This window comes from Emergencia sp. 1XD21-10 (genome assembly GCF_009936045.1).
Classification (GTDB): domain Bacteria; phylum Bacillota; class Clostridia; order Peptostreptococcales; family Anaerovoracaceae; genus Senimuribacter; species Senimuribacter intestinalis.
This window is the reverse complement of record NZ_QWEQ01000020.1, coordinates 1-57,671: the sequence shown is the minus strand read 5'-3', so window position 1 is coordinate 57,671 and position 57,671 is coordinate 1. Positions and strand designations below refer to the sequence as shown.

General features: G+C 44.6%; 56 protein-coding genes (1 of these 56 running past the window's edge). 17 read left to right on the top strand and 39 right to left on the bottom strand.

Going from position 1 to position 57,671, the window contains the following annotated elements; all coding sequences use genetic code 11:
- The 7 genes in view from D1151_RS12585 to gpr are tightly spaced (at most 54 nt apart) and all read right to left on the bottom strand, a layout consistent with a single transcriptional unit that may run on beyond the window.
- Positions 1-792, bottom strand: partial view of an acyltransferase family protein gene (locus D1151_RS12585; RefSeq protein WP_161909130.1) — the 5' portion only. Its footprint begins 321 nt before the window's first position; 792 of the gene's 1,113 nt are visible here — the first part of the coding sequence; its start codon is at positions 790-792; its stop codon lies beyond the left edge, outside the window.
- 32 nt (positions 793-824) lie between these two features.
- The gene (glpK, locus tag D1151_RS12580) at positions 825-2,315 is read right to left on the bottom strand and encodes a glycerol kinase GlpK (protein WP_161909129.1); all 1,491 of its coding nucleotides are present in this window, start codon (positions 2,313-2,315) and stop codon (positions 825-827) included.
- 23 nt (positions 2,316-2,338) lie between these two features.
- Positions 2,339-3,463, bottom strand: coding sequence for a radical SAM family heme chaperone HemW (hemW, locus tag D1151_RS12575; RefSeq protein ID WP_161909128.1), 1,125 nt, complete (start codon positions 3,461-3,463; stop codon positions 2,339-2,341).
- On the bottom strand, positions 3,447-5,255 hold the full coding sequence (lepA, locus tag D1151_RS12570) for a translation elongation factor 4 (RefSeq protein ID WP_160200384.1): 1,809 nt from the start codon (positions 5,253-5,255) through the stop codon (positions 3,447-3,449). The genes hemW and lepA overlap by 17 nt, the downstream gene beginning before the upstream one ends.
- A 54-nt stretch (positions 5,256-5,309) precedes the next feature.
- Complete coding sequence (locus tag D1151_RS12565; RefSeq protein WP_160200385.1) at positions 5,310-5,468, bottom strand: hypothetical protein; 159 nt, start codon at positions 5,466-5,468, stop codon at positions 5,310-5,312.
- Between the two features lie 2 nt (positions 5,469-5,470).
- Positions 5,471-6,328 (bottom strand): stage II sporulation protein P, encoded by an 858-nt coding sequence (spoIIP, locus tag D1151_RS12560; RefSeq protein WP_161909127.1) that lies wholly within the window; start codon positions 6,326-6,328, stop codon positions 5,471-5,473.
- Between the two features lie 33 nt (positions 6,329-6,361).
- On the bottom strand, positions 6,362-7,249 hold the full coding sequence (gene gpr, locus D1151_RS12555; RefSeq protein ID WP_161909126.1) for a GPR endopeptidase: 888 nt from the start codon (positions 7,247-7,249) through the stop codon (positions 6,362-6,364).
- Positions 7,250-7,416: 167 nt separating this feature from the next.
- Between gpr and rpsT the strand changes: the two genes are divergently transcribed.
- Positions 7,417-7,689, top strand: coding sequence for a 30S ribosomal protein S20 (gene rpsT, locus D1151_RS12550; RefSeq protein WP_160200388.1), 273 nt, complete (start codon positions 7,417-7,419; stop codon positions 7,687-7,689).
- A gap of 114 nt (positions 7,690-7,803) precedes the next feature.
- Entirely contained in the window at positions 7,804-8,508 is a 705-nt protein-coding gene (gene deoD, locus D1151_RS12545; RefSeq protein WP_160200389.1) for a purine-nucleoside phosphorylase, read from the top strand.
- A gap of 4 nt (positions 8,509-8,512) precedes the next feature.
- Here deoD and D1151_RS12540 read toward each other — a convergent pair whose 3' ends face one another.
- Entirely contained in the window at positions 8,513-8,944 is a 432-nt protein-coding gene (locus D1151_RS12540; RefSeq protein WP_161909125.1) for a DUF2383 domain-containing protein, read from the bottom strand.
- Between the two features lie 233 nt (positions 8,945-9,177).
- On the opposite strand from D1151_RS12540, the gene D1151_RS12535 reads away from it, so the two are divergent.
- The gene (locus D1151_RS12535) at positions 9,178-10,065 is read left to right on the top strand and encodes an Rpn family recombination-promoting nuclease/putative transposase (protein ID WP_160200391.1); all 888 of its coding nucleotides are present in this window, start codon (positions 9,178-9,180) and stop codon (positions 10,063-10,065) included.
- Positions 10,066-10,124: 59 nt separating this feature from the next.
- Here D1151_RS12535 and D1151_RS12530 read toward each other — a convergent pair whose 3' ends face one another.
- From D1151_RS12530 to D1151_RS12505, 6 genes are all read right to left on the bottom strand, one after another.
- Positions 10,125-11,171 (bottom strand): hypothetical protein, encoded by a 1,047-nt coding sequence (locus D1151_RS12530; protein ID WP_161909124.1) that lies wholly within the window; start codon positions 11,169-11,171, stop codon positions 10,125-10,127.
- A gap of 108 nt (positions 11,172-11,279) precedes the next feature.
- Entirely contained in the window at positions 11,280-12,704 is a 1,425-nt protein-coding gene (locus tag D1151_RS12525) for a UDP-N-acetylmuramoyl-L-alanyl-D-glutamate--2,6-diaminopimelate ligase (RefSeq protein WP_160200393.1), read from the bottom strand.
- 166 nt (positions 12,705-12,870) lie between these two features.
- The gene (locus D1151_RS12520; protein ID WP_161909123.1) at positions 12,871-14,088 is read right to left on the bottom strand and encodes a Sapep family Mn(2+)-dependent dipeptidase; all 1,218 of its coding nucleotides are present in this window, start codon (positions 14,086-14,088) and stop codon (positions 12,871-12,873) included.
- Between the two features lie 63 nt (positions 14,089-14,151).
- Positions 14,152-14,895 carry an aspartate/glutamate racemase family protein gene (locus D1151_RS12515; protein WP_161909122.1) on the bottom strand — a complete coding sequence of 248 codons (744 nt, stop codon included), beginning with the start codon at positions 14,893-14,895 and terminating at the stop codon, positions 14,152-14,154.
- A gap of 12 nt (positions 14,896-14,907) precedes the next feature.
- Entirely contained in the window at positions 14,908-16,005 is a 1,098-nt protein-coding gene (locus tag D1151_RS12510; protein WP_161909121.1) for a DUF917 domain-containing protein, read from the bottom strand.
- A 31-nt stretch (positions 16,006-16,036) separates the two neighbouring features.
- Positions 16,037-17,317 (bottom strand): cytosine permease, encoded by a 1,281-nt coding sequence (locus D1151_RS12505; protein WP_161909120.1) that lies wholly within the window; start codon positions 17,315-17,317, stop codon positions 16,037-16,039.
- A gap of 174 nt (positions 17,318-17,491) precedes the next feature.
- On the opposite strand from D1151_RS12505, the gene D1151_RS12500 reads away from it, so the two are divergent.
- Entirely contained in the window at positions 17,492-18,640 is a 1,149-nt protein-coding gene (locus D1151_RS12500) for a PucR family transcriptional regulator (protein ID WP_161909119.1), read from the top strand.
- 69 nt (positions 18,641-18,709) lie between these two features.
- Here D1151_RS12500 and nadE read toward each other — a convergent pair whose 3' ends face one another.
- The 4 genes from nadE to D1151_RS12480 form a co-directional block, all read right to left on the bottom strand.
- Positions 18,710-19,483: an NAD(+) synthase gene (gene nadE, locus D1151_RS12495; RefSeq protein WP_161909118.1), complete on the bottom strand. Its 774-nt coding sequence runs from the start codon at positions 19,481-19,483 to the stop codon at positions 18,710-18,712.
- A gap of 4 nt (positions 19,484-19,487) precedes the next feature.
- Entirely contained in the window at positions 19,488-20,024 is a 537-nt protein-coding gene (locus D1151_RS12490) for a cysteine hydrolase family protein (RefSeq protein WP_160200400.1), read from the bottom strand.
- A gap of 76 nt (positions 20,025-20,100) precedes the next feature.
- Entirely contained in the window at positions 20,101-20,547 is a 447-nt protein-coding gene (locus D1151_RS12485; protein ID WP_161909117.1) for a hypothetical protein, read from the bottom strand.
- 478 nt (positions 20,548-21,025) lie between these two features.
- Positions 21,026-21,727 (bottom strand): Crp/Fnr family transcriptional regulator, encoded by a 702-nt coding sequence (locus tag D1151_RS12480; RefSeq protein ID WP_161909116.1) that lies wholly within the window; start codon positions 21,725-21,727, stop codon positions 21,026-21,028.
- Between the two features lie 133 nt (positions 21,728-21,860).
- Between D1151_RS12480 and D1151_RS12475 the strand changes: the two genes are divergently transcribed.
- The 10 genes from D1151_RS12475 to D1151_RS12430 all read left to right on the top strand — a co-directional run bounded on the left by D1151_RS12475 (position 21,861) and on the right by D1151_RS12430 (position 32,635).
- Positions 21,861-23,477 carry a gamma-glutamyltransferase family protein gene (locus D1151_RS12475; protein WP_161909115.1) on the top strand — a complete coding sequence of 539 codons (1,617 nt, stop codon included), beginning with the start codon at positions 21,861-21,863 and terminating at the stop codon, positions 23,475-23,477.
- 33 nt (positions 23,478-23,510) lie between these two features.
- A complete protein-coding gene (locus D1151_RS12470) occupies positions 23,511-24,902 on the top strand; it encodes a YfcC family protein (protein WP_161909114.1) in 1,392 nt (463 codons plus the stop codon).
- On the top strand, positions 24,902-25,582 hold the full coding sequence (locus D1151_RS12465; protein WP_161909113.1) for a YoaK family protein: 681 nt from the start codon (positions 24,902-24,904) through the stop codon (positions 25,580-25,582). Before D1151_RS12470 ends, D1151_RS12465 begins: the two co-directional genes overlap by 1 nt.
- A gap of 140 nt (positions 25,583-25,722) precedes the next feature.
- Complete coding sequence (locus D1151_RS12460; RefSeq protein WP_161909112.1) at positions 25,723-25,968, top strand: TM1266 family iron-only hydrogenase system putative regulator; 246 nt, start codon at positions 25,723-25,725, stop codon at positions 25,966-25,968.
- On the top strand, positions 25,955-27,016 hold the full coding sequence (gene hydE, locus D1151_RS12455) for a [FeFe] hydrogenase H-cluster radical SAM maturase HydE (RefSeq protein ID WP_161909111.1): 1,062 nt from the start codon (positions 25,955-25,957) through the stop codon (positions 27,014-27,016). The genes D1151_RS12460 and hydE overlap by 14 nt, the downstream gene beginning before the upstream one ends.
- A gap of 55 nt (positions 27,017-27,071) precedes the next feature.
- Entirely contained in the window at positions 27,072-28,502 is a 1,431-nt protein-coding gene (hydG, locus tag D1151_RS12450) for a [FeFe] hydrogenase H-cluster radical SAM maturase HydG (protein ID WP_161909110.1), read from the top strand.
- Positions 28,477-29,700: a [FeFe] hydrogenase H-cluster maturation GTPase HydF gene (gene hydF / locus D1151_RS12445; protein ID WP_161909109.1), complete on the top strand. Its 1,224-nt coding sequence runs from the start codon at positions 28,477-28,479 to the stop codon at positions 29,698-29,700. The genes hydG and hydF overlap by 26 nt, the downstream gene beginning before the upstream one ends.
- Positions 29,693-30,499, top strand: coding sequence for a glutamate 5-kinase (gene proB, locus D1151_RS12440; RefSeq protein ID WP_161909108.1), 807 nt, complete (start codon positions 29,693-29,695; stop codon positions 30,497-30,499). The genes hydF and proB overlap by 8 nt, the downstream gene beginning before the upstream one ends.
- 3 nt (positions 30,500-30,502) lie before the next feature.
- Positions 30,503-31,756: a glutamate-5-semialdehyde dehydrogenase gene (locus tag D1151_RS12435; RefSeq protein ID WP_161909107.1), complete on the top strand. Its 1,254-nt coding sequence runs from the start codon at positions 30,503-30,505 to the stop codon at positions 31,754-31,756.
- 87 nt (positions 31,757-31,843) lie between these two features.
- Positions 31,844-32,635 (top strand): ZIP family metal transporter, encoded by a 792-nt coding sequence (locus tag D1151_RS12430; protein ID WP_160200411.1) that lies wholly within the window; start codon positions 31,844-31,846, stop codon positions 32,633-32,635.
- Positions 32,636-33,006: 371 nt separating this feature from the next.
- Here D1151_RS12430 and D1151_RS12425 read toward each other — a convergent pair whose 3' ends face one another.
- Genes D1151_RS12425 through D1151_RS12415 form a run of 3 tightly spaced genes read right to left on the bottom strand, consistent with a single transcriptional unit; the run spans position 33,007 to position 36,180 of the window.
- Positions 33,007-33,900 (bottom strand): hypothetical protein, encoded by an 894-nt coding sequence (locus D1151_RS12425; RefSeq protein ID WP_161909106.1) that lies wholly within the window; start codon positions 33,898-33,900, stop codon positions 33,007-33,009.
- A 34-nt stretch (positions 33,901-33,934) separates the two neighbouring features.
- Complete coding sequence (locus tag D1151_RS12420; protein WP_161909105.1) at positions 33,935-34,525, bottom strand: zinc dependent phospholipase C family protein; 591 nt, start codon at positions 34,523-34,525, stop codon at positions 33,935-33,937.
- A gap of 20 nt (positions 34,526-34,545) precedes the next feature.
- Positions 34,546-36,180, bottom strand: a complete 1,635-nt coding sequence (locus D1151_RS12415; RefSeq protein ID WP_161909104.1) for a S8 family serine peptidase — start codon at positions 36,178-36,180, stop codon at positions 34,546-34,548.
- Between the two features lie 612 nt (positions 36,181-36,792).
- On the opposite strand from D1151_RS12415, the gene D1151_RS12410 reads away from it, so the two are divergent.
- A complete protein-coding gene (locus tag D1151_RS12410) occupies positions 36,793-38,172 on the top strand; it encodes a TrpB-like pyridoxal phosphate-dependent enzyme (RefSeq protein ID WP_161909103.1) in 1,380 nt (459 codons plus the stop codon).
- 262 nt (positions 38,173-38,434) lie between these two features.
- Here the strand turns inward: D1151_RS12410 and D1151_RS12405 are convergent, their stop codons facing one another.
- The gene (locus D1151_RS12405) at positions 38,435-39,337 is read right to left on the bottom strand and encodes a DMT family transporter (protein ID WP_161909102.1); all 903 of its coding nucleotides are present in this window, start codon (positions 39,335-39,337) and stop codon (positions 38,435-38,437) included.
- Positions 39,338-39,638: 301 nt separating this feature from the next.
- Here D1151_RS12405 and D1151_RS12400 point away from each other — a divergent pair, with 301 nt between their 5' ends.
- Both D1151_RS12400 and tsaA read left to right on the top strand, forming a co-directional pair.
- Entirely contained in the window at positions 39,639-40,793 is a 1,155-nt protein-coding gene (locus tag D1151_RS12400; protein ID WP_161909101.1) for an NADP-dependent malic enzyme, read from the top strand.
- Positions 40,794-41,483, top strand: a complete 690-nt coding sequence (gene tsaA / locus D1151_RS12395) for a tRNA (N6-threonylcarbamoyladenosine(37)-N6)-methyltransferase TrmO (protein WP_161909100.1) — start codon at positions 40,794-40,796, stop codon at positions 41,481-41,483. It begins immediately after the preceding gene.
- 35 nt (positions 41,484-41,518) lie between these two features.
- Here tsaA and D1151_RS12390 read toward each other — a convergent pair whose 3' ends face one another.
- From D1151_RS12390 to rpsU, 17 genes are all read right to left on the bottom strand, one after another.
- A complete protein-coding gene (locus D1151_RS12390) occupies positions 41,519-43,525 on the bottom strand; it encodes a hydantoinase/oxoprolinase family protein (RefSeq protein ID WP_161909099.1) in 2,007 nt (668 codons plus the stop codon).
- 181 nt (positions 43,526-43,706) lie between these two features.
- A complete protein-coding gene (locus D1151_RS12385; RefSeq protein ID WP_202620434.1) occupies positions 43,707-44,642 on the bottom strand; it encodes an SPFH domain-containing protein in 936 nt (311 codons plus the stop codon).
- Between the two features lie 10 nt (positions 44,643-44,652).
- Positions 44,653-45,108: an NfeD family protein gene (locus D1151_RS12380; protein ID WP_160200420.1), complete on the bottom strand. Its 456-nt coding sequence runs from the start codon at positions 45,106-45,108 to the stop codon at positions 44,653-44,655.
- Positions 45,109-45,164: 56 nt separating this feature from the next.
- Positions 45,165-45,641 (bottom strand): small multi-drug export protein, encoded by a 477-nt coding sequence (locus D1151_RS12375; protein WP_306770900.1) that lies wholly within the window; start codon positions 45,639-45,641, stop codon positions 45,165-45,167.
- Between the two features lie 163 nt (positions 45,642-45,804).
- Complete coding sequence (locus tag D1151_RS12370; protein ID WP_161909098.1) at positions 45,805-47,853, bottom strand: putative PEP-binding protein; 2,049 nt, start codon at positions 47,851-47,853, stop codon at positions 45,805-45,807.
- 24 nt (positions 47,854-47,877) lie between these two features.
- Entirely contained in the window at positions 47,878-49,281 is a 1,404-nt protein-coding gene (locus D1151_RS12365) for a glycine--tRNA ligase (protein ID WP_161909097.1), read from the bottom strand.
- Between the two features lie 35 nt (positions 49,282-49,316).
- Positions 49,317-50,021 carry a DUF4342 domain-containing protein gene (locus D1151_RS12360; protein WP_160200423.1) on the bottom strand — a complete coding sequence of 235 codons (705 nt, stop codon included), beginning with the start codon at positions 50,019-50,021 and terminating at the stop codon, positions 49,317-49,319.
- 11 nt (positions 50,022-50,032) lie between these two features.
- Positions 50,033-50,779 (bottom strand): DNA repair protein RecO, encoded by a 747-nt coding sequence (gene recO, locus D1151_RS12355; protein WP_161909096.1) that lies wholly within the window; start codon positions 50,777-50,779, stop codon positions 50,033-50,035.
- Positions 50,780-50,782: 3 nt separating this feature from the next.
- Positions 50,783-51,691 carry a GTPase Era gene (era, locus tag D1151_RS12350; RefSeq protein ID WP_161880223.1) on the bottom strand — a complete coding sequence of 303 codons (909 nt, stop codon included), beginning with the start codon at positions 51,689-51,691 and terminating at the stop codon, positions 50,783-50,785.
- Entirely contained in the window at positions 51,688-52,071 is a 384-nt protein-coding gene (gene cdd / locus D1151_RS12345) for a cytidine deaminase (protein ID WP_306770899.1), read from the bottom strand. The genes era and cdd overlap by 4 nt, the downstream gene beginning before the upstream one ends.
- A 20-nt stretch (positions 52,072-52,091) precedes the next feature.
- A complete protein-coding gene (gene ybeY, locus D1151_RS12340; protein ID WP_161909095.1) occupies positions 52,092-52,544 on the bottom strand; it encodes an rRNA maturation RNase YbeY in 453 nt (150 codons plus the stop codon).
- 14 nt (positions 52,545-52,558) lie between these two features.
- Positions 52,559-53,542, bottom strand: a complete 984-nt coding sequence (locus D1151_RS12335) for a PhoH family protein (protein WP_330588337.1) — start codon at positions 53,540-53,542, stop codon at positions 52,559-52,561.
- Entirely contained in the window at positions 53,496-54,527 is a 1,032-nt protein-coding gene (locus D1151_RS12330) for a sporulation protein YqfD (RefSeq protein WP_161909094.1), read from the bottom strand. The genes D1151_RS12335 and D1151_RS12330 overlap by 47 nt, the downstream gene beginning before the upstream one ends.
- A complete protein-coding gene (locus tag D1151_RS12325) occupies positions 54,475-54,732 on the bottom strand; it encodes a YabP/YqfC family sporulation protein (protein ID WP_160200428.1) in 258 nt (85 codons plus the stop codon). Before D1151_RS12325 ends, D1151_RS12330 begins: the two co-directional genes overlap by 53 nt.
- A gap of 77 nt (positions 54,733-54,809) precedes the next feature.
- Complete coding sequence (locus tag D1151_RS12320) at positions 54,810-56,648, bottom strand: glycerophosphodiester phosphodiesterase family protein (RefSeq protein ID WP_161909093.1); 1,839 nt, start codon at positions 56,646-56,648, stop codon at positions 54,810-54,812.
- A 170-nt stretch (positions 56,649-56,818) separates the two neighbouring features.
- Entirely contained in the window at positions 56,819-57,265 is a 447-nt protein-coding gene (locus D1151_RS12315; protein ID WP_160200430.1) for a GatB/YqeY domain-containing protein, read from the bottom strand.
- Positions 57,266-57,290: 25 nt separating this feature from the next.
- Positions 57,291-57,470, bottom strand: coding sequence for a 30S ribosomal protein S21 (gene rpsU / locus D1151_RS12310; protein WP_022146591.1), 180 nt, complete (start codon positions 57,468-57,470; stop codon positions 57,291-57,293).
- Positions 57,471-57,671 lie beyond the last annotated feature (201 nt).

Below are 57,671 nucleotides of genomic sequence, written 5' to 3'. Positions count from 1 at the left end.
ATTTCTGCCCACATAAGCAAGATATGTATCCTTACTCGGCAGAATGTTGAACATCAGAATAATCCAAAGTGCGCCGATGATAAAGAGCACTGCTCTCATCAGAATATCCAGCCACCAGCATACGCCTGTAAAGGAGCCCGGGTCTTTCATCAGATACCAGCCTACCGGTACCTGCGGCACGCCGAATGCAAGAAGACACGATACGCCGATTAAAAATACGCCAAGCACTGCACACTGCCATTTTTTCAGACACTTAATCTTTGCGATGTGCTCCGGTGTGCAGTAATATCCTAAGAAAAAGAACGGGAAGTAGGATACAATTCTGCCGAGGGACAGATAATCTGTCAGAAACGGCAGACAACCTGCTATGAGATACAGCACAAAGGTCATGGCAAAGAAATACGGAATTTTAATGTAGTTTTTCTGAAATACTTTGTACAGAAACAACGTCACCATAAACCACATGGCAAAAGGCGCTCTGTCGAAATAAAGATTTGCATTGCCCCAAAACAAAAGCCGCACGCCGTAGAAAAAGAAAATACTCAAAATGTACGGCCACAGAAACACTTTAAAGGCGGTTTCTCTACTACGGTCTGGCTTCTTTGAAAAATAGCCTGACAGAAACATAAAAGCCTGCATGACAAATACATTAATAGTTATGTATACAATTCCGCTTAAGGAGCCTTGACTAAAATGTCCCGCCATTCTGGTAAAATGTGAAATCGGAATAGACCACATACACAGACCGCGGAGCGCATCAAAGACATAATCTCTCTGTTTTACTTCTCCCATTGGTAAATTTCTCCTTCATTTGTTATTTCAATCTATTTAGCCCAGTTCTGACTGCGTTTGACCGCCTCGTGCCAGCCCTGCAGTAATTCTTTTTGTTTCTTCTCCTCCATAGAAGGTACAAATTTCCTGTCGCTCTGCCAGTTTTCCAAAACATCCTGCGTACTTTTCCAATATCCCACCGCAAGACCCGCAAGATACGCCGCTCCCAGAGAGGTCGTCTCAATGCACTTAGGTCTTATCACCTGCTTTCTCAGCATATCTGCCTGAAACTGCATGAGGAAATTGTTGGCAGAGGCGCCTCCGTCCACGCGAAGTTCCCGCATCTCATGACCCATGTCCTGTTCCATAGCAAAGAGCAGATCATAACACTGATATGCCAAAGATTCCAGCGTGGCACGCACCAAATGATGCTTATTTGCTCCTCTAGTAAGTCCAAAAATTGAACCTCTTGCGTAAGGATCCCAGTAAGGGGCACCCAGCCCTACAAAGGCAGGTACGACAAATACGCCTGCTGCGTCTTTTACAGACAGCGCCATTTTTTCTGACTCACTGGACTTTTCCAAAATTTCCAGTTCATCTCTAAGCCACTGAATAGCCGCACCACAGACAAATACCGACCCTTCCAGCGCATAAGTGACCTTTCCATCCAGTCCCCAAGCGATTGTCGTAAGCATCCCACTTTTAGAAAAGATTGGTTTCTGCCCGGTATTCATCAAAAGAAAACATCCGGTTCCATAGGTACTCTTGGCTTCGCCCTCTTCAAAACAGGTCTGCCCAAACAGCGCCGCTTGCTGGTCTCCTGCGGCTCCGGCAATTTTTACAGGGCCACCAAAGATGGTGTCCAGCGTCTGTCCGTAAACTTGACTTGAAGGTCTTGGTTCCGGCAGCATCTGCTTAGGAATATTCAAGATTTCCAGGATTTCCTCATCCCACTTCAGCGTATGGATATTGAACATCATAGTTCTGGCTGCATTGGAGTAATCCGTGATATGTACTGCGCCGCCAGTCATCTTCCAGATAAGCCAGGTTTCAATGGTCCCAAAGAGCAGATTCCCCTCTTCCGCCTTTTGTCTTGCGCCTGCCACATTTTCCAAAATCCATTTCAGTTTGGTACCGCTAAAATAGGCATCGATTAAGAGCCCTGTCTTTTCCTTGAATTTATCGGAAAGCCCGCTTTCTATCAGGGTATCGCAGTACTGGGCAGTTCGCCTACACTGCCACACAATGGCATTATATACAGGCTGACCGGTATGCTTGTCCCAAACCACAGTAGTCTCTCTCTGGTTGGTAATACCGATGGCTTCAATATTCTCATAAGTGAGCCCCGCTTTCAGCATCGCTTCATGCGCAACCGTCATCTGGCTGGACCAAATTTCTTCAGCATCGTGCTCTACCCATCCCTCTTTCGGATAAATCTGACGAAACTCTTTCTGTGCAGCGCTGATCTGGTTTCCTTTCTTATCATAAATAATGCACCGGGAGCTGGTTGTCCCCTGATCCATTGCTAATATGTATTTTTCCATCTCATTCTCCTAATAATCTCTGGCTATACAAATACTGCCATAATCTGATTGGATATATCAATGCCTGCTTCAGAAAGCCTGAGCCTTCCATGGTCTTCTAAAAGGCTGCCGCTTTCCAAAAATGCCGTAAGTTCTTTTCTTCTATCAGCATATACTTCCCAAAACGCTACAGCGAATCGTCTTTCAAATTCCGTAAGATCAATACCGCAGGTTTTGCGAAGACCTGTAAAGACAAACTCGCACATATCGTCTTCTCTTGTGTTCTTGTGAAATTCCGGAAAAGGTGCTTCAGTAAAGCGAACCCCCTCTACATATGAACTGGCGCCGCTGCCTATCCCCAGATAATCTGCAAGCGACCAGTATTTCAAATTATGCCTGCACTGTTTCCCCGCCTTTGCCGTATTAGAAATCTCGTAATGATCATAACCAGCTTCTTTGAGCACCTCTATAGCGCGATGATACATGCGCCGATCCTCTTCATCGGAAATCTCTTTAATCTCTCCTCGCTGAAACATTTCATAATAGGGCGTGTCCTCTTCAATCTGCAGACTGTAAAAAGAAATATGCGCAGGCTGCAGATCGACTGCCTGCTTAAGTGTCTTCTCCCAAATCTCCATAGTATGCCCCGGCACTGCAAACATCAGATCCAGATTGATATTATCAAAGCCACACTGCCTTGCCATCTGAAAACTTAAGACCGCATCACTGCTGTCGTGAGCCCTGCCTAGACTCTTTAAAATTCCATCATCAAAGGACTGAATGCCTATAGAAAGCCGATTGATGCCAAAAGATCTGTAAGCCAGCAGTTTTTCTTTAGTTAAAGTCTTCGGATTTGACTCTATGGTAATTTCCACCTCTTTATCAAGGAAAAAACACTGGCGCAGCTGATCCATAACTTTTCCGATTAGAGAAGCCGGCAGAATCGAAGGCGTGCCTCCACCGAAAAAAACCGTATCCACAAGATACTTCTGTCCGTAAACCTCCCCATAGGCCTTGATGTCTTCGAGAAGTTCTTCTATATATGCCTCCTGTTGAGCGTGACTGCTGCCGCCGCTGGAATAAAATCCGCAGTACAGGCACTTTTGCAGGCAAAAGGGAATGTGAATGTAGATTCCCAGTTTCTGTCTTTCTTTATTTGTTGTCGTCATATTTCAGCACCGCTGTGAAAGCCTCCTGTGGCACTTCCACCTTTCCGAACTGACGCATTCTTTTCTTTCCCTCTTTCTGCTTCTCAAGGAGCTTCTTTTTCCGGGAAATGTCGCCGCCGTAGCACTTGGCGATAACGTCTTTTCTATATGCCTTGACCGTCTCACGAGCGATAACCTTCTGCCCAACCGCCGCCTGAATCGGCACCTCGAACTGGTGCATAGGGATAATCTCCTTCAGCTTCTCACAGACAAAGCGTCCCCTGTTGTACGCCTTTGACTCGTGAACAATCATGGAGAATGCGTCCACCAAATCTTTGTTGAGCAGCACGTCCAACTTGACAAGCTGAGATTTCTCGTAGCGGATAAACTCGTAGTCTAAAGAGCCGTAGCCGCGAGTCTTCGATTTCAGCGCGTCAAAGAAATCATAAATAACCTCGTTGAGGGGAAGCTCATAGTGGAGCTGTACTCTGTTTTCGGTGATGTATTCCATGTGAAGCATTTTGCCGCGTCGATCCTGACAAAGCTCCATGATAGAGCCTACGTATTCTTTTGGAATCATGATGTCCGCTTTTACAATTGGCTCTTCGATATGGCTGATTTCTGTCTGATCCGGCAGGTTGGTCGGATTCTGAATCATCTCCACACTGCCATCCTGCAGCACAACCCGATATACTACACTCGGCGATGTGGTGATAACCGCCAGTCCAAACTCCCGCTCCAGACGCTCCACGATAATTTCCATGTGTAAAAGTCCCAGAAATCCACAGCGGAATCCAAATCCCAGCGCTGTAGAAGTTTCCGGTTCAAAGAGAAATGCCGCATCGTTGACCTGCAGCTTCTCAAGTGCATCTTTGACACCCTCGTACTTTTCACCCTCTGCAGGGTAAATGCCGCAGTAAACCATAGACTGCACTTTCTTGTAGCCCGGCAGGGGTTCTTCTGTCGGTTCCTTATCCAGCGTGATTGTGTCGCCTACTCTTGCATCACGAACCTGCTTAATGCTGGCACAGATGTAGCCAACCTCTCCTGCCCGCAGAGATTTAGTCGGCACATGACCCGGCGCCATAACGCCTACCTCGGTGACCTCATACTTCTTATTTGTATTCATCAGACGAATGGTATCACCCACTTTAACAGCACCGTCAAAGATACGGGTGTAAATCACTACGCCTTTGTAATTATCGTAAACAGAGTCGAAAATCAGCGCTTTCAGTTTGCCGTTCACATCGCCTGTCGGCGCAGGCACAGTCTGTACTACCGCCTCCAAAAGGTCTGTAATACCGACGCCTTCCTTTGCAGATACAAGCGGCGCCTCTGATGCATCAATACCGATCATCTCTTCGATTTCTTCCTTGGTCTCCTCTGGTCGGGAACTTGCCAGGTCGATCTTGTTCAGGCAAGGCAGAATCTCAAGATCCTCTTCCAATGCCAGATACACATTCGCCATCGTCTGCGCTTCTACTCCCTGGGTGGAGTCAACGACAAGAACCGCACCTTCGCAGGCTGCCAAACTTCGGGATACCTCATATGTAAAGTCCACATGACCCGGCGTATCGATGAGATTGAAAATATACTCATTGCCGTCCTTGGCCTTGTACACAAGACGAGTGGTCTGAAGCTTGATGGTAATGCCGCGCTCCCGCTCCAAATCCATGTTGTCCAAAAACTGTTCTTTCATATCTCGATGGGCAACCAGCCCGGTATTCTCAATAATTCTATCGGCAAGGGTCGATTTGCCGTGGTCAATATGAGCGATAATACTAAAATTCCTGATAAATTTCTGATAATCCATAAATTTCCTCGCTTTGCACGTACTTCTTCAAGATATATTTTATAGCAAGATGGCTTATTTTTCAATGTAATTTTCTAGTTTTTCTGTAAGACTTTCTGCAAAAGAATCAGTATTTCTTTCCATCATGGCACACTGCCTGTCCACATGAACTACTGCCATGGTGCCTACCATAAACAGCATGAACAAAATCACTGCATTTCTAAAAGTTTTCAAAATCATTCCTCCAGTGCATCTGCCAGAATTTCTCCGAACACCTCTGCACATCTTCTGACATCTTCAATATTGTTTCGATTATTCCCCATTTCAATTAAGATGGATTTTCCAGAAAGTTCCTGGTTATACCAGTAAGGCCGTTCCAGAATTTCTCCCGTATAGCCGCCATACTTGCTGTCCGCAATAGTATTCAGCTTCCCAAGAAAAGCGCTGTTCTCCTCATAGGTTTCCGTCGTGTTGCTGAGCACATAGGAATATACGGCGCAGGTTTTTCCGCCGACAGTCTGTACTGGACCTGCGACTTCTGCCGCCGTTGCATCTCTGTGCAAATCGATGATACATTCTATGGATGGATATTTTTTTAGCAGTGCCTTAACAGTTTCAAAACTTCTGGAGTAGGATTCGTTATACGAAGGATTGTCGTGAAGCGTTTTGTCATGAACCACACCAATCCCCCGCTCTTCCAGCACATCAGTCAGCACATCACCCGCATCACGTACCGTGTTTTCCTCTTTTGTCGTATGATAATTGCCGGAAGAAGCCGGAAGATAGCTTTCTGTGGCATGGGTATGATAAATAAGCACCTTCGGTGCGCCGTTATTCTTCTTCACCTTTTTGGGCTTTATTTTTTCATCTTCCTTGCTTTTCTCTGTCTCGGTCTGCACTGCCGCTGTGATGTTTTCGTCACCGGGTTCAGTATCATTGTCTGCAATGAGCTCCATACACGGCAAGCTGCTTTCGATACACATGGCCGTCAGCTGTTGTCCACTGACCGCTTCTCCTGTCATTTTGAAAAAAAAGCCTGCCACTGACACCACATAAAGCAGTGCAAAAAAAAGTATCGTCTGTTTTTGTCTCATTGCCTTCCTCTCTCCTTGCTTATCTAAGGTACTCTAAGAGTATATGCCGGGGTGCAGGGTAATATTAACAGCTTTTGCAATGATGTCCGAAAAAGATTTGATGACAAGGTCAATGTCCGTTGAAGTGACTACCATGTCAAATTCTCTGCTGTCCATATAGTGATATGCTTTTTCTTCTGGAATTTTCATCTCCTCTAACGCCTCCAAAATAACAGTCTTTGAATCAATCACCGTAGGCACACCGATAGCGATGACTTTTGTACCCAGGGAGGCTTCATTCAGTTGCTTTCGCACATTCCCCATACCAGCACCAGGTGATATGCCTGTATCGCTGATTTGAATGGTAGTACTGACTCTATCGATATTTCTTGCAGCCAGCGCATCGATGGCGATAACTACATCGGGCTTTGTCATCTCTACTGCCTTTTCGATAAGTTCTGCCGTCTCCATGCCAGTGGTTGCAGTTACCCCCGGTGCCAATCCGCTGACATTGGACATTTCTTCATCGCCGTCACAGCCGAAAATTTTGAAAAGATGACTGGTTATCTTAATCTTAGAAACGGTATGCGGCCCCAGACTGTCCGGTGTAACCTTCTCGTTGCCAAGCCCTACAACCAGTACTTTTAGGTCGTACCGATGTTTCACCAGCTTGGAGAGCTGCCTTGCAAGAGCCTTTGCCGCTCTTTCCGAAATCCCCTCTTTTTCATCGATAATCCCCTTGACCTCCATGGTGACATACCTGCCGCAAGGCTTTCCCAGCATGGCTTCACCCTTTAGATTGACTATGTCAATGGTCGTTACTTTGATGTCTTCATCAATCTTTTCCTTGTCCATCACGATGCCGTCCTTTTCTCCCGGACGAACACCAGACTGTTCCAAATTTTCAACGCCTTCCACTGCAAGGTCTGTTCTGTATTTCAAAAAAATCACCTCCGTGATGTGTAGTTTTTCTTTAAAAAGTATGCCCGCAAAGGCGGTAAATATGTAACTTGCTAAAAAAGCCTTGCAAATTCCCACTGTTTAGGCTATACTTAATGTGCGAATTTAGCGTAACAAAGCTAAAAATTTAAATAGTGGGGTGAATAATTATGGCAAACATTAAATCCGCAAAAAAAAGAATCAGAGTAATCGACAAGAAAACGGCTAGAAACAGAAGAGTTAAGGACCATGTAAAGACTGCTCTTAAGAATTTCGATGCTGCTTTAGAAGAAGGCAACATGGAAGCTGCTGCAGAGAAATTTGTAGTAGTTGAAAAGAAATTAATGCAGGCTGCAGCAAAAGGTACTCTTAACAAGAAAGCTGCTTCCAGAAAAGTTTCCAGATTAGCTAAAAGATTCAACGCTGCAAAAGCAGCAAAATAAGTCTCACCCGTCCCCACCAGTGCATAAGTTAAATGCACATGCGAGAGCAACAAAACCGATGGATGTGTCTCCCATCGGTTTTACTTTTACCCAAAATAGAAAGGACTGATTATTATGTCACTACATATCGGCGCCGAAAAAGGCAAAATCGCAAAGACCGTTCTCATGCCGGGCGACCCGCTGAGAGCCCAGTTCATTGCAGAAAACTTCTTGGAAAACGCAGTCAGATACTCAGAGATCCGCAATATGTACGGTTATACCGGAACCTACAAAGGGGTTCCCGTCTCTGTGCAGGGCAGTGGTATGGGCATGCCGTCCATGGGAATTTATTCCTGGGAACTCTTTACAGAATACAATGTAGAAAACATCATCAGAATCGGCACTGCCGGCGCTTTCCACGAAAAACTTTCCGTAGGTGATATCTTGGTTTGCCTGGCGGCCTCCACTGACTCCAATTATCAGCATGCATTTCATGTACCGGGGCAGTACTCCCCTAGCGCCAGCTTTGAACTTTTAACAAAAGTCATGGACGCTGGAAAAGAAAACGGCATTTCCTTTAAAGCCGGAAACACCGTATCCTGTGACGTATTTTATGAGCTGGGAACCAAATGGTGGAAAGAATGGTCGTCTATGGACGTCCTAGCTGTAGAAATGGAAGCCGCAGCTCTTTATATGAACGCCGCATATCATAGCCGCAATGCACTGGCTATGATGACTGTAAGCGACCACTTTATCACCGGTGATAAAGCTACTGTCGAGCAGCGTCAAAACCAGTTTACTGATATGATGAAGCTGGCGCTGGAAGCAGCAATCAAATAGTCTTTTAAAGAAAGACCATTAATTTTTTGTACAGTTCCATTTCAATATTCATCAATCTGCCGGCCAGGGCACGTTCCTTCTGGTCGGCATTTTCATACTGACGTAAATACTTTCCCAAGGACTTCACCCCCATATGACATCCGTCAATCAAAAGCTCCACAACACGGCTATCATCATCAGACATCATCATCTTTACTTCTGTAGTAAACCACATCATAGCTTTTGCCATTGTCGGCGGATCCTTTTCATCTTCACCATCGTTGTTCAAAAGCTGGTGGGCAATATCTCCAACAAGCTGATGTTCCTTTCTGTATTCTTCAATCAAGTCTTTCAAATCCTGCTCTTTAACAAACTCAATAACCTGATCAAAACTATTGGTTGCATTTTTGCAGCCCGCGTTAACTTCCCGTAAAAGTCTAATACTATCTTCGTTCATGATTTCATTCTCCTTTTTGACTTAGTATTCACACGTTCAGCAACACTTATGCAAAAAAGACTTGCATTTGGGGAGAAGTCAAGTTATAATACAGTTATAGGTATAAAAGGAAATTTCAGTAATTTTTTAACGAGAGCAATCCAATTGGGTTGCTCTTTTTGCGTGCGGATTGATAAGGTCAATTCAAACCTAATTTAAACTTAACACCACAGAACCACACAAGGAGGAAAAATATGGATAAAACGATTCATTCAAACAGAAATTACCAGGATAGTGTCTTCTCAAAACTGTTTTCCAATGAAGAAACCGCTTTGGAACTTTACAATGCACTGAGCGGAACAAGCTATGGACCTGAAACAAAAATCAGAATTACAACACTAAATAATGTGCTATTCTTAGAAAAATACAACGATCTAAGCTTCACTATCGAGGACAGAATTATCGTTATGGCAGAACATCAAAGCACGATCAATCCCAATATTCCATTGCGATTACTGGGTTATTCAACAGATACATATACAAAACTTATCGATACAGACAGGCTTTACAGCAGCACCCAAATCAAACTGCCAACGCCTGTCTTTTATGTATTCTATACAGGAAATGAACCTTGGAACGTCAAAAGCCTAAGCCTTGCTGACAGTTTTATCGAAGCGCCTCCCGAAAACTCGTTAAATTTAGTAGTCAAGCTCATCAATTTGCGATACAATAAAGATAACGAAATTTTAAATCGCAGCAAAACCTTGCTGGGCTACAGCAAGCTGGTTACTTATGTAAAAAACAATTTAAGCAGTGGCGCATCTCTCGAAAATTCTATCAGATTAGCAGTCCAGCGTTGTATTGAGGAAGGCCATATCGTAGACTTTTTAAAAAAACATGGGGAGGAAATCGAGAAAATGAAGTTTTATGAATTCACGATGGAAGAATACAGAAATTTAATTGCAAAGGAAGCCGCCGAGCAGGGACTTGCGCAGGGCATCGAACAAGGCATCGAACAAGGCATTAAAATCTTTATCTTGGATAATCGCACGGAAGGCATACCCGACGATAGAATCTTCACCAAACTGATAAACCTCTTCCATCTGACAGAGGAAAAAGCATTAGAATATCTAAAACAGTGAAAGTGCGAACGGAAAACCGTTCGCACTCTTTTGATTTATATATCACTGATATTCCTTACTTACTCGTACCAATATTCTTTTAGTAATTTTTTATATTTTTTAAATACCCCAAGCCAATTTTTTCGTTGGGATTCCTTTAATTTCAAAACAACTGACGCGCCATCATCACCATAAACACGAACGCGAACCTTCTTTTGTTCGAAAATCTTAATGATTTTGTTCAACTGTTCTTCTCGGTCTTTACTATTGCTAGACAGTGTCACCCACCAATCTGAACAGGATGAATACATTCCATTTTTGTAGTTGTACCTGCTCCATTCGGTTTCATCTCCTAATTCCATGGTAACTCTTCGATTACTTGTATAAAACCGAATCTTTTCCAGATTGAGATTATAATAGCCGATAGGAGAAACAAGCGCAACGCGCCCTCTTACTGCAAGTCTCAAGGTTGCAGTCTTTCCCTTCTTTTTTATATCTATATATGGTTGACAGGAACCACCCAAAATGTACATGGTTTCATAACTGAATTTTGCGTCTGATGAAATAGTTTTGCCATATAGTCTGGCATGTTCGCCGACATCTATGTTTTTATAAACAATGTTCTTTGTCGCAAGCGACTTTGCAAGTCTGGATAATTCTTTATAAGTTGGTTCTACAAATACGGTCTCATAGGTATACGACCTAAAGCAAATACATACGTCCGCCTCTGGTATCACTGTGATCTCATAAGTTCCCTCAGGCAAGTCTGTAAAATTAAATTCTTTGTAATAAGCCCGGTCTGCACGTTCAGAGGTATTGACTGTAAAAGTCTGATTGTAATTGCGGTCTCCGGTAATTAAAGAAACTTTTAATTGATATGGTGCAGTTTGCATTTCATCATAATCGGGAGATTCTTCTGTTTCCCAACACTGAATGCGCAGCTTTCCCTCCGCTCCGACCTTAACTTGATCGCTTTCCGAGTCTCCTGCTACTATAACTTCTGTCCAGTCACTAACTTTTGCCCACTCTCTTTTCTCACCGCCGTACACATGAATTGACATCATACATATCGATAGAATAAGCAGAATAGAAATCCACAATCTGTTTTTGATTCTAAACTTTTCCAAGAAAATGCTCCTTCCTGAATCATATCTTTACGATTCTAGTATTTTTTGTAATAGCCATCATATAATATCTGCACCGCTGCTTTTTTCCAATATACCCTGTCGTTCTTCTTATTTCATCTCATTCAGCACTTTTTTCGCTGCTTCGTGATCACCCATCCAAGGCACTCTGCCATCTTTATGATACATATAGGTCTCGTCCCCTTTGCCGAGAATCAGCACGCAGTCCCCGGTCTTCGCACCGGTAATGGCTGCCTCAATAGCCTTATAGCGATCCTCTATCACAACACCGTTTTCGTGTTCCATGCCAGACAAAATCATCTCGCTGATTTGTGCGACACTTTCGTCTCTCGGATCTTCTTCGGTCACATAGACAGTATCGCAATATTTGCCGGAAATTTGCCCCAGCACCTTTCGCTTTACCTTGTCCCGCTTGCCGGCACAGCCAAATACGGAAAAAATTCTTCCGCCCTTGACAATTTCTTTGGCATACTGAAAGACCTTTTCAAATCCGTCCGGCGTGTGGGCATAATCTACAATAACCGTAAAATCCTGCCCTTTATCAATAATTTCCATTCTGCCGTCCACCTGCGAAATGTGCGAAAGTTTTGGAAGCATATCCTCAATAGCCATACCCGCCTGATGCATACCGGCGATTGCGCCCAATAAATTATATAAATTATATTTGGCAGAAAGGTTCGTTTTTACCGGATACCGCTTTCCATCATGTACCAGCGTGAACTCCGAACCGCTGACATAAAGGCATACATCTTCAGCCCTATAATCCGCATCTCTGTCGATTCCGTAGGTCACATATCTGCAAGCTGTACATGCTGCTAACTCCTCAAAACTCCCCTCATCTGCGTTAAGCACTGCCACTCCGCTTTCTTTCATCTGCGTAAAGAGCAGCTTCTTCGCCTCAAAATACTGCTCCATGGTCTTGTGATAATCCAAATGATCGTAAGTCAGATTCGTGAAAATAGCCACATCAAAATCCACTGCATCTGTACGTCCCATAGCAAGACCGTGAGAGCTGACTTCCATAGCGACCGCTTCCATGCCATAATCCGCCATTTCCTTTAAATTCCCGTGAATCTCCAGTGCATCCGGCGTCGTCAGACTAGGAATTCTGCTCACATCACCGTAGCGAACTGCAATCGTTCCCATATAGCCGCAGGGCTTTTCATATACATCACTGATAATGCTGGTTGTAGTGGTCTTCCCGTTGGTTCCGGTGACACCAAAGACTGTCATCTTACAGCTTGGCTGTCCAAAAAACAAATCACAAATGCGATTCAGTTCTTTGTTAGTGTCGCTGACTTTCACATAGGTAACCCCTGCGAGCTTTTCAACCTCATCGCTGTGAACCACGCAGACTGCGCCCTTTTCACATGCCATCTTTGCAAAGCGATGCCCGTCCGCTTCCAGTCCCTTTAAACAGAAAAACATATCCCCTGCTACGGCTTTTCTGGAATCAATGCAAAGACCTTTTATTTCAATATCGGGTTGACCCGAAAATAATTCTGATAAAAACATAGTTTCATACCCTCCTGGATTTTATGGTTCCCATATGGTCTATATTTTACCATCATTATGAAAAAATAACAACGGGATATTCCAGTTTCTCCACAGCAAACCCATGAAAACAAACTGCCTGCACGAAAGAACGCAATTCTCTTTCTGCAGACAGCCTGTCGTATTTTTATTCACATGCCAGTTTTTCGATGGCAAGCCGGTAGATTTCTCTAGCTTTTTCCAGATCCTCTGTAAAAATCCATTCATTTGCCTGGTGTTCTGTCAGTTCCCTGCCTGGAAATGCCGGACCGAACGCCACGATATTATCCATGGCTCTTGCGTAAGTACCTCCGCCGATCAGCTGCGGCGGTGTATCATCACCGGTTACCTCTCGGTATGCCTCCATCAGCTTACTGATGACGAATCCGTCCTGAGCCATATAAACTGGTTTCATCGCCGCTTCAATTTCTACCGCAATCTCCGCATCAGCAAAATTATCACACAGTTTTGACACCACATCTTCTTCTGCATAAGTGACCGGATAGCGAATATCCACTGCCAGCTTCACTTTTCCATCGTCCATAGAAATCTTACCGGCATTAAAGGTAAGCCCACCGCTGGCAGAATCAGAAAGACCGATTCCACAACCAGAGCCGTCCAGGCACCAGCCGATTTTATCCATATACACCTTCGCAAAGTGACAATCTCTGGCAGCAGCCTTTTCCATCAGTTTGGTAATCGCATTTTCTCCATCCTCCGGCGTACTGCCATGAGCAGCTTTACCTGTCTCTTGAAAAACACTTCCGTCCAAAAGCTTTCCCTTTGCCCATGCCGCCACCATGTTAGGCGCGTCACCGCCGGCAATCTCCAAAAATCCTGCTTTCGCTGCATCCATAGAAAGCACTGCCATCAGAATGCCCTTTTCTCCATAAATCGCAGGAAAATCAGCGTCTGGTGTGAATCCGAAGGATGGAATTTCCTCACAGGACTTGTAATACTCCATATCTTCCCAGTCGCCGCATTCCTCCATCACACCAAAGATAATACGAACGCGCTTGTTAAGTTTTTTTCCCGATTCCAGCACATCCTTCATAGCATAAATCGCTGCCATAGCAGGCCCTTTATCGTCCATGACTCCGCGTCCATAAATGCGGTCTTCCTTTACCGTTCCGGCAAAAGGTTCGCAGGTCCAGCCCTCTCCTGCCGGCACCACATCCAAGTGGCAAAGAATACCCATCAATTCCTCACCTTCACCGATTTCTGCATAGCCCAGTTTTCCGTCTACATTCTTCGTACGAAATCCCAGTTCCTTACAAATATCTAGTGCGCAGGCAAGCGCATCGAAAACTTCTGGCGTTCCGGTTACGCTGGGAATTGCAAGCAATTTCTGTAAGTTTTTAATCATTTTGTATCATCCTCCGATATTTTGCAAAATATTCATCTATGCACTCAATTATACACGAAAGCCTTAATTCCGTCTACCCTCAGTCTGAGACCAGTGCAGCGAATCAAAAGCAACTTCACCCGGTACAAAGTTGTTAAATCCCATACGCACCATAGATTCCAGCGTCACACAGCCGTTCAATACCGGCTCAATGACATTGACACGAATCCGTCTTTCAGAAAGAATCTGGAGCAAGTCGTCGTAGATATAGTACATTGCTGTACAGCCTAGACATATGACACTGACTCTGTCTTTCTGCACCATATCAGCACAGAGATCTGCCAAAGATGCAAGCACTCTCTCCTTTTCCTCTTTGATATTTTCCACCATCAAGTCCAGCGCTCGAATAGAGGTGATACGCTCTGAGACTCCAAAGGCTCTTGCCTTCTTCTCTTCATTTAAAATACCTACCTGATCAGTAGTAATGATGCCGATTCTCTCTCCCAAAGAAAGCGCAGTAGTTACCGCTGCTTCATAAGGTCCTACAGCCGGCATCAGCCCCATCTCTCGAAGTGCATACACGCCCGGATCATCAAAACAGTCCACAAAGACGCCATCAAAGTCCTCTGCATTTTCCCGCACCGACATGACGACCTGACTGCCGTTTACCATGCCGGCAAGCTCTGTCTCCACCGTTTCAAACCCATACTGCAGACTGGAAAATTCCAGTTCCGTCTCCGCCGTCAGATAAGGTTTCAGATATGCGGCAAGTTCTTCACTGTATGCAGAAAAATCTCCTACCACAGGGATGATAAATTTTAGTTTCATCACCTGCGCCTCTTATCTTTCATTAAAAGGCACGTAATCAAAGTCAAAGCCAAAACTTCTTGGACCAAATACTTCAAGACCTCTTTCCGTTTTCCAAATTTCTGGTGCCGGCAGTACGAATACGGTCAGTTCCATGCCGTTCTCGTAATTAGGGTTAGTCACCGGTGTGCCGTCTTTGTCCACAACACAGATTAAATCTGGCACTGTAATGTCCACTTCACCATCCAGATAGGAAACTAGATGCTCGTTCTTGTACCAGAACTTATACTCGTGACCTTCATATGCGCCAGTACCTTCCAGTACAGTATCGCCAAAGATAAAGCCTCCAGTTTCTTCTACTTTCCATTCTTTTACGATACCACGGAACAGTACCTTGCCGTTTCCTGCCTCGCAGACTTTTTCGGCTACATCTTCACCATTTTCCTTTGCTTTTCGAAGGGCCTGCCCCAGCTTCAGCGTGTAAGACAAGGCATCAGGGATGATTGCACCGCGAAGCTGTTTTCCGGTAATAGCATGGTCTGCTACACCGATTTTATTGCCGCTGGCAACAGCCACACTTCTAACAATATCCTCCGCACGCATATCATCTACAATATCTTTTACAATCATAGCATCACCAAACTGTGTTGCCAATGCAATCGGCGCCATAGGAATGTCTTTCACAAAGAAAGTGCTGTGCTGCAGCTCCGGTACAGAACGCCCTGCCGGGTCAGCGTCGATAATAGGAACACCCAGCTGGCAGGCTGCGTGAAGCGCAAAGGCAGTGTTTGCACCACCGAGTTCTGTAGAAACCGCGCCAAAAAACTTCTGACCGAAGTAATCCTCTAAGGTGCGGAATGCCAGCAGCGATTCCGGATAGTCCAGAAGCGGCAGGTGGGCATACTCCTCTCCGCCGCCTTCCAGCGAAGCAGGAGAGCCGCACATATACGGCACTGCAATGTACGCGTCATCTGGCACTTCGTCCACACTTGCTATGTACAAATCTTTACCCTGTTCAAAATCTTCCTCCATGGTGCGAAGTCCCAGTTCTAAGTCTCCACCTCCGCCAGTGCCTACAATGGTGCAACCATAAAGAATATCAATAATTTCTTGTTTTTCAAGCTTTCTCATAATTCTATCCTCCAATCAAAATTCTTCTAAATTATTCCACTGTTCCGTCCAGCTCTCTCGACTTTGACGGAATGAATTTTTCAACAATCAGGTAAACGATGAGTCCCCAGAGCAAACCAGAGTAGTCAACTTTCACCACAAAAGCTGCAATGGCAATAGCGATTACCGTCGAAATAATACCAGTCCAGTTGAAGCCTTCCACTCTGTGCCAGCTTTCCGGTTTCCCTTTTCCGACAATCCAGTAGTCCGCCATCATGACGCCGCCCATGGCGGAGAACACATAGGACAGCAGGCTCAGGAACGATTCAATGTGTCCCAGAATGCCCAGTACTGCCAGGACGATGCCTACAAGACCGGTCACCAAGGTCGCCAGCTTTCTCTTGTTATCCGGCAGATTAAAGGTCATCACCACATCCAGTCCCGCAGAATAGGCATTGAGGGAATTCGTGGTCCAGGTTGCCAGAATCAGCACAATAATGCCCAGAAACGGCAGTCCCACTGTTGCCAGTACAGACGAAATGTCGTAATCGTTTGCTACCTTTGTCATGAGAATTCCCAAAACCAGCGTAAAAATAGCCGCTGGAAGTATTCCCCAGAAAGTGGATTTGATAGTTTCCTTTCTGCTCTTCTGAAATCTGGTAATATCAGAACAAGTGACAGCAGCCACTGCCGTAAAGCTGAAGGAAAGACCGATGCCCTGAATCATAGTCATGGACTGTTCTACCTCTACAGAAAGCCCGCCAGACCCAAACTTTCTAAATGCCATCACAGTACCCAGCACCATGATGATAACCAGCAGCGGAATGGAAACGGAATCCAGCTTTTTCAGCGCATTCATACCGAACACAGCACTCAGAAGCATAATCACACCCCAGATGATAGAGGATATGGTTACTGGAATTTCTAAGCCGGTTGCAATTTTCATCAGGTTAGAAAATGCATCGCCACATACGTTGCAGTTGATGCCGAACCAGCCAATCATGGAAATTGCCAGCAGCGAACTGATTAAAATTCTGGCTCCCTTCGTTCCAAAAGTTGAGCAGGTAATCACCGCACTGGGAATCCCCAAATCTGCTCCCTGCATCCCCAGAAAGAAAGAGATGAGAATCGTAAGCAGATACCCGATAATTCCCGCTGCAAGGGCTTGCCACAGCGGCATAGATGCCGACAGAATTGCACCCAGCAGAAGGCTCGGAACGCAGATAAACAGTCCTGTCTGCACAGCAGCCAGTGAAACCCACCCTTTTCGGTCTTCAGGCTTTACTCTCTCTAGAGCAAAGTCTTCCATTGACTTTTTGTTTTCTTCTAGCATAGTAAAAACTCCTTTTCTTTGATTGCACCAATCATATCAATTTTCTGATAACTTGTCATTATCGAAAAGCCTAAGAAAGAAAGCTTATTTTTGTAAATTTCACAATTCGTTATTGCTTTTTCCCGGGATTCATTTATAATTTATACATATAACACTGTCGAAAAGAGGAAAAAAATGAAAAAAATCACCGTTTCAGACATCCTGAACCTGGATATCTTCAGCGGCTACCGTCTGGTTGCAGGCAAAAGCGGGCTCCTGAATGAAATTCACTATATCAATATCTACGACAATCCCATCAGTGAGATTGATACAGATATTCAGCTTTTTCCCGGCGATGTCTATCTGACCTTCTTTTACTATGGGAAAGACGATACTTCTTACATCATGCATACGCTGGACTATCTGATTTCACAAAAAGGCGCTGCACTCATTGTCTTTGACGAATATATGAATACGCTGCCAAAAGATGCAATTGCCCTTTGCGACGCTGCAGGTCTTCCCGTCATTTTTCTCAATTGCCGCACCCCCTATTCTCTGGTTATTGCAAGCATTATGGAATGTAAAATCGCCATGGAGCAGAAAAATACACTGGAAGAAAAGCTGGAAACCATTGTAAGCCGCAACAGTTCCGCCGATGAAAAACACCATCTTCTGAGAGAACTTAACCCTTCCTTCCAGCAAAATATCACGGCACTATTCGCACAGACCGAAGCAGATGTACTGCCAAGCGATATTGTCAATCTCATCTCTATCATCATTCGCGACCTTAGAAATTTTGCTGCAGAATTTCGCGGTGGAATCCTGTTTCTACTTTCCTACCCGGACAGCAGAAACGATACTGCCGCTAAAACCATACAGCACACTGCCGACCAAATCCATACTGCCTTTCCCGGTGCACGCATTGGTGTCAGCAATCCCCATAAACTGGATGATGCGGGCAGAGCAATCTCAGAAAGTCTGCTGTGCATTACTGCCGGCAAACCTGATGCAGCAGGGCGAATTGACTACAGCGAACTCGGTGTTGCCCGCATTCTTGTGGATTTTTTGGGAAGCCCTGCGCTAGAAGAATTTTACAATGACATCACGCTGCCGATTCAAAAGTCTGACGCACAAAACAACACCTGTCTTTTTGACACCATGCGAATCTTTGCCGAATATGAAATGGACTACAAAAAAACAGCGGAGGCAATGTTCGTACACGAAAATACCATCCGCTATCGTATCAGTAAGCTAAAAGAGCTGATTCCTTATGGAAAAAGTGATATGGACTTTCTGGAGACAATCTCTATCATCTCAAAAATCCACTATATGAAGCAGCGCTGAGCCGCTTTTGGGGCAGCTGTTTAGAAAGCCCGGAGACCGTCCTCATCAGGTCCTCCTAGGAGGCTGCAGTTATGCCAAAGACTCATCTTTAGCCATCACTGGTCCGTCATAAGCAAAGGAGGGCATCAGTTCCAGCTTGAATTTGTTCGTTTTGCGCTTATAGTCAATCTTTGCTTTGACTTCCTCATCTTCACAAACACCGGTTCTGATATAAGTGTCAAGAGCCGCATAAGTGAATCCCAGATTTTCTTCATCGGAAAGCCCTGAAAGTCCGTCGATTGGAGTCTTTTGCACCAGCTTTTCAGGAAGGCCTAGGTAAGCGCCGATGGCTTTGACTTCCTGCACAGTAAGATGGGACAGCGGGCTGAAATCTCCTGCCGCATCGCCATATCTGGTAGAATAGCCTACCCAGTCTTCCGACAAATTGCAGGTGTTGGCAACACGTCCGTTCATGGACTGCGCCACAGCGTAAGTTGCCGCCATACGAAGTCTCGCCGGCAGGTTGGTCCTCGTCTGCTTTGTCACCTCACAAGGTAGCTTATCTGTAATTTCTCCGAGCAGTCCGTCAAATCCTGCTTTAATATTAATAATAGTATGGTCTATTCCAAGATGGGATACCAGCAGCTTAGACGCGTCAATATCCGCCTGCTCGCCATTTGGCAGAAGCACACCGAACACTCTGTCCTTTCCAAGTGCGGCTACGCAAAGTGCAGCTACCACAGAACTGTCTTTTCCGCCGCTGATGGCAACAACTGCCTTGCAATCCTTTCCGTTTACTTCAAAAAATTCCTGAATCCAGGAAATCACATCCCTCGTTACCTTTTCTACATCAAACTGATACATCTTTCTACCTCACTAAAATCTGACACATTTTCATCGCTTCAAGGGCGTTGTTATGGCTCTCCGGCGTTACACCGGCACAGCAGGAACCCTCCACGGTAATTGGCGTCTCAGGATAAGCAGCCTTCAAAATCATTCCGTTGGAAATCACGCAGATATCTGTGCAAACGCCGCAAAGTTCAATTTCCGCTGGTGATGCTCCCGCCAGCTTATCGCAAAGCCACTTTGGTAAATCGAGACAGCCGAAAGACGGTTTGTCTAGCGTGTTTCCTTCGGCTACGTAATCCGCCAGTTCATCAATAATCTGCCATCCATCGCTGCCCTTGATGCAGTGCGGGACCGGCAGCAACCTGCCCTCCTGGGTATTCAGGTAGTCCTCGCCATGGGTATCCCTTGTAAAAAATACCGGCAAGCCGCGCTCTTTATAGCTTTCGATTTTTTTCTTTATATTTTCAATAATCTGCTGTGCCTCTTGATTTGCCAAAGCTCCTGTTACGAAATCCTTCTGCATATCGATGACCAGCAGAATTTTATTCTTTTCCATGATTTATATTTCTCCTTTTTTCTTTCTGCATTCCAGTTTACATCAAAAAAGCCAGGCGGTCAATGCGATACCGCCTTTATTCTGCAATGATTTCGTTCCACCGCATGAGACTAATCAGGTTCAGCAACTTCACGGAGTCGGTTCTGTATTCCCCTCCCTCTTGGTCGTACAGCCATGCGCTCTTTTGATTCTTTACAATCCGAAAAAAGATCGGATCGAACTTACTCTCTGCAAAAAAGATGCAATTGCTATAATTAAATTGAAAGATTTCAAAATGAATTTGATTTTGCTCCATCATTTCTTCCAAACTAATTTCTTCTAAATCAAAATTCTCTTTTAAATAGTTCTCATAAAGCGAATAGTCATATTCGTGCGGTGTAATCTGCAGCTTATATTCTGCCAACAGCTGTGCAATTTGTTTTTCCCCCTTAATACTGTCGCCTTTTTCCCCGATATAAACTGCAGGTCTTCCTGTATTTTCTCCCCGCAGCCATTTCCAAATCCGCCATATGATTCGTTTCATCTTTATCTCCATATTTTTACTTAGGTTAATACTTGTAATCCTATTATACTTCCCCTCCCGTAATAAATCAATCCGCGTCATTTTCGTGGATTATAAGAAAGTCGGCTGCGAAATTCTATATAAAAATAAAACGCGATGTATAGTTGACATTCGTGTCGGATATGATGTATAATGCCAGTAGGCAAAAAGTAGTTAACACGAAATGTGTGCAAAAGAAAACCCGGCAGTTGCAGCTGCCGGGTTTTCTTTTCTCCTTTTTCGACAGGAGACACTCGAGGCTAGTTGTTGTCATCTTTTCTGTCTAACCATTTGCAAATATAGTAGGCGATTATACTTTCCATTACAGAAAGAACAAAAGTAGTTAACAAATGTGTCCCTCCCTTCCGTTGCCGGATTGGTTATGACAACATCTGTATTATATCACACTATATCATAAAAGGAAAATATTTTTATTTTTTCCTTTTATTGTAAATTTTATTCATTCCGTGCAGTTTGTCCCTCCATCCAATAATATCTCAACTACCGAAAGATTCAGCACATAGTATCTTCCTATTTTCTCCACTGCCCCTGCATTGGCAAAATTACTCATCAACCTGGAAACAGTAACTCGATTTAAATGAAGAATTTCGCTGAGTATCTGATGGGTTAAATCCAGTTCAATAGTCACAGTATCATCTGCCCTCCTTCTGCCGCATACCGCCGCAAATCCAAGAAGCAGCGTCAGCAGTCTGCTTTGTGACTGCGGAATCGCAAGCAATGTAATCCTGTTGAAATATAAATCACCCTGCATGTCAGAAATGCGCAGCGCGTTCTTTACAAATGAAGCATTATCTTCCACTAATAAACGTACATCTCTTCCTGAAATCACATAGCAGCTGCAGTCCGTATAAGCGCAAATCGAGGTCTGATAAGGTTTCCTGCTTATTGCGCTGATATAACCAAACGCACAGCCCACTCCCCCGATATGAGAAATCGTCTCTGTACCATCATCCAAGACCACTGTAATCAGTGCAAACCCGCTTTTAACAATCAGCATATCGCCTTCATCTACTCCCTGTATTCGAATCTGTATGCCTGCCTTAAAATTTTGCACAGGATAGTTCTCAATTGCCTTACCCCATAAAGACATCTCATAAAACAATATCGGCGCCATTTTTTCATATTTTTCTAAATCTATCATAACAGTTCTCCTTATGAATCAACTTCCCCATTTTTATCATACCACAAAAAATATTTATCGCGTGTAACATTTGCTACAGCATAGTCTGAAAATTACGATTATACTGTTATCAACTTCACAAGGAGGTGAATTTATGGATTTCATCAACAACAATTATTCCTATCCTTCCAAAAGACAAATTGTCTATGCCAAAAACGGCATGGTGCATAGTTCCGTGCCCCTTGCCGCGCAAATTGGCATAGACACCATAAAAAAGGGCGGTAATGCAATCGATGCCGCAATTTCCATGGCAGCTGCCCTTCCCCTTTTGGAACCTACTGGCAATGGGCTGGGTTCCGACTGCTTTGCCCTAATCTGGTATGACGACAAACTTTACGGCATCAACGGTAGCGGGATTACGCCAAAAGCGCTGACGCCAGAAGTCGTAAAAAGCGCGGGCTTTACTGAAATGCCGGAAGAAGGCTGGCTTTCCACCATGGTGCCCGGCGCTCCTTCCGCTTGGGAGAAAATGCGCTGTCGCTTTGGCACAATGTCCATGACAGACTTAATGGCACCTGCCATTTCCTACGCAGAAGAAGGCTTTCCGATTCCAGAAACCGTCGCCGTCCAGTGGGCAGAAGAATTTGAAAGATTCAGCCCTCTTGCCGCAGAAAACCCTGCCGTGTTCAAGCCCTGGCTTGACTATTTCACAAAAGAAGGCAAGCCTTATGCAGCCGGAGAAATGTTTAAGAATCCTGACTTCGCAAAAACGCTTCGCGCGCTGGCAGAAACAAACTGTGAAAGCTTTTACCGCGGCGATATCATGAAACAGATTGTCAGCTTCTCAGAAAAAACTGGAGGTCTTTTCACAGAAGAAGATTTCCAAAGCTATGAGGCAGAGTGGATCAATCCCATCAGCTCCCATTACAAAGGCTACGATGTCTGTGAAATCCCGCCAAACGGTCACGGCATCACCGCGCTGATGGCACTGAACATTCTGCAGGACATGAAGCTAGATGACTGCCGGGAAACTGCGGCAAACTATCACAAAATGATTGAAGCGATCAAACTTGCATTTGTAGATACCAAGAAATATGTCGCCGACCCGAAATCCATGCAGGTAACAGTATCTCAGCTGCTTTCCAAAGAATATGCAGAGAAAAGACGCAGCCTAATCGGCGAAGCTGCCATTATGCCGAAGGCAGGCGACCCGCGCTGCGGCGGCACTGTATACTTCTGTACTGCTGATAAAGACGGCAATATGGTTTCCTTTATCCAAAGCAATTACGCCAGATTCGGTTCCGGTATCGTCATTCCGGGCACCGCAATCACATTGCAGGACAGAGCAGCTAATTTCTCACTGGATCCTGACAGTGATAACTGTCTTGCCGGCAGAAAAAAGGCTTATCACACCATCATCCCCGGCTTTCTCATGAAAGACGGTAAGGCAATCGGTCCCTTTGGCGTCATGGGTGGATTCATGCAACCCCAAGGTCACCTGCAGGTCATTGTCAATACCATCGATTTTCATATGAACCCGCAGGAGTGTCTCAATGCCCCTCGCTTTCAGTGGATTGGCGAAAAAAAGGTCCAGCTGGAACGAGAAGTTAATTCATCCATTGCCCTAAATCTGGAAAACCGCGGTCATCAAATTGAAATCGTAAACAGTAGTATCGGCATGGGCAGAGGCGGCATTATCTGGCGGACAAAAGACGGTGTCTATGTCGGCGGTACTGAATGCCGCTGTGACGGCACCATTGCAGCATGGTAAAACTTCCACGGAAGTTTCAGTAAGGAGAAAAAAATGAAAGAGAAAAAACGTAAATTTCAAATTCCTCATACGAACGTAATCCTGTTTTTTATGGTAGCGATTTGTGCCATTTTAACCCATATTGTTCCTGCAGGAACCTTTGAGCGAGCAGAAAACGCAGCCGGAAGAATTGCTGTTGTTCCCGGCTCTTATCACCACGTTGAACAAGCCGGTCTCAGCTTTTTCGACACCATGAAAGAGTTTATGCTGGGCATGCAGAGTGCCTCTGACATCATCTTCTTTATCTTCATTTTCGGCGGCGCCCTTGCTATTATCCGGGATACCGGCGCACTGGATGCAGGCGTACATAATCTGGCAAAGAAACTAGACAAAAAAAAGAATTTAGTACTGGTTATCTTTATGTTCCTTTTCTCAATCCTAGGCGGAACTATTGGTATGGCAGAAGACGCCATCGTCTATATTCCAATTCTAATTACATTATGCAAACAATTCAAACTGGACAACATGGTTGCCTTGGCGGTTGTCATGATTGGTTCCAGAATCGGATTCGTATCTGGCCTTATGAATCCCTTTACCGTCGGTGTGGCACAGGGTCTTGCTGACCTGCCGATGTATTCAGGACTTGGTTACAGACTGATTTGGTATGCCGTAATCCTGGTTGTTACCGTATGGTACGTGCTGCGGTATGCGAATAAAATCCAAAAAGACCCGACGTTAAGTATTATGTATGAGGAAGAAGCCGATGAAGACGAGGTTCCGACAGAGTTTATGCCGATCACAACAAGACAGAATATCATTCTGGTCGAATTCGTTTCCCTCATCCTAATCATGCTCTACGGCGTATTTCAATATGGATGGTTCATGCTGGAAATTGCAACCCTATTTTTAATCTTTAGCCTGATCATCGGAATTACAGGAAAAATCAGTCCCAACGCTATGGCAAAATCCTTCGTAAACGGCGCTGCTGATATGACCTTCGCTGCACTGGTCGTCGGTATTGCAAAAGCCATTCTCTTGACTTTGCAAGACGGTGTTATAATCGATTCTATCCTGTTCTATGCCTCCAACCTTCTTGACGGACTGCCAAAGATTGTTGCAGCTAACGGCATGTATATCTTCCAGTGCTTCCTGAATTTCCTCATTCCATCAGGTTCAGGACAGGCCGCTGCAACGATTCCAATCATGGCGCCGCTGGCAGATACCATCGGCATTACCAGACAGGTTGCTGTTTTAGCCTATCACTATGGCGACGGCTTTACCAATCTAATCTGTCCGACTTTGGGCTCGCTGATGGCTTGTATCGTTGTATCGAAGGTGCCTTTTGAAAAATATTTAAAATGGGTACTGCCTCTCTGCGGCATTTGGATTTTCATCGGATTCCTGTCGGTTTCCATCGCAACACTGATGAATCTGGGGCCGTTCTAATGGAAAAGAAAAACACATTTCCCCCTTGGGAGCGCCCGCTGTTTTTAATCATCATCACCTTGGTGGGCGGATACATGAACGCATATACTTACATGACCAGAGACGGGATTCTCGCCAATATGCACACAGCCAACATGTCACACCTTGGCATCAATCTGGCGCTGGGAAACTGGTATATCGCGCTGACTTATTTTCTTCCCATTGTTTCCTGTATTCTCGGCGCCGCCTTCAGTGAATTCCTCAAAGCATGGCTGGGCAGAAAGCACATGCGAAGCGACTGGCGAAAAACAGCGCTCCTCCTTGAGAGTGCCGCCCTGTTTCTGGCAGGTCTGGTTCCCAAAGATACCGCCAGCATGGCAGTGACCCTATTTATTTCCTTTTTTATGGGATTTCAGCTATGCCTTTTCCGCACCTGTATGGGAACTGCTCATAATACAACCATCTGCACCGGCAACATCAGAAACGTCGGTCAGAAATTATATAAATTTCTCACAGTAAAAGATGCAGAATCCTTAAAAACCGTCTGCACCTTCGGGGCACTGACCTTTTCTTTTGCTTTAGGCGCAGTTCCCGGCACCTTGTTTTGTCTCTGGCTTTCCCAAAAAGCCGTCTGGATTTGCGCTGTAATCCTGCTGCTTCTGGCGCTGTGGATGAAAAAAGCAAGTAACCATATTTCATAAATCTTTCAGAAAAAGAGTCGTCATTACATTCCTTTGTAAGCACGGCTCTTTTTCACACGAAAAGTTTGATTTTATCAAACTTTGTGTATAAATATTACAACTTTTATGTTATCATAGAAATAATGACAAGGAGGTTTATAATGGAAAACAGAGTTGCATTAGTTTCAATTATTGTAAAAGACTTAAATGTCGTAGAAGAGCTTAACGATATGCTGCATCAGTACAGCAGTTACATTATCGGCAGAATGGGACTGCCCTACAGGGAAAAAGAAATGCATATTATCAGCGTAGCCATTGATGCGCCGTCAGATAGCATCAACGCGCTGTCCGGTAAGATTGGAAAGCTGCCGGGTATCAGCAGCAAGGTCGCCTATGCCAACGAATAATCCAGTAACGCATACCATCGACGCCTTGGCGAAAGGTACTGTACCGGAAGATGACGCACTCCTTGCACTGCTTGCCTGTGATTCCCTTGAGAAAAACCAATACCTGCAGGAAAGAGCAGATATCCTGCGTAGACAAACCTTCGGAAACCATGTCTATATCAGAGGTCTCATCGAATTTACCAACTACTGCAAAAATGACTGCTATTATTGCGGTATCCGCAAAGGCTGCAAGTCCGTGACTCGTTACCGGCTAACACCGGAAGAAATTCTGCAGTGCTGCAAAAACGGCTACGAACTGGGCTTTCGCACCTTTGTTCTGCAGGGCGGTGAAGACCCTTACTGGAACGATGACAGACTGGCGTCACTGGTCGAAGCAATTCGCGCTGCCCACCCAGACTGTGCTATCACCTTGTCTGCAGGTGAACGGTCCTGGGAAAGCTATCAGAAACTTTTTGATGCCGGTGCAGACAGATATCTTCTGCGCCACGAGACCGCAGACAAAGCACATTATCAAAAACTGCACCCGCAGGACCTTTCCTTTGAAAACCGCATGGAATGCCTGCAGCACCTAAAACAAATCGGCTATCAGGTAGGCTGCGGCTTTATGGTCGGCTCTCCAGGTCAGACCATAGAACATATCCTGAAAGACCTGCGGTTTCTAGTAGAATTTCAGCCTCATATGATTGGAATCGGACCTTTCATTCCGGCTGCAGGCACGCCCTTTGAAAAGGAGTATGCCGGCTCTGCTGACCTGACCGTAAAGCTTCTTTCCATCATTAGGCTCCTTTTGCCAAAAGCGTTGCTCCCAGCAACCACAGCCCTCGGAACGGCATCGGAAGACGGCAGGCTTCGCGGCATCTGTGCAGGCGCCAACGTCATCATGCCCAACCTTTCTCCGGCTTCTGTCCGGAAAAACTATCGGCTCTACGACAATAAAATCGCCACCGGCGCAGAAAGTGCTGAGGGTATTTTACAATTAAAGAAACAAGTTGAAAGAATTGGTTATGAGATAGTGACCGCACGCGGCGACTATCCTGACATAAAATGAACTAAAACCTAACGGGAAAGAGATTCTGACCCGAAAGAAAGGAAGTAAAAATATCATGTACAATCCAAAATCATTACACGCAGAAGAATTTATCAGTCACGAGGAAATTTTAGACACCCTCGCTTATGCCGACGCAAATAAGGACAACAAAAAACTGGTTCGCTCCATTTTAGATAAGGCTGCCCTTCGCAAAGGCTTAAGCCATAGAGAAGCCTCCGTTCTGCTTTCCTGCGAAGACCCAGAGATTACCGAGGAAATGTACGCACTGGCAGAACAGATTAAGAAAGACTTTTACGGCAATCGTATCGTCATGTTCGCGCCGCTGTATCTTTCCAATTACTGCGTCAACGGCTGTGTCTACTGTCCGTACCACCATCAGAACAAGCATATCGCAAGAAAAAAACTGACCCAGGAAGAAATCAAAAAAGAGGTCATCGCCCTGCAGGATATGGGACACAAACGTCTTGCCCTGGAAGCCGGAGAGGACCCTGTCAACAACCCAATCGAATACATTTTGGAATGTATTAAAACCGTATATTCCATTCACCATAAAAACGGCGATATCCGCCGTGTCAATGTGAACATTGCCGCAACTACTGTAGAAGAGTACAAAATGCTCAAAGATGCTGGCATCGGTACCTATATTCTGTTCCAGGAAACCTACCACAAAGAAAGCTACGAACAGCTGCATCCGACCGGACCGAAGCACAACTACAACTGGCATACAGAAGCTATGGACAGAGCCATGGAAGCTGGCATCGACGATGTCGGTCTTGGCGTACTCTTCGGTCTTGACCTGTATCGCTATGAACTTGCCGGACTTCTGATGCATGCAGAACATCTGGAAGCAGTACACGGCGTCGGGCCGCACACCATCAGCGTGCCGAGGATCAGACCTGCAGACGATGTAGACCCTTCCGACTTTGACGGTGGCGTAGACGGCGGTATTACCGACGACCTCTTCGCAAAAATTATCGCCATCATCAGAATCGCTGTTCCGTATACCGGCATGATCATGTCTACCAGAGAAAGTCAGGAAATGCGCGCCCGCGCGCTGCACCTGGGCATTTCCCAGATCAGCGGTGCTTCCAGAACCAGCGTCGGCGGCTACGACGAAGAAGAGCCGGAAGAAGAAAACTCCGCACAGTTTGAAACCGACGACAAAAGAACGCTGGACGAAGTAGTAAAATGGCTCATGGATATGGACTATATTCCAAGTTTTTGTACCGCTTGCTACAGAGAAGGCAGAACTGGAGACCGCTTCATGACCCTCTGCAAAAACGGACAAATTCTAAACTGTTGCCATCCAAACGCGCTGATGACCCTGAAAGAATATCTGGTGGACTATGCGAAAGACGCCACCCGCGAAGTTGGCGAAGCGCTGATTCATAAGGAACTGGATAACATTCCAAAGGAAAAAGTTCGTCAGATTGCAGAAGACTATATCAAGGAGATTGAACATGGCAAGAGAGACTTCAGATTCTAATTTGGCAGGTCTTTCCCAGACCCCCAGCGCAAACAGAGTGCATATCAGCTTTTTCGGCAGGCGCAACGCCGGAAAGTCCAGTCTGGTCAATGCAGTGACCGATCAGTCCCTTTCCATCGTATCTGACGTAAAAGGCACCACCACCGACCCGGTCAGCAAAGCCATGGAGCTGCTGCCTCTGGGACCTGTAGTAATTATCGATACGCCAGGCCTTGATGATGAAGGCATCCTCGGTGAAAAGCGGATAGAAAAAACCTATCAGATACTGGCAAAGACCGATGTTGCAGTGCTGGTCATCGACGCTGCAGAAAAACCATCCTCAGACGATTTTTCTCTGATGGAACTACTGAAGAAAAAACAGATTCCTTACATCATCGTACTGAACAAAACTGACCTCCTTGCAGCTGTCCCCGGCACAAAGGATTTTGATTTTCCGTTCCTTGCAGTCAGTGCAAAAGCCGGCAGCGGCATTACAGAATTAAAAGAAAAACTAGCACAGCTGGGAAAATCTACTGCACCTGTCAAGCAACTCATCGGAGATAAGCTAAGTAAAAATGATGTGGTGATTTTAGTTACGCCAATCGACGAATCCGCCCCAAAGGGCAGACTAATTCTGCCTCAGGTGCAGACCCTTCGCGATATTCTGGACACCCACGCTATTTCTATGGTAACTCAGGTACCGGAACTTTCCGCCTGTCTTTCCGCGCTGAAAGCCCCCCCTGCTCTGGTAGTTACTGATAGTCAAGCATTTCATCAGGTGAAGGAAATCGTTCCCTGCAGCGTACCTTTGACTTCCTTTTCCATTTTGATGGCGAGATTCAAAGGTATTCTGGAAACGGCGTCAAAAGGCGCCCATCATCTGCCAACGCTTTCTGACGGCGACCGGGTACTCATTTCAGAAGGCTGTACACACCACAGGCAGTGCGAAGACATCGGCACCGTAAAACTGCCCGGCTGGATTGAGAAGTTTACGGGAAAAAAGCTGGATTTTCACTTCACCAGTGGTGGGCAGTTTCCGCAGGATTTATCCCCCTACGCCCTGGTCGTCCACTGCGGCGGCTGCATGCTAAACGAGCGGGAAATGCTTTCTCGCATGGAACTTGCCAAGGAAGCTGGCGTTCCCTTTACCAATTACGGTACACTCATCGCCCATATCAATGGGATTTTAGATAGAAGCTTGGAGATTTTTCATGAATAAAGATAAAATTACAAATAGTCGAAGAGTCGTCGTCAAAGTAGGCACCTCTACTCTGACTCACGCTGGCGGCAAAATGCACCTGCGCCACATCGAAAACCTCTGCAAAGTCCTATGCGATCTGCAGAATGCCGGAAAAGAAATCATTCTAGTTTCCTCCGGCGCTATCGGTGTCGGCATCGGCAAGCTGGGACTTTCAACTCGGCCCGAAGAAACCAGCAAAAAACAGGCGCTGGCTGCCATTGGACAGTGCGAGTTGATGTTTATGTACGATAAATTTTTCGGTGAGTTCAGTCAGACTGTAGCCCAGATTCTGCTCACCGCAGATATCGTAGACAACGACCGAAGCCGAGAAAACGTTCAGAATACCTTTTCTGAACTGATTGCCCTCGGTATTATTCCTATCGTCAACGAAAACGACACCGTTGCCACTGACGAACTAGAGGGACTCAGTATCGGCGACAATGACACCCTGTCTGCCATCGTTGCTACATTGACGGACGCTGACCTTCTGGTCATCTTAACCGATATTGATGGACTTTACGACAAAGATCCGAGAAAGTACCCCGACGCAAAACGCATCTCCCACGTACCTGTCATCGATGATGCAATCACCACCCTCGCAGGCGGCGCCGGTTCCAAATTTGGTACCGGCGGTATGGCAACAAAAGTCAGTGCGGCACAGATTTCTACAGGCGCGAAAATCCCGTGTTGCGTCATTGCTGGTGACCGTCCGGAAAATCTGTACGACTTATTTGACGGAAAAGACATTGGAACGATTTTTGGAAATTTGGAGGACTAAATTATGGAACACTGCTTGACTACTTTAGAAACCATGGGTCAGCGCGCCAAGCAGGCTGAACGCGCACTTCGCACTGCCCAAGAGAAAGACAAGACCGAAGCGCTTGAGCTGATTGCTGACGCCCTTGTCAATCACACAGAAGATATCCTGGCAGCCAACGAAAAAGACCTTCAGGCTGCCCGCGGTGTTCTTTCTCCTTCTATGATAGACAGGCTGACTTTGACTGCAGAGCGTATCGCTTCCATGGCTGATGCGGTTATCGCAGTTTCCAAATGGAAAGACCCTGTGGGAGAAATTTTAGAAGAAAGAGATTTGCCAAACGGCTTACATATTCAAAAAACTGCAGTGCCTCTCGGCGTTTGTGGTATTATCTTTGAAGCTCGCCCTAACGTCACCAGCGACTGCGCAGCCCTCTGTATCAAAGCAGGTAACGCTTGTATTCTCCGCGGTGGAAAAGAAGCATTTCATTCCAATCAGGCGATTACCGAAATTATGCGAAGCGCCCTTTCTGCATCAGCCCTGGATATCAACTGCGTACAGCTGGTTTCCGATACTTCCAGACAGTCGGCTTCCGAAATGATGACCCTGACCGAATACCTGGATGTGCTGATTCCCAGAGGTGGCGCTGGACTGATTCGTTCCGTCGTAGATAACGCAAAAGTGCCTGTAATAGAAACCGGCGCCGGCAACTGCCACATTTATGTAGATAAAGCTGCTGATATCAATATGGCTCTGGACATCGTCTTCAATGCGAAAACTTCCCGACCTTCCGTCTGTAACGCTGCTGAAAAGGTGCTGGTGCACAAAGATATCGCAGAGCGTTTTCTGCCTGCCATGGCTGAGCGCCTTTCCGAAAAAAATGTTGCCCTTCACGGAGACAGTGCAGCTCTTGCAATCCTGCCGTCCGCAACCCCTGCCGCTTCTGAAGAATGGGGGCAGGAATATCTCGATTTCATTCTCGGCATAAAGGTGGTCGACTCTATAGAAGAAGCCATTGCTCACATCGAGCAGTACTCCACCCACCACAGCGACTGCATTGTGACCGGCGATCAAGAGGCAGCAGATAAATTTCTTATCTCTGTCGACTCTGCAGCTGTTTATCACAATGCTTCCACCCGCTTTACTGATGGCGGCGAAATGGGGCTGGGCGCGGAAATCGGCATTTCCACCCAGAAACTTCATGCCAGAGGTCCTATGGGCGTAGGTCAACTGGTATCTTATAAATACATCATCACAGGAAACGGTCAAATTCGTTAGTGGACGACGTACCAAATCCGCTGCCGATTCATAAGAATAACATATAGCAATGGAAATATTTTTATGAGTTTGGAGTGATAGAATGATATGAACGGAATCATATGGGCTTTACTGGGCACCCTGTTCACCTTCTCGGTAACTTCGCTGGGTGCCCTTAATGTTTTTTGGGTTAAGAAAGAGGTCAGCAGCAGTGTACAGTGCGTCTTCCTCGGCTTTGCAGGTGGTGTTATGGTGGCAGCTTCCGTCTGGTCGCTGCTCCTTCCAGGCATAGACAGAGCGGAGGAAAACGGACAAATCAGCTGGCTGATTATCACCGGCGGCTTCCTGCTTGGCGTCATGGTTCTTCTGATTGCTGACGCTTATATGAAGCGCACTTACATGCGCAGACTCTCCAGCGGAAAACTGGTCAGTCTGAAACAAAGCACGTTGATGCTGGTGCTTGCCATCACCATCCACAATATTCCGGAAGGTATGGCGGTAGGTCTCGCATTTTCTCTCGCCTTTGCAGGCGATGCTGATCCCGCCCTTTTCTCCGGTGCAGCTGCGCTTGCCCTTGGTATCGGTATTCAAAATTATCCAGAAGGCACTGCTGTTGCCCTTCCTCTGATTAAAGACGGAATGAGCAAGAAAAAAGCCTTTTTCATCGGCAGTATGTCTGCCATTGTAGAGCCGATTTTCGGCGTACTGGCAGCAGTTGTTGCAACCCTCATTACGCCGCTGATGCCGCTGCTTCTAGCTTTTGCGGCTGGCACGATGATTTATGTTGTCGTTCAGGAACTGCTGCCGGAAGCCCAGATGTGTGAAGGCGACAAAACCGCCACCCTGGGCTTTATTGCGGGGTTTCTGATTATGATGATTTTGGATGTGAGTTTGGGGTAATGAGGATTCTGCACCATTTTGTGTTGATATGAACTAAATGGTGCAGCACTTCAACATGCAAAACCAATAATCCGCACCATTTTCGCTGAAATGCGATGGCATGGTGCGGATTATTCTGTGATAGTATTGAATCTAATGTGCTTTTCGGAAAACTGTGGAAGATAATGGTAAAGCCGCTTTCCTGCTGATGTATATAATTTCCAGAAAGAAAGGATAATCTTTAATTTCCCGGCATTTACTGCCCCATACCTGCACCATTGCCTCTTATTTGACATAATTTGGTGCGGAATCAAGATTCACCGGCTGAAGAACACGCACCATTTATTCATATTTAGAGGAAAATGGTGCAGATTCCCCAAAAAGAAAGTCGACTATTCCGGCATAAATCTATACCTGACTTCATTAGCCCAGCATGAAGGCTTGGGATCACCAGAAACAACTTGCAAATAGTATCTTCCCGGCTCAGAAATAGTAAACTTAGCTTTTTGATGACCTTTTTCCTGACCCGACGGCTCTAAGATAGGCTTTTGAATCGGATTTTTTTCAGCGTCACAGAGCTGAATATCATAAGTAACTCTCCAAAAATCTCTCTCAACATAAAGCAGTCCAGAGCTAGGAACATTGACTTCAAAATACGTTTTCTGTTCTCTTCCTGTCGAAAAAAAGAATCCCCACTCTCCCTCTTGCAGTGACAGCTCGATATTAACAACAGCCAATAGACTTTCATACTTTGCAATAGCATCTTCATTGGAATTTGTACTATAAACGGCTATATAGTAAACTCCCGGATTCAGTACAATTCCTTCTCCCGGCTGGTGCTTCGGCTGTATTTCAGTCGGATTCCCTAACTCATTGTCAACATCCATCTTTAGAACTTCTTCTATATGAACCTCTGCAACAGGTTTTCCCAGTTCAGGACTTCGATAAACACCATAAGAAATATTTTTTAATGTTGAATCTTCCCACACATCTAACATCAAAACAGCCGTCTCTTTGATATCAAGCTTATACCTGAATCCATATTTCCCATAACTAATTCGCTCTTTCTCTTTAAAATCCAGTTCCTTAACTGAAAAGTCACTTCGCTCATTGGGAAGTATAAGCGGACTCTCGTCAGGAATCAATTGCGGACAATCTGAAATAACCTCAGGCTTATTGGCTTGCGAGAAAAGACTGGCGTAACAAAGTATAGCCAATAAACCGACTATGCTTACTGTTACAATTATGATGTTTTTTTTTGAAGTATTCTTTCTATCATACATCATTACAATCTCCTCAAATGATATAAATACCAATACTTTAGTATGCCGTTTGTAATTTACCAAATTTGCTAAGCACTGATTCAGTAGTATATCCTGCTGCTTCAGCAAAAGTTCTCATTTTCGTTATACGGAATGTTAAAACATCATATGCACCTGAAGACGAATCATAAAAATCATTACATGTATGATAACTCCCTCTATTCCCATTATATCTACTAACTACATTTCTTTCAACGGCGTAGGCCATCTGAACACGCCTAGGAATATGTGTCGGATCATCTGCCGCGTCATTAGTATGTGTTATTCTTCTCCAAGAATAAGAGCCTGATTGCATTTGTGAAAATGCAGAATGAGCAAATGTATCTGTTGCGATATGCATAGCTAAACCCATCACAAAAGCTTTTTGTGATGAATCATTACCTTTATTCCAAATGTTGACTGACTTATTACACCATGAGCAAGAAGTGGCACCATTTAAGTCATGTTCCTTAATTGCTTTAAAGCCATCTATCATTTGATTATAACAAGTAACACTTAACCCACTAATATCCGTACGATTTACAGCAGTATATCCATCACCTCTACCATAAGCTTCTGCGACTTTAATTAAAAATCTATAATTAGCCATAAAGTTACAGTCTCCTGTACCTAAATCACCGCCGGCATCATTATGCCAAGCAACCCATGAAATTCTGGATTTGCCCCAATTCCTTTTAAATCATCATGATGATCCGCATAAATTGCCCCAACCTTCATTTCTGCATTATTTACATATGCCTGATGGACCTCCTTATGCCAACTACCTGTGACTATATGCACACTATAGTCAACAATAGAATCAGTATTTGAATTAACCTTAATTTCACGAATAGCCTCTTTTTCTAGTTCGATGCTATTTATGTCTTTGAAAATTAGCTTGCTTTGTTCAGAAACTGCTACTTTCGATTCCGAAACATCCTCAAGCGTAAACTCTATTGCATCAGCATGACTCAATGTATCATTAATTGTTGGTTCTTCTTCTGTGTCAATATTCTGCCCAATGGATACTTCATCTTGCTCTTCCTCTACTAGCACAGAGTTCTCGTCAGCAGAAACTGTTGTATTTTCTTCTAACAGCGTATTGAACTGGACGCTGACCTCATCATAAATCTCTAAAGCATATCCATAATCCACCAGTCCATATCCACTGCCTGAGAATTCAATTTTTTTTGCACTAAGCTTGATTAAAGTCTTAATAAAAGTTGCTGGTTTTGTCACATCTTTGCTCCAAAGTCGTGCTGCAATACCTGCAACTTGCGGTGCTGCAAGACTAGTCCCGGATAGAACTAAATCTTCTCCAAAGTTTGCCTGTGCCAATACAGCCTCTCCAGGAGCCATGACATCAACTTCTTCACCCTTTGCACTAAAATCACTGACATTTCCTGCTGCATTTACAGATCCCACAGCCAGTACATTTTCGAAAGCTGCCGGATAGTCAACCCCCTGTGTTCCACGATTTCCTGCAGCTGCTACAACAAGAATCCCCTTGTCTGTTGCTGTATCAATCGCAGTCTTTAGTGCCTCTGAATAAATCTGCGTACCAAAACTGATGTTGATAACCTTTACATCCTTCTCTATTGCCCAATAGATTGCTTCAACTACGCTACTGATAGGTGCTTGCCTATTTTCATCTAAAACCCTCGCAGAATACAATTCAATATTACCGCCTGTACCTATTACATCACTACCTGTTCCGCTGCCCGCAATCATGCTCGCAACACTGGTCCCGTGTCCTGTAAAATCCTCATACAAAGGTGTTGTTACTGGAGTATCTTTTATGAAGTTTCTCCTTTCCTTCACTGTGATATTATCTGTTACATCAATACCAGAATCAATCACTGCTACTTTTACAATTTGATTGGAATATGAGGCTTCCATATTCAGCGCATCTTGATTCCAGATTTCACTAAGTGGTTTAACCATATCCTCACCAGCTTCAACTTCAGTGTCTATGGTAAAATCCTTTTCTACACAAATAATATCTTTATCTGTTTCTATACGAGCAGCTTCAGAATCGGAAATTTCGACAGTTAATGCATCTCCATTTTCAGCTATCACATTGTATTCTTCTTTCAGCTTCTCAATACTGTCACCATCCTTTGTGATAACAATATATGCCTCCTTCTCTTCCTCTGCATAAACTGTGTTCCGGTCAAAACATAGTCCTAATTGCAGTATCACCAATGTAGCGATACAAATACATGTTACCATCCTGTTTGATTTCTTTTCAAATCCTTTATACATGGTTAACATCCTTTTAAATCCTATTTCCATTTCCTTAAAACAATTTACTGTTTATTCGATATTACTACATTCGTAACTTGAAGTCAACAATTATTTTATTTTATTTTATATTTGATTTATATTATTTCAGAATACATGTATCAGTCTCATGGATTTGTATAACTTCCACACATTTCACAAAATATTTTTGTGTTTTTTACAAAAACTTATTGACAACTACCAATTCCGGTGTTATGATAGGGAAGAATTAAATATGAGCTAAACCTTTGATGGAGAGTAGTAAGTTTTGAGACTTACCTTTGAGAGAGCTGTAGATGGTGAGATTACAGCAGGCAAAGACAGAACCGAATGGACTCCTGAGGGCAAACCGAACCGGCTATCTTTTTCACGATACCGCAGTAGGGGCGACGGAGAAGGACACTTCGTAACCAAAGTCGGCATATGATAGTATGCGCAGAGTGGATGACAGGGTAAACCTATCGTCAAGCCGGGTGGCACCGCAAGAGAAATTTATACTCTTGTCCCAGCAGATATCGTCTGGGACAGGAGTTTTCTGCTTTTTGAGCTAAAATACACCCCTCTCCCGCGCACAATTGAAAGGAGAAAGAAGACATGAACAACGAAAAGAAAATCCCTTACAAAATTTATCTGGAAGAAAACGAGATGCCAACGCAGTATTACAACGTTCGGGCAGATATGAAGAAAAAGCCTGCGCCAATGCTGAATCCTGCAACGCTGCAGCCTGTAACCGAAGCTGACCTGACGCCGGTATTCTGCGAAGAGCTTGTAAAGCAGGAGCTGGACAACGATACCCCTTACTTCGATATCCCGCAGGAAATTCAGGACTTCTACAAGATGTATCGTCCTTCCCCGCTGGTTCGCGCTTACTGCCTCGAAGAAAAGCTGCAGACTCCGGCAAAGATTTATTATAAATTCGAGGGAAACAATACCAGCGGCAGTCACAAGCTGAACTCCGCAATCACTCAGGCATACTATGCGAAGAAACAAGGTCTAAAAGGCGTCACCACAGAAACCGGTGCCGGTCAATGGGGTACTGCCCTTTCCATGGCATGCGCTTATCTCGGTCTTGACTGTAACGTATACATGGTAAAGGTATCCTACGAACAGAAACCGTTCAGACGAGAAGTGATGAGAACCTACGGCGCTAACGTAACTGCCTCCCCTTCCAATACAACTGAAATCGGCAAGAAAATCCTTGCAGAGCATCCGGGAACTACAGGAAGTCTGGGCTGCGCTATTTCTGAAGCTGTTGAAGCAGCTTTATCGAAAGATGGATACAGATATGTGCTGGGAAGCGTACTTTCTCAGGTTGTCCTTCATCAGAGTGTCATCGGTCTGGAAGCAAAGGCTGCCATGGACAAATATGGAATTTCCCCTGATATTATCATCGGCTGCGCCGGCGGCGGCTCCAATCTGGGCGGACTGATTTCCCCATTCATGGGTGAAAAGCTCCGCGGAGAAAAAGACTACAGATTCATCGCAGTAGAGCCTGCCTCCTGCCCGAGTCTGACCAGAGGTAAATACGCTTATGACTTCTGCGACACTGGAAAAGTAACGCCGATGGCTAAAATGTATACTCTGGGCAGTGGCTTTATTCCTTCTCCAAACCATGCAGGCGGTCTCAGATACCACGGCATGAGTCCAATTCTTTCTGAACTTTATGATCAGGGCATGATGGAAGCAAGAAGCTACGAACAAACCGAAGTCTTCAAAGCTGCAAGCGATTTTGCCAGAGTGGAAGGCATTCTGCCTGCACCGGAAAGCAGCCACGCTATCAAAGCTGCTATCGACGAAGCGCTCCACTGCAAGGAAACAGGTGAAGAAAAGACCATTCTCTTCGGTCTGACCGGAACCGGCTACTTTGACCTGAAAGCATACGAACAGTTCAATGACGGTACCATGAATGACTACGTACCGACCGATGAAGATTTGCAAATCGGATTCGACAGTCTGCCTTCGGTAGAATGGTAAGTTTCCTGCACCATTAAATCCAAATGTGAGGACAATGATGCAAAACTAGGCAAGTAAAATAGTGCAAAGGCTATAAATTAGAAAAAGCTGGAAAATAAAATTTCCAGCTTTTTCCTTTGGGTTCCTTAAAATACATAAATTTAAGTAGTGTACAAAAAATTTCGCACCATTGACTGTGTTTTTTCGAAAAATGGTGCAGGTGGCAGCAGTAACCTGCTGAAAAGCGCACCATACAAGCTATTTATAAGGAAAATGGTGCAAGTCATTCAGTCGCACGCACTTTGCCCGGAAGTTTTTTATACTCCCCGAAGATTTGCACTGCGATACCAATTAAAATAAACAACAATCCTGCGATTGCAAACAGTTCGATTTTCTCTCCCATGAGGAAGTAAATCCAAACAAGGGAAGCCACCGGAGTAATATACGCCAAATTGGAAATAATCGCTATGTTTCCGGTCTGTAAGGCTTTTGCCCAAAGGGCATAGCTCAGTCCGTAAACCAACACCCCTGTCCATAAGACACCGCCCCACTGCGGCAGTGTTAGCACCGGAATTTCGATTTGCTGTGTCAGTAATGCAATCAGCGATGCAACGGTAGAAATCAAATAATACAACATCATTCCTACAAAATTATCGGCGGAAACGCCTTTATTTATTACGCAGAACAGACCATAACATACTGCTGCTCCACCAGCAAGGCATACCCCGGGAAGACTGATACCACTCAAATTATCAAGATTTCCTTCTGTCACTACGATAGCTACACCAAGGAAAGAAATTAAAAGTGCCAGCGCTTTCCAAACAGTCATTTTCTCCTTTAAAAAGATAGAGGAAAAAATCACCAGAAAAAACGGCCATAAATAATTAATGACACTGGACTGCTGCGCTTTTAAGTATCCGAGACTGCTGTTAATCATCGCATTATAGAAAAAGGTCATCAGTCCCAGCAACACTAGAACGTGCAGTTCCTTCTTTTTAATTCCGCTGCGTCCTTTTTTTAGCTTTCCCTGAGCAGTATTTAAGGCAAATAAAAACAAAAAAGCGACCAGACTATTGAAAAAGAGCATAACCATAGGATGTACTTCTTTTACCATCAGTCCTATGACTGCAAAAGATGAGCCCCACAAAAAAATTGTGATTCCTGCATAGGCATATTCTCTTGTCATTTCTTATTATAACATCCCTTCCATTTTTATTATCTTTATAAATCACATAGCATATCCGCAATTTATAAATAGTATACCAAATCTTCCATAAAAAGGAAAGTGTAAACTTTTAATCACAGCATTAAGGATTAAACGGTAAAACTACCTGCTGGAAGAAAATATAAAAAAAACTCTATGAGATTTGATTTTCCATGCTATTTATTGTATACTGGTAACGCCAAAGTATTTGGACAGAAGATTTAATAATAATGGTTTTACATCCCCATTTTATAAGCTACATATAAGGAAAGGACTGATTCACATGGATTACGGAAAATTAGCACTGGAACGTCATGAAAAGGCTGGCGGCAAAATTGAAATTACCTCTCGAGTAGAACTGAAAGACGCAGAAGATCTAGCGGTCTACTATACGCCTGGAGTTGCAACGCCTTGTCTTGCTATTAAAGATGACCCAGAAGCTGCTTCAAAATACACATCGAGAGATAGGCTGGTTGCCATCGTAACTGACGGTTCTGCCATTTTGGGACTTGGCAATATCGGTGCCCTTGCCGGCATGCCGGTTATGGAGGGAAAAGCAATTCTCTTTAAACATTTTGCAGGTATAGATGCCTTCCCAATTTGCCTGGCATCACAAGATCCTGAAGAAATTATTGCAACTGTCAAGAATATTGCCCCTGGCTTTGGCGGTATCAATCTGGAAGATATCGCTGCTCCTGCCTGCTTCGAGGTAGAAAGACGACTGAAAAAGGAACTGAATATCCCGGTATTTCACGATGATCAGCACGGTACCGCCATCGTTACCTGTGCTGCTCTGATCAATGCGCTGCGTATCACAGGTCGCGCCATGGAGAACTGCAAAATTGTCATTAATGGCGCTGGTGCAGCAGGCAGCGCAATCGCTCAAATGGCATATAATCTAGGGTGCCGAGATATCTTAATTTGCGACAGCAAAGGCATTGTTTCCGCTCACAGACAGCTGAGCAGCGCCAAGAAAGAACTTCTTGACTTCACCAATCCTGACAATATAGAGGGCAGTCTAAAAGAAGCTGTTGTTGATGCTGATGTATTCATCGGTGTTTCCGCACCAGGCGTCCTCTCTTCTGATATGGTAAAAACCATGGCAAAAAATCCAATCATCTTCGCTATGGCAAATCCTGTTCCAGAAATTTTCCCGGATGATGCAAAGGCTGCTGGTGCTGCAGTAGTCGGTACAGGTCGTTCCGACTATCCAAACCAGATTAACAATGTATTGGTATTCCCTTCGCTGTTCCGCGGCGCTCTCGATGCAAAGGCTACAACCATCACCGAGGACATGCTCATCGCTGCAGTTTATGCACTGGCTGACAGCATTCCTGCAGACGAACTTTGCCCAGAAAATATTCTGCCGACCGTATTTAACAAAGATGCTGCCAATGCTCTCGCTGCCGCTGTAAAAAAAGCCTGGGAAGACAGATAAATGAATCTGCTGATTTCGCCTATCGCTCACATGGAGAGCGTATTTCCTGATAAATTCGGGATTCCCCGTCAGAGCGGTCTTGCCCAGGGCATAGAATCCAGGATTATCTTTGAAAAGCCCTACCGCAGCATGGATTCTCTTCGAGGTCTGGAAGGCTTTTCACACATCTGGCTTATCTGGGGATTTTCAGAAAACCCTCAGATTACCGAAAAAAACTGGTCGCCTACGGTGCGCCCGCCGCGCCTTGGAGGAAACAAACGAGTTGGGGTCTTTGCAACCCGCTCTTCCTTCAGACCCAACGGTCTTGCTCTCTCATCAGTTCGCATAGAAGAAATCAAGCAGGATCCGAAACTGGGTCCAGTGATTTTCGTTTCCGGCGCAGATTTAATGGATCGCACACCGATTTATGACATAAAACCGTATATCACAACGGACTGCCATTCGGATGCCGTCTGTGGCTTTCAGGAAGAAACCAGAAATTATCAGCTAAAGGTGAATTTTCCCGCACCGCTGCGTTCTGCGATTCCAGAGAAACTGCAAAAAGGACTTTTAGAAGTGCTCTCACAGGATCCACGCCCCGCATACCAAAGCGACACGCAGCGGATTTACGGAATCCATTTCGCAGGTTTTGATGTGCGGTTTCAAGTAGCAGATGATACGCTGACTATAATAGAAGTAAAAACGCTGTAGCCCACAGGCCACAGCGTTTTTCTCGCAGTTTTTATTTATTCCCGCTCCCAAAGAGCTTTGGCGGTAACCTTCGTATCCAAAAGTTCCGGATGTGCATATTTATTTCTCTGATAAGTATTTTCTTTAACCGTGAGCTCCACTTCAATGGCTCCTAAGGCTCCCTGCTGCCTTGCGCGCTTCTCTGCCGCCTGTTTTGCCAGTCGCTTTGCTGCCTCTACTGCTTCGCTATATTCAGGAATAGAGAAAGTTTTCTCACCGCCGGTAATCACGTAGGTCAAATAGGAACTCTTGATGCCTTTGTACGGTTCGATGATAATCGTACTTTCTGTGCTGATATTCCCCATAGCCGCACCGATAGCGTTTGCAACCTTGCCTGCTTCCGGGAAATCTGCCTCAGTGCCAAGAAGCCTTGCCACATCTTCCATAAAAATCTTTGTCGGGGCACCGATTCCAATGAGCCTGGACGGTGTCACAAATGATGGAATCAGGCAGGATCCACTTCCAGAAACTTGATCTGAAAAAATCATTGTCGTCAGCTTTTCCAACTGCTCTGTTTCCTCTTCCGTAAGATCTTTTCCCGTCTTATATTTCATCAGAATCCGCACCAGATTACTGTATAATCTGGACTTTGTCAGATTGTAAATCTCCTTGCAAACCTCCTCAGCAGGTAGCTTTGTTACGCTAGAAAGGTATGCCGCACCCAGCCTGCTGGCTTCGCAGTCAAACTCCGTATAGTCGCCAAACACGTGCATTGCATCAGTGGGTGTCATCCCCGCACGCATAACAATCCCTTCGTCCTCAAGACGCTTCATATGCAAAACATGCGGACTGATTCTTGCCGCATCTGCAGCGTCCTTAAAAATCAACGGTCCTAAAGCCAGCGCCTTAATAAAACGCTGTTCTGCGATCGTATATCTAGCTAGATTCTCCGGCATTCCCATCAACACGAAAAACTCATGAGCCGGATAGCTGAAAGGCTGATCCATATGTACCAGCGTTTTCAGCTTTTTTATCACTTCCGGATACTGACTTGCCAGCATACAGAGCGGAATATAGCGGCGTTTTTCCAGGTAAAGATTCCGTCCCTTATACTTGACCGCACTGTCGCCGCCAAGCGCGAAAGTATCAATAGAAACGCCCTTTACCATTGTTTTCCACTCGCCAATCGTAATGCCTCCCTCTGTAGAAACGGGCACACCATTTTTGACAAATGCTACATCGCTGGTAGTTCCGCCGATGTCTACAATCAATGCGTCCTCATAGCTGGAAAGCTCCATAGCACCGATAATACTGGCAGCTAGACCGCAAAGCAAGGTTTCTACCGGCCTCTGTGCAGCAAACTCCTTGCTCATAATGGTACCGTCACTCCTGACGATGACGATAGGCAGATGCAAATTCATCTCTGCCAGCGATGCATCGATGGAAGCGAAAAATTCCTCCATTACCGGAAGCAATCTTGCATTGAGCAAAGCTGTCGCACCTCTGCGAAGCACGTTCAGTTCCTGATAAAGCTCATATCCTCTCACACAGGGGATTCCCAGACTTTCGCCGATGATACGCGCCGCTTCTATCTCGTAGGCTCCATCATCGTATTTGGGATTGACCTGCACAATAGCTGCGCTGTCATACTCTGCAAACTGACTTTGTAAATCCGCTTTTAGTTTTCCCCAGTCCGGTGTGTTTTCCGGACTGTCATCCTTCTTCGCATCCCCTGTCATAAAATAGATCTCAGAAAGAGACGGCAATCCATAAGCCTCCCTGGTCTTTTCAATCTGCACAGGATTTACACCGATCAACACCAGCTTAGCTCTGCCTCCCTTATGCTCTACACAGGCATTGGTCGCCAAAGTCGTAGACAAAGAAATATACTGTGCCCTGGAAACAGCTTCTTTCTCCAGTCCTTTCAGCGCCGTTAGAATACCAGCCTTTAAATCCCGCTTCGTTGTCAGTGTCTTACTCTGAGAAAGCACCTGATGGCTCCTGGTATCGAATACCACTGCATCGGTGCAGGTTCCCCCAGTATCAATTCCAATTCCGATCATGGCGAGTTCCTTCTTTCTTTCATATTGCCTTTATTGTAACACATCAGCTGAATCGCTGCACGCACGACTGACAGAAAAATTGGTATAATCTTTAGGCGCATACCTTTCTCAGAAAAAATAACGCAGGAACTATCTAAAATTCCTGCGTTACATTATTTACTTATCAATTAGTCAGATCCGATTAGTCTTCTTTTACCAATTCCTTCAGAGAAGTTGCAAGGCCTGCAAGACCAGAAATTTCGGACGGAATGATAATCTTGGTCGCCTTCCCGTCTGCTGCCTTCTCAAAGGAGTTCAGACTCTGCAGTGCAATAACCTCTTTATTCGGCTGAGATTCTACCAACATCCTAATACCGTCAGCGGTCGCCTGCTGTACCATTCTGATGGCTTCTGCTTCACCTTCTGCTTCTCTGATTGCAGCTTCCTTTCTGGCCTCAGCTTCCAAAATTTTAGACTCTTTGCTTGCCTGTGCTTCCAGAATCATAGCCTCTTTATTACCCTCTGCAATCAGCACTGCGGATTTCTTTTCACCTTCAGCTCTGAGGATTGCCTCTCTTCTTTCACGTTCCGCACGCATCTGTTTTTCCATAGCCATCTGAATATCTCTCGGCGGTGTAATGTTCTTTACTTCTACACGGTTGATTTTTATACCCCATGGGTCAGTCGCCTCATCCAGCACCATTCTAATTTTAGTGTTGATGTGCTCACGGCTTGTCAGGGATTCGTCCAGCTCCAGCTCACCGATGATATTTCGAAGGGTTGTTGCTGTCAGATTTTCGATAGCGTCCATCGGGCTTTCTACACCGTAAGTATAGAGCTTCGGATCAGTAATCTGGAAATATACAACTGTATCAATTTCCATGGTTACGTTATCCTTGGTGATTACCGGCTGAGGCGGAAAATCGATGACTTTTTCCTTCAAAGATACTTTTCTTGAAATTTTATCGATGAGAGGAATTTTGAAGTGGAGACCCACCTGCCAGGTTCCTTTATATGCACCCAGCCTTTCGATGACATAGGCTCTTGCCTGCGGCACGATTCTGATATTGGTTACAACCAGAGAAATCAGAATAACAATCACGATTGCGATAATAATTACATTAATAATAGCTTCCATATTAATCTCCTTACTGAATCCAAGGGGCTACAACTGCTTTGACCCCTTCTATCCTAATCACTTTAACCTTGCTTCCTTCATCCAGAGAATCCTCGCTGTTCTGGCTGACTGCAGTCCAATCCTGACCAGAAAGCTTGATGATACCCGGTTCAAAAGGTTTAATCGCTGAAATAACAACGGCTTCTTTTCCAATCAGTGCATCAACATTGGTCTTCTCTACACCGGTTTGCAGCTTCTTGACGAAGAGTTTCCTCGTTGAAACCAGCAGAACAACGGATACAACAAAGAAAAGTACTACCTGCACAGCAATGCCTGCACCTAAAAGCGAAGCCGCAAGTGCAATCACTGCGCCGCCTGCAAACCAGATGGTGGTCAGTCCCATAGTCAAGCCCTCTACTACGACAAAGACAATCGTCGCAACAAGCCAGAATACCGACATGCTAACTGTCAGTCCTAAAATCGTCAACAATCTTACCTCCTCCTTGCGTTTCTTTCTTAATCAAAGGCTTACTTTCTATATTCTTAAATCAGCATACTTGCCCCGTATGTGATATAAGAGACAACAATTCCGGCAATTACTACGCCGATAAAGACAGCCGGCAGTGCTCTCTTCAGTCGCATATTCAACATAGCTGCTACCAGTGCGCCGGTCCAAGCGCCGGTGCCTGGAAGTGGCACTGCTACTAAAAGCACTAGACCAAACCATTCGTATTTATCAATCATGACAGACTGTTTCTTCGCTTTCTCTTCAAAGCGGCACACAAGAAAATCCAGTCTCTCGCTTTTTTTTCTCATCCAGTCAAAAACTTTTCTGACAAAGAGAATAATAATCGGTACTGGCAGCAGATTACCTATAATCGAAACGACAAGCGCTTCTTTTACAGAAAGTCCCGCTGCTACACCTGCGGGGATTGCTCCTCGCAGTTCGAGAACGGGAACCATGGAAATCAGCATTGTCATCATTAAATTGCCAGTATGTGTTCCCCAAAAACTCATCATTTAAATCTCAATTACTCCTACTTTATTAAATTATATAATATTTTTGCGCCAATGTAAATACTCTTTCAGAATTTTTGACAAAATTTTGTCAATTTCTGAAGCTACCTTTTACAAAACAGACCTCGCTGCAAAATCCACAGGAGGTCCGCCTATTATCTTGCTATTACTTATCGTTTAGCACCGCCTGCGCTGCCGCAATTCTTGCAGCAGATAAAAGCTGCGGTCTGCAGGACACATAGTTCAGTCCAAGCTGGTGACAGAACGCAATGCTGGCAGGATCTCCCCCGTGTTCACCGCAAAGCCCGATTTTTAAGGTTGGCTTCACCTGTCTGCCTGCCTTAACAGCTGTATCCATCAGGCTTCCAATTCCGTCTCTGTCGATGGTCTGAAACGGGTCCTCCGTTAAAATTCCTTTTCGGATATATTCTGCAATCATTAGTTCCGTGTCGTTTCTAGAAAATCCAAAGGTCATTTGCGTCAAATCGCTGGCACCAAAGGAGAAAAAATCCACCTCTTTCGCTACTTTATCCGCAATCAGTGCTGCTCTGGGTACTTCAATCATAGTGCCCACATAAAAGCGTACTTCACAGCCACTCTTTTCGCTACACTGCTGTGCCGTTCTAACTACGATGTCCTTGACAAATTCCATCTCTTTATCAATTCCAATGAGCGGCACCATAATCTCTGGTGAAATTTCAATACCTTTTTGCTGCTGCACCTCGATAGCGGCTTCTATAATAGCACGAGTCTGCATTTCCGCCATTTCCGGATAAGTAACAGCTAGTCTGCAACCTCTGTGACCCAACATAGGATTCATTTCCTGAAGCCGCTTATATGTTTTTTCAATCTGCGTACAGGAAATACCTGTACATGCTGAAACCCATCTAATATCCTCCTCTGTATGAGGCAGGTACGTAGAAAGAGGCGCATCCAGCAGCCGAATGGCGACAGGTCTATCCTCCATCACTTCATAGATTGTCTTAAAACACTCTTTTTGATACTGAAACAGTTTTTCCAGAGCATGGGCTCTTTGCTGCTGACTATCTGCCATCATCGCCTGACAGATTATTGGCAAATTTTCTCTTTTAAGAAGAACCTGTTCCGTTCGGCAAAGTCCAATTCCTTCTGCACCAAAGTCTGCTGCTGTTTGCAGTTCCTCCAGTCTGTCCACATTGGCTCTGATTTTCAGTGTCCTAATTTCGTCAGCCCAAGACAGAATTTTTTCCAATTCTTCAGCACAGCCACCGTTTAAGCAGGAGGTCCTGCTTGGATCAATTCTCAAAACCGCCGTTTCCTTGGTAATCAGTCCTTCGCTAGCCATATCTGCCGCCGCTTTTACTGCCGCTTCCGCAGTTCGCTTCGCAGCACCGGTCTGCACCATACACAGCTTACCGCGCTCAACGACAAATTCCATGTCCTGCATGTCCAAAAAATACTTTTCCAATACCGCAGAAATCCGCATAAGTTCTTCATAAGCAGCAGGGAAAATCATTGGCATTTCTTTCAAAGATTTTACTGCGCAGCGCCCCGACTCTGTCGCCTTCAGTTTTCCCTGCGCGTTTTGCAAGAATTCTCCTAAGAGCAAGTTCTCACCATTTTCTGGGTTTCTGGAATGGGCAATTCCGGTGCAGGAATCCTCTCCCAGATTTCCAAACACCATAGCCTGCACGCAGACTGCAATACCTGCACCCTGTGTATCTGTGCTATGCCATGCAGAAAATATAGCGGCAATTGCAGCAAGGAGCTGCTCCTTTGGATTTTGCGGAAAACTTCCGCATCCCACTGTCGCTTCATACATCTGCTGCAGTCTTCTGTAACAGTCATAAGCAAATCCGGAATTTGCAGTCTGCTGACTCAAACATTCTGCTATATCATCGTTTAATCCAAGATTCAAGATAGTATCCGGCGTCTGAACATCAGCACACGCTGCACTAGGGCGAACCGCCACCAACAAAGGATTCTCTTTATCAGCAAATCTTTTTCCGGTGACTTCTTCCAGTTCCTCAAGCTTCACAAATATTTCAGCAACGATATCCTCGCCAATCGTGCAATCCTGTTCAACATATTGATTGCACGCCTGCGTTGTCACAGTAAATCCAAAAGGTACCGGCAGTCCAATTCTGGTCATTTCAGCCAGATTTGCCCCCTTTACGCCGAGAAGCCCTACGAGGTCCTTTGAGCCTTCGTTAAACGCATATACAAATTTGCTCATGCTCTAATCTCCTTCTTCCACCGATTAAAAGATTAGCTTTTCTTCGATGTATCCCTTTACTTCCCCAATCGGCAGTCTAACCTGCTCCATTGTATCTCTGTCACGAATGGTCACACATCCGTCAGTTTCCGTATCAAAATCTACACAGATGCAGAACGGTGTACCAATTTCATCTTCTCTTCTGTATCTCTTTCCGATAGATCCAGCTGCATCGTAGTCCACGCTGAAATACTTCGCAAGTTCTTCATAAACAGGTTCGGCAACCGGCGCCAGCTTCTTTGCAAGAGGAAGTACCGCAGCCTTAAATGGCGCAAGCGCCGGATGGAATTTCATCACAACTCTGGTGTCTTCCTTTCCGTTTCCATCAGTCAAAGTTTCTTCACAGTATGCGTCAACGAGGAATGCCAGTGCAACTCTGTCTGCACCCAGAGACGGCTCAATACAGTACGGAATATACTTTTCGCCCGTTTCTGAATCTACATAGTTCATTTCCTGTCCGGAGAACTCACTGTGCTGTCTCAGGTCAAAGTCAGTTCTGTCTGCAATCCCCCAAAGTTCACCCCAGCCAAACGGGAATAAGTATTCCAGGTCAGTGGTTGCATTGCTGTAGTGAGAAAGTTCTTCTTTCTCGTGATCTCTGGTTCTGATATTTTCCATATTCATATTCAGAGATTTGAGGAAGTTAATGCAGTATTGCTTCCAATAGTCAAACCACTCCAAATCGGTTCCCGGCTTACAGAAGAATTCCAGTTCCATCTGCTCAAACTCTCTGGTCCTGAATGTAAAGTTACCCGGCGTAATCTCGTTACGGAAGGATTTACCAATCTGGGCGATACCAAACGGAATTTTCTTTCTTGCCGTTCTCTGTACATTCTTAAAGTTTACGAAAATACCCTGCGCAGTTTCAGGCCTCAGGTAAATCTCCGCCTTGGAATCCTCTGTCACTCCCTGAAAAGTCTTAAACATCAGGTTAAACTGTCTGATGCCTGTAAAATTACTCTTTCCACAATCTGGGCATTTAATCCCTTTTTCGGCAATATATCCTTCCAGTTTTTCATTGGACCAGCCGTCAACAGGAAGAACTTCCATGCCGTTTTCCTGCATGTACTCTTCAATCAACTTGTCAGCCCTGAATCTGGATTTACATTCCTTACAGTCGATTAGCGGGTCCGCAAAGCCGCCTACATGACCGGATGCTTCCCACGTTCTCGGATTCATCAAAATAGCAGCATCAAGGCCCACATTGTATTTCGATTCCTGTACAAACTTTTTCCACCAGGCTTTCTTGACGTTATTTTTAAATTCCACACCTAAAGGACCGTAATCCCAAGTATTTGCAAGTCCTCCATAAATCTCCGATCCCGGAAACACAAAACCTCTGTTTTTCGCCAGTGCAACGATTTTTTCCATAGTAACTTCTTTGCTCATTAGTATTAAATTCCTGACCTTTCTCACTATATATTTTAGTCTTCTTTCTGAAATTCTTCGTGAATTTCATCATACTGACAGTCATCACATCTTTCTTCACAAGGCTCTACACAAACCTCGCATTCCTTATCGCAAATGTTGACGCAGCAGTCAAAATCATCTTCATCATCATAGCCTTTGTCTTTTTTCAGCTTATCTTTTGCTTCCATCGCTGCATCCTTTGCCTTTGCAAAGGCAATGCCGCTTTTTTCTTTGATATCTTCATAAACGCCAGGCGCCTTTTCTTTAATATCTCCATAGATATCGGAACCTTTTTCTTTGGCATCTTCGTAAAGGTCTTCAGCCTTTTCTGTAATATCAATAACAGAGCCGTCATCTTTTACAAATTCAATCTTGCATTTGAAGCCAAATGCTGCAACGATACCTGCAATCATCCCCCATGGTGCAACAACAGTCCCTAAAACCCCAACAGTCAGAGGAATATTCACCAGTGTATCTCCGTCACGAGTAACTAAAATCTTAGAAATATTTCCTTTCTTCACCGCCTCTTTCATCTTGGCAATCAATGCTTCCTTCTGTTCTCCCAGTTTTGCCGCCGGCTTCTGGTCAATGGTTTCCTCTATTGCAATAATCGCGTCTACCACATTCCCCTCTGCGGCTTCAAGAGCTTCCTTGGCTTCCTTATAGGTCACGCCGGTTCTGTCTTTCACCAGTTCAATCTTTTCTAATGTGATTTCCATGTTGATACCTCCTAAAATTCTCCTCTAAACATATTCTCGCTGTTTAACGTGCCAATCTCTAAATAATATGACATATATTCGCGTAAAATGCTCTGCAGCAGCTCGCCTACACTGTCTGCAAGCGCAATTTTTTCAAAGCCGCTCATAGGCGTTTTTGAAAAAAACTTTAATATATTAACTATATCAAATTTCGGCGCATAAATCAATGTATCATTGCTGTTATTTCTGCATTTTCCGCAAACCATACCGCCGTCCCGAACACTAAAGTACTGCAACTGCTCTTTCTCTCCGCAGCAGGCACAGCAGTCCAAAACAGGAAAGACGCCTAAAATGCCCATCGCCTTGACTTCATAGGCCAAAACCAGTGTCCGATGCTTCTTCTCCCGCTTCTCCATGGCAGTTAGAAATTCCACGAGAAGATTGAAAAGTTTTGGCTGCGGCAAATCCTCCGGCATCATCTTTTCCGTAAGTTCCAGCACAAACGCGGATTCCATATATTTATCTACATCTTCGCCGATTCTAAAATAGCTGCGCCTTACCTCTCCACTGTTAAGATTATAGTACTCTCTTCCCTTATATAACTCGTAATTTCCATAAGTAAACGGGCGCAGCGCCAGAGCAGCTTTATTCCTGCCTTTCTCGCTTAGACTGCTGCCCGCACTGATTTTTCCATATTTTTTTGTAAATAAAAGAATCATTCGCCTGCCGCCAGCAGCTTTTATCTGCCGAAAGACGATCCCCTCCGTGCTCGTGTACATCTCTTATTCCTTATAACCAAAATTAGACAGTGCAAAGTCGCTGTCGCGCCAGTTTTCTTTTACCTTGACCCACAGCTGCAAAAACACTTTAGTTCCAAGAAGTGCTTCCATTTCAAGACGGGCACTTTTGCCGATACCCTTCAGTTTCTTGCCCTGCTTGCCGATGATAATACCCTTATGGGACTTTCTTTCGCAGTAAATCACCGCACCGATTCTAGTAATGTTTGGCTCCTCTTTATAGGACTCGATTTCGATGGCAACACCGTGCGGCACTTCCTCTTCCAGGTAATTGAGCACCTTCTCTCTGATGATTTCGCTGACAATAAACCGTTCCGGATGGTCTGTTACCATGTCTTCGGGGAAAAACATCGGCCCCTCTTCCAAATAGGTTTCAATCTTTGCAAGCAGCTGCGGTACATTTTTGCCCTCAAGGGCAGAAGTACCGTAGATTGCGTCAAAGACACCGGTCTCTTCGTACTCGTCAAAAATTTCTTTGTATTCTTCCGGTTCCATTTTATCAATTTTGTTGATAACCAGAATTTTGGGCGTATCCAAATCTCTGATCATATCCAGAATATACTTGTCTCCCGGACCTTTTTTCATGCTGCCGTCAACAAGGAATAGAACCACATCTACTTCTTTATAAGTGTTGACCGCCATTTCCGTCATAGCCTCACCCAGCTTGTTTCTCGCCTTGTGTATGCCCGGCGTATCGATGAACACCATCTGCACACCGTCTGTACCGGTCACTGCCTCATCATCAAATCTGGTATAAATACCACGAATGCTGTTTCTGGTCGTCTGAGGCTTGTCCGTTGTAATTGCAACCTTCTCTCCTAATATGCTGTTTAAAAGTGTCGATTTTCCCACATTGGGACGGCCGATAATACCGATAAATCCTGATTTCATCATATTCTAAATCCTTCCGGCAATAATTCCTGCAATGTATATTCTTTCAAATGTTCCTCGTCTTCTCCTACAATCACGCGAAGTGCCGGTGCAAACTCATAGAGAAACTGTCTGCAAATACCGCAGGGAAACGCACATCCCTGTTCTGCTGCGATGGCAATGGTCACAAAATCTGCAGCACCTTCAGAAATCGCTTTCACGCAGGCTGTCCGCTCTGCACAAATAGTGCCGCCGTAAGATGAATTTTCCACATTGACACCGGTAAACACTTTCCCCTCTGCCGTTAAAAGCGCCGCACCAACCCGAAATCCCGAAAAAGGCACATAGGCGTTTTTTAGGACTGATTGTGCTTTTTGAAATAACTCCCTATCTTCCATGTTCATCTCCTTTTTTCTAAGGTAATTTATCTTCCGATTCCCAGATACGCCATTACCTGCTCTTCTTTCTCCCGCATTTCATTCTTGTCTGCCTCCTTCATATGGTCATAACCCAGAAGATGCAGCACACTGTGTGTAAACAGATAAATGATTTCCCGTTCAAAGGCATGTCCAAATTCCTCTGCCTGACGCTGTGCCTGTTCTTTACAAATTACCACATCACCCAGACAAATTTCTCCAACTTCCGGAAGCTCATCGAGGTCATCAAACTGTGGGAACGAGAGCACGTCAGTAACCTTGTCCGTCTTTCTGTAATCCCTGTTCAGGCAGCGAATCTCCTCTTCACCTACAAAGGTAACACTGATTTCGCTGCGATCTTCATCGATACCTAAAAGGGTAAGACAGCGTCCGAACGCCTTTTCCATAGTCTCTAAAATCTCTGTGCCGACCTGTTGTTCTTCTTCAAAAAATATTTTCATCTGGTAAACCTCAATTATTCCTGTATTTCTTCCGGGTGTTTTTTATAATAGATATCATAAGCGTTAATAATTTTCTTTACTAACTCGTGACGCACTACATCGACATCTTTCAGATAACAAAAGTCGATGTCCTTTACATGCTTTAGCACCCGTTCAGCTTCCACCAGACCGCTTTTCCTGCCTCTTGGCAAGTCTATCTGGGTCACGTCACCAGTCACAACGACCTTAGAGCCAAAGCCCATTCTGGTCAGAAACATTTTCATCTGCTCCCTTGTGGTGTTCTGCGCCTCGTCCAAAATAATGAAAGCGTTGTCCAAAGTTCTGCCTCTCATATAGGCCAGGGGCACCACTTCGATTGCTTCTTTTTCCTTGAGCCTCAGTGCATTTTCTCTGCCCAATACATCATAAAGGGCATCGTAAAGCGGTCTTAAATACGGATCCACTTTTTCCTGTAAATCTCCCGGCAAAAATCCTAGACGTTCTCCTGCCTCTACTGCCGGTCTTGCCAGAATGATTTTCTGAACTTCCTTATTTTTAAAAGCACTTACCGCCATAGCAACTGCAATATAAGTCTTTCCCGTTCCCGCAGGACCAATTCCAAACACAATATCCTTCTTGCGAATGCTGTTTACATACTCTTTCTGTCCGATGGTCTTTGGACGCAGAGGTTTTCCCTTGCTAGTAAAGCAGATAATATCCTTGCTGACATTATTTTCTCTATAAGAAAGTCCCTGTTTCTCAAGACCTATGATATAGTTTACTTTCTGAACATCCAGGTGTTCTCCGCTTCTTTGTACCGCCATCAGTTCCTTTAGGATATTCTCCGCCAGCCCGATTTCCTCTCCTCGAAGAAGAAGACAGTCATCTCTTTGGAAAATCTCAACGCCTGTGTTATCCTGAATCAAATTCAAATTGGCATCCATGTTGCCAAAAAGCTCAATCCGATCTATATCATCCTCTATCTGAATTCTCTTTAGTTCCTCGCTTGCCTTTGTCAATTACAATCTCCTTTTCTACGCCAACTCTCTGGCGAGTTTCTACAGTTCCATACACTCTAATTTTACCTTTTTTTTCGTCAAAGTAAAAGTCTTTATTTAAAATTTCAGCGTTTTTAGGTGTATTTTCTTTTATCCAATCCCGTAAAAGGGCTTCCGCCCGCTTTTTTGACTCCCCGGCATCCATATAGAAGGAAAAATAGTACGGTACTCTTGCCACAATTTTGCCGTCTGCATGAGTATAGTGCTCCAGTTTTGCGTCCTCCTCCACCGGATAGGACGGATGCTCTATCGGCACGGTACCTGCGATAAGAATATCTCCTTTTTTCACAAAATCGTTTTCGGCAACGAGCGCCCTTCCTTTATAGGTGTAAATTCGCTCGATATAGCAGTCTTGATCGCTGACAATATCGCAGGGCTTTTTACTATTTGCAGCGGCAGCCGGTGCCTGTTTACTTTCCGAAATCTGTACTTCTACATAGCCACCTTCGTAAGCCACCCTGCTCCAGACGATAGTGTCAAAGTTTTGAAATAGTTTTTTCTCTATATCATCACAGTCAAAACGACGCAGTGCTCCCTCGTAAAGCCCCTCCTCTGCAATCAGTTCCCTGATACTGGTTTCTGTAATGGTTTTACACCCAATAATATTAATTTCCCGTACAAAGAGTGTCTGTGCAAAGAAAAATAACAGAAACACGCAGATTCCTGCAATCATCATCTTTCCTGCCTTCAATTTTTTGAAAAGGCAGACTGTACCGCCTTCACCAATCTGAGTGAATTTGTATTTGCTCCCTGCCAGTTTTTTTAAAGTGCGCAGACCTTCCTTGCTGACTGTAAAATAAACTTCAGTTTCGTCTTTATAGCGGACTTGACGCAGCAGAATGCCCCTTGCTGCCGCCTGTGAGAGAATCCTCTCCGGCTTGAATCCCTCTAGCTTAACGTTTACCCGATGTTTTATAAAATTCGATTCCTGTGATTTCGCCCTCAAGTTCCATTCGCCCTTCCCAAATTTCACTGATGATAAAACGGTCGCCCGTCACCGTTACATAGAAACGCCCCGTATCCACCGTCACCTGCGTGTCGCTTATTAGCACCACCTGTTTCACATTTTCGATGATGGCAGTTTTCGCAGAAGCTGTAATCTTCGGTCCTCTTATATCAAAATCATATGTAATCTCATTTAGCAGTTTCATAAAAAAAGCATATGATGTCAACAGCTCACATATGACAAAGATTTGGGAATAAAGGAAAAGGGAAGAGGCTCCCATTTTTATCTCTGCAGTAATACCCCCGATTTCGGATAACCTTCCCCTCTCCATTGGTACTGTTTTTCACTGCTACCTCTCAGAAATTTTTCCATTTCAGGTCTCATCAGTTCCGGATAGTCGGTAATAATCCCGCTAACGCCCATCTGCAGATACTGTCTTGCTTTCTCAAAGTCATATACCGTCCAGACATATACAGGCAGTCCGTGGGTTCTCGCCTGATACACCAGCGAATAACTGATTTGATTTTCTTCCGGTGCAAGAAAATCTATATCATACTTCCAAATGGAGTCATCAATATCTCCAGAAGTGCCAAAGATACAATATCCCACCCACCATTCAGGATGTGCTGTAGTAATAGGATAAATGCAGTCATAGTATAAGGACATAAACATCGTCCGATCACCAAAATCAAATTTTTCCACTAATTTAATAACAGCCGCCGCTAGTTCCTTCTCATTACCGCCCGACGGTTTCAGTTCAATGAGAAGACCCATACCACTTTTTGCATTCTTTGTAAACCGGATGGCTTCCTCCAAAGTCGGAATCCGTCCTTCCTCCCCCGGATGATTTCTATCTCGAATCTTTCGTGCCTGCAATTCTTTCAAAGTCAAATCTGCCACATTAATCCGCTCCCCGGAAAGACGCCAAAGATTAGTGTCATGAATCAGCACCGGAACACCGTCTTTTGTTAACTGCACATCCACCTCTGCGAATGCGCAGTTCAAATCCGAAGCACCCTTTACCGCTTCCATCGTGTTTTCAATGCCTGCACTGCTTCCCCGATGTCCGATAATCCAAGGTCTGTGAACATCTGTAACAGGTGATAATGCACCTGCTGCAACATAAACTGCAACGCCAAAAACCACTGTAGCTGCCAAAACCATATTCCGTTTCTTTTTCATCTTTACGCTAAAGGCTCTGCCGTGGCGACCCAAAATCTGCAATACAACAGCCCAATCACTTTCCCACACCGGATAATGGTTCCTCTCTCTACCCTCATAATTCTCCCAAACAACAACAAGCAGATAAACACTGCCTGCCAAAACTATGACGGAGACCGATGTAAAAGCAAGCCAAATGAGAAAATCCAGCCAAAATCCCTGGGTATGTACCAAATACTTGGCAAAATCCAGATCGAAGTCCTTATATTCCAATCGTTTCCTACTGGTAATCCACGTAACATACGGCGTTGCAAAGAAGTAAAAAATCGCCCCTCCTGTTGCTGTCACCTTATACTTCCACGCCATCTTTTTCAAAAACTTCAAATTACTGCTTACGGCTGTAAGCAATGTTTGCTGTCCCATCACCATATAAATCGGAACAAACATGGTCAACAAATACAGAATAAAATGCGCAGCATAGATTGCCAGTAGGCCGACAATACCAATAAAACTTCGAATCATTTCTCCCTGAATAAACCACGGAATCTCAACCACAGGCACCATAGTGCTGGTCCAAAGTATATTAGTAAAAGGAATTACTAAAACAAAAACAAAAGCTGACAGAATCAGGTTCCAACCTTTCAGCGAATTAAAATTCCAAACAGAGCCTTTGAGAACCTGTGACAGTTTAAATTCCTCACCATCCCTGCATAACTTTACGATATGAATAACTACTGCATATTCGTAAAACACCAATATACCAGCACATAAAAATAATGCTGTAAAGATGAGGAATCCATTTACGCTGGAAAAAGTTGCAATAATATCCTTGTTAAAGTTAAGACCTCTGGAGGCTACATAAGTCTGATAAATCTCATTCATCAGCGGGTTTGCCAGACAAATGATAAACAGTTTGTATAGAATCTCAAATTGAATCACTTTCTTTAACACTTTCCTCATGTTCCGTCTCCTCCTTTGTCAATTGATTTCTATTTTACAATATCGCAGCCTTGTGGACAAGTATCTCTTTAAGAAGCTTCCAACGGCTAAAGTTGCAAAAATTTATCTCTTCTAAATAGAAAAAACAACCTGACATTTTGTCAGGTTGTCCTGTTTTCGTATTTTGTGCTTTATGACAGAAATTCCATCACAACTTCTTTTACCAAGGAGCCGTCCGCAAGACCCTTGACCTTGCCCATAACAGGCCCCATCAGCTTACCCATGTTCTGCTTGCCGCCTTCAATTCCCAGTGCGTCTGCAGTTTCCTTGACAATCTCCATGACTTTTTCCTTGGATAATTGTTCCGGTAAGTATCTGTTCAGAATTTCTATCTCCGCGTTATATGCTTCTGCCAGATCTGCTCTTCCAGCTCTTTCAAAATCAGCGAGGGCATCCTTACGCATTTTTACCTGCTTGGATAAAATTGCAATAATGCCTGCGTCGTCCAGTTCTTCTCTGTTATCCACCTCATACTGCTTAATGGCAGCACGAGCTAAACTGATTGTACTCTTAGCTGTTTCATCATGGGCTTTCATTGCCTCTTTAAAATCAGCCATTAATTGTTCTTTTAAAGTCATTTACTATCACCTCGATCCTAAATGACTAGTATTTCTTAGCCTTTTTTCTAGCAGCTTCAGACTTTTTCTTTCTCTTTACGCTTGGTTTTTCGTAATGCTCTCTCTTTCTGAGTTCGCTCATAACGCCGTCTCTTGCGCATGATCTCTTGAATCTCTTCAGAGCGCTTTCCAAACTCTCGTTTTCTCTAACGATTACCTGTGCCATATTCCAATTCACCTCCTGACTAACTTGAAAATAATTAGCTGTGAACAGTCTTTTGCCTATAACGGAACTATTATACTATTTTTGGCGGCGATAGGCAAGTCTAAAATTAAAAATCTTTTTTTACATTTGAAGGTTTGTCAAACATATGTTACACCGTCATGCAAAAAATTAAATAAAGTATCTTTAGGAGAAAGCCACTTT

Bases quoted from the DNA above. Each gene is read 5' to 3' on its own strand.
- glpK (WP_161909129.1), bottom strand. From the start codon at position 2,315: ATGGAAAAATACATATTAGCAATGGATCAGGGGACAACCAGCTCCCGG.
- hemW (WP_161909128.1), bottom strand. From the start codon at position 3,463: ATGACGACAACAAATAAAGAAAGACAGAAACTGGGAATCTACATTCAC.
- lepA (WP_160200384.1), bottom strand. From the start codon at position 5,255: ATGGATTATCAGAAATTTATCAGGAATTTTAGTATTATCGCTCATATT.
- spoIIP (WP_161909127.1), bottom strand. From the start codon at position 6,328: ATGAGACAAAAACAGACGATACTTTTTTTTGCACTGCTTTATGTGGTG.
- rpsT (WP_160200388.1), top strand. From the start codon at position 7,417: ATGGCAAACATTAAATCCGCAAAAAAAAGAATCAGAGTAATCGACAAG.
- deoD (WP_160200389.1), top strand. From the start codon at position 7,804: ATGTCACTACATATCGGCGCCGAAAAAGGCAAAATCGCAAAGACCGTT.
- D1151_RS12540 (WP_161909125.1), bottom strand. From the start codon at position 8,944: ATGAACGAAGATAGTATTAGACTTTTACGGGAAGTTAACGCGGGCTGC.
- D1151_RS12535 (WP_160200391.1), top strand. From the start codon at position 9,178: ATGGATAAAACGATTCATTCAAACAGAAATTACCAGGATAGTGTCTTC.
- D1151_RS12525 (WP_160200393.1), bottom strand. From the start codon at position 12,704: ATGTTTTTATCAGAATTATTTTCGGGTCAACCCGATATTGAAATAAAA.
- D1151_RS12520 (WP_161909123.1), bottom strand. From the start codon at position 14,088: ATGATTAAAAACTTACAGAAATTGCTTGCAATTCCCAGCGTAACCGGA.
- D1151_RS12515 (WP_161909122.1), bottom strand. From the start codon at position 14,895: ATGAAACTAAAATTTATCATCCCTGTGGTAGGAGATTTTTCTGCATAC.
- D1151_RS12510 (WP_161909121.1), bottom strand. From the start codon at position 16,005: ATGAGAAAGCTTGAAAAACAAGAAATTATTGATATTCTTTATGGTTGC.
- D1151_RS12505 (WP_161909120.1), bottom strand. From the start codon at position 17,317: ATGCTAGAAGAAAACAAAAAGTCAATGGAAGACTTTGCTCTAGAGAGA.
- D1151_RS12500 (WP_161909119.1), top strand. From the start codon at position 17,492: ATGAAAAAAATCACCGTTTCAGACATCCTGAACCTGGATATCTTCAGC.
- nadE (WP_161909118.1), bottom strand. From the start codon at position 19,483: ATGTATCAGTTTGATGTAGAAAAGGTAACGAGGGATGTGATTTCCTGG.
- D1151_RS12490 (WP_160200400.1), bottom strand. From the start codon at position 20,024: ATGGAAAAGAATAAAATTCTGCTGGTCATCGATATGCAGAAGGATTTC.
- D1151_RS12485 (WP_161909117.1), bottom strand. From the start codon at position 20,547: ATGAAACGAATCATATGGCGGATTTGGAAATGGCTGCGGGGAGAAAAT.
- D1151_RS12480 (WP_161909116.1), bottom strand. From the start codon at position 21,727: ATGATAGATTTAGAAAAATATGAAAAAATGGCGCCGATATTGTTTTAT.
- D1151_RS12475 (WP_161909115.1), top strand. From the start codon at position 21,861: ATGGATTTCATCAACAACAATTATTCCTATCCTTCCAAAAGACAAATT.
- D1151_RS12470 (WP_161909114.1), top strand. From the start codon at position 23,511: ATGAAAGAGAAAAAACGTAAATTTCAAATTCCTCATACGAACGTAATC.
- D1151_RS12465 (WP_161909113.1), top strand. From the start codon at position 24,902: ATGGAAAAGAAAAACACATTTCCCCCTTGGGAGCGCCCGCTGTTTTTA.
- D1151_RS12460 (WP_161909112.1), top strand. From the start codon at position 25,723: ATGGAAAACAGAGTTGCATTAGTTTCAATTATTGTAAAAGACTTAAAT.
- hydE (WP_161909111.1), top strand. From the start codon at position 25,955: ATGCCAACGAATAATCCAGTAACGCATACCATCGACGCCTTGGCGAAA.
- hydG (WP_161909110.1), top strand. From the start codon at position 27,072: ATGTACAATCCAAAATCATTACACGCAGAAGAATTTATCAGTCACGAG.
- hydF (WP_161909109.1), top strand. From the start codon at position 28,477: ATGGCAAGAGAGACTTCAGATTCTAATTTGGCAGGTCTTTCCCAGACC.
- proB (WP_161909108.1), top strand. From the start codon at position 29,693: ATGAATAAAGATAAAATTACAAATAGTCGAAGAGTCGTCGTCAAAGTA.
- D1151_RS12435 (WP_161909107.1), top strand. From the start codon at position 30,503: ATGGAACACTGCTTGACTACTTTAGAAACCATGGGTCAGCGCGCCAAG.
- D1151_RS12430 (WP_160200411.1), top strand. From the start codon at position 31,844: ATGAACGGAATCATATGGGCTTTACTGGGCACCCTGTTCACCTTCTCG.
- D1151_RS12425 (WP_161909106.1), bottom strand. From the start codon at position 33,900: ATGATGTATGATAGAAAGAATACTTCAAAAAAAAACATCATAATTGTA.
- D1151_RS12420 (WP_161909105.1), bottom strand. From the start codon at position 34,525: ATGGCTAATTATAGATTTTTAATTAAAGTCGCAGAAGCTTATGGTAGA.
- D1151_RS12415 (WP_161909104.1), bottom strand. From the start codon at position 36,180: ATGTATAAAGGATTTGAAAAGAAATCAAACAGGATGGTAACATGTATT.
- D1151_RS12410 (WP_161909103.1), top strand. From the start codon at position 36,793: ATGAACAACGAAAAGAAAATCCCTTACAAAATTTATCTGGAAGAAAAC.
- D1151_RS12405 (WP_161909102.1), bottom strand. From the start codon at position 39,337: ATGACAAGAGAATATGCCTATGCAGGAATCACAATTTTTTTGTGGGGC.
- D1151_RS12400 (WP_161909101.1), top strand. From the start codon at position 39,639: ATGGATTACGGAAAATTAGCACTGGAACGTCATGAAAAGGCTGGCGGC.
- tsaA (WP_161909100.1), top strand. From the start codon at position 40,794: ATGAATCTGCTGATTTCGCCTATCGCTCACATGGAGAGCGTATTTCCT.
- D1151_RS12390 (WP_161909099.1), bottom strand. From the start codon at position 43,525: ATGATCGGAATTGGAATTGATACTGGGGGAACCTGCACCGATGCAGTG.
- D1151_RS12385 (WP_202620434.1), bottom strand. From the start codon at position 44,642: ATGGAAGCTATTATTAATGTAATTATTATCGCAATCGTGATTGTTATT.
- D1151_RS12375 (WP_306770900.1), bottom strand. From the start codon at position 45,641: ATGATGAGTTTTTGGGGAACACATACTGGCAATTTAATGATGACAATG.
- D1151_RS12370 (WP_161909098.1), bottom strand. From the start codon at position 47,853: ATGAGCAAATTTGTATATGCGTTTAACGAAGGCTCAAAGGACCTCGTA.
- D1151_RS12365 (WP_161909097.1), bottom strand. From the start codon at position 49,281: ATGAGCAAAGAAGTTACTATGGAAAAAATCGTTGCACTGGCGAAAAAC.
- D1151_RS12360 (WP_160200423.1), bottom strand. From the start codon at position 50,021: ATGGAAATCACATTAGAAAAGATTGAACTGGTGAAAGACAGAACCGGC.
- recO (WP_161909096.1), bottom strand. From the start codon at position 50,779: ATGTACACGAGCACGGAGGGGATCGTCTTTCGGCAGATAAAAGCTGCT.
- era (WP_161880223.1), bottom strand. From the start codon at position 51,691: ATGATGAAATCAGGATTTATCGGTATTATCGGCCGTCCCAATGTGGGA.
- cdd (WP_306770899.1), bottom strand. From the start codon at position 52,071: ATGAACATGGAAGATAGGGAGTTATTTCAAAAAGCACAATCAGTCCTA.
- ybeY (WP_161909095.1), bottom strand. From the start codon at position 52,544: ATGAAAATATTTTTTGAAGAAGAACAACAGGTCGGCACAGAGATTTTA.
- D1151_RS12325 (WP_160200428.1), bottom strand. From the start codon at position 54,732: ATGAAACTGCTAAATGAGATTACATATGATTTTGATATAAGAGGACCG.
- D1151_RS12320 (WP_161909093.1), bottom strand. From the start codon at position 56,648: ATGAGGAAAGTGTTAAAGAAAGTGATTCAATTTGAGATTCTATACAAA.
- D1151_RS12315 (WP_160200430.1), bottom strand. From the start codon at position 57,265: ATGACTTTAAAAGAACAATTAATGGCTGATTTTAAAGAGGCAATGAAA.
- rpsU (WP_022146591.1), bottom strand. From the start codon at position 57,470: ATGGCACAGGTAATCGTTAGAGAAAACGAGAGTTTGGAAAGCGCTCTG.